This window comes from Enterococcus sp. M-BR2, assembly GCF_056612775.1.
Genome location: NZ_CM152743.1, coordinates 1,795,001 through 1,852,671 on the forward strand (window position 1 = coordinate 1,795,001; position 57,671 = coordinate 1,852,671).

Consider the following 57,671-nt stretch of genomic DNA (forward strand, 5'->3'; position numbering starts at 1 on the left):
AGGGTTGCGCTCGTTGCGGGACTTAACCCAACATCTCACGACACGAGCTGACGACAACCATGCACCACCTGTCACTTTGCCCCCGAAGGGGAAGCTCTATCTCTAGAGTGGTCAAAGGATGTCAAGACCTGGTAAGGTTCTTCGCGTTGCTTCGAATTAAACCACATGCTCCACCGCTTGTGCGGGCCCCCGTCAATTCCTTTGAGTTTCAACCTTGCGGTCGTACTCCCCAGGCGGAGTGCTTAATGCGTTAGCTGCAGCACTGAAGGGCGGAAACCCTCCAACACTTAGCACTCATCGTTTACGGCGTGGACTACCAGGGTATCTAATCCTGTTTGCTCCCCACGCTTTCGAGCCTCAGCGTCAGTTACAGACCAGAGAGCCGCCTTCGCCACTGGTGTTCCTCCATATATCTACGCATTTCACCGCTACACATGGAATTCCACTCTCCTCTTCTGCACTCAAGTCTCCCAGTTTCCAATGACCCTCCCCGGTTGAGCCGGGGGCTTTCACATCAGACTTAAGAAACCGCCTGCGCTCGCTTTACGCCCAATAAATCCGGACAACGCTTGCCACCTACGTATTACCGCGGCTGCTGGCACGTAGTTAGCCGTGGCTTTCTGGTTAGATACCGTCAAGGGATGAACAGTTACTCTCATCCTTGTTCTTCTCTAACAACAGAGTTTTACGATCCGAAAACCTTCTTCACTCACGCGGCGTTGCTCGGTCAGACTTTCGTCCATTGCCGAAGATTCCCTACTGCTGCCTCCCGTAGGAGTTTGGGCCGTGTCTCAGTCCCAATGTGGCCGATCACCCTCTCAGGTCGGCTATGCATCGTGGCCTTGGTGAGCCATTACCTCACCAACTAGCTAATGCACCGCGGGTCCATCCATCAGCGACACCCGAAAGCGCCTTTCAAATCAAAACCATGCGGTTTCGATTGTTATACGGTATTAGCACCTGTTTCCAAGTGTTATCCCCTTCTGATGGGCAGGTTACCCACGTGTTACTCACCCGTTCGCCACTCTTCTTTTTCCGGTGGAGCAAGCTCCGGTGGAAAAAGAAGCGTACGACTTGCATGTATTAGGCACGCCGCCAGCGTTCGTCCTGAGCCAGGATCAAACTCTCATAAAAAGTTCGAACAATCTTACGATTGTTAAGCTCAATTTGTTTGCTAGCATATTGCTTGCTTGTTAAAAATGTTTGTTGTCTTGAATTGAATCAAGACGCCCTACACATTTGGTTTGTCTTACTTTGTTCAGTTTTCAAAGGTCTACTTCATCGGAAATGTTTTTCCGATTTGTTTTGGCTGCCGTAGCAACTTTTATATCATATCAGAGTGACAAGTGATTGTCAACTCTTTTTTAAAAGTTTTTTTGATTTCGTTTTTCGAAATCTTTCAGCAACTCATTTATTATAACTTGTCGTTTGTTATTTGTCAAGAACTTTTTTGAAGTTTTTTTCGATAGAATCAAGCTTCACAAGCTGTTCTTTTTTAACGACTCAGTTATCTTATCACGTCTAAAAACATGTGTCAACTCTTTTTTGGAAATTTCACAAAATGTTTCAATCAGATGCGACAACGTTGTTTAATATATCATTAAAAAAAATAAAGGTCAAGCTAAAATAATATTTTAGCTTGACCTTATTATAATTTCAACGATTGTCAAAAGTATTGTTTGCAACTGTGTTCCCTGTTTCTATTGATAGAATACAGCTTTCGAAACATAAGTTTTGAACTGCTTCGATTCGTCCAAATTCTTTTGCAGTTATTGTACAATGAGTAAAGCAGACATCTTCTATAGTTTTTTCAGGAAATGCTACCAAGTCAAAAGCCCGGGAAGGAAGTGGATAGCCTGGAGAAAGACTTGCCTGTACATTTTTGACATGTATGTTTCTGACTTTTGTCATTTGTTTTGATTCAGGTATTTCTTCAGCCACTGCTTGCCAGCTTTCTGGCATTCGTTCAAGATCATTGCTATTTTTTCTATTATATTCATTATGCCAGTCCATTATCCAAGAAAACGGAAATTGTACATCCATCATATTCAGGTTTTCTACCCTGATATTTTCAATCACTCCCCCTCTTTCTCTTGAAGATTTCATTCGAATACCACAGTCTGACTGAAAAAAATCGATATCGTGAATATACACATCACTAACTCCAGCACTAACTTCGCTACCAATAGTTACACCGTAACCTGAACGAATGTTACATCTCGCAATCTCGATTCTTGATGATTTTCGATTGACTCTTGCACCGTTACCGTCCCTGCCAGATTTAATAGCGATACAATCATCACCACAGGCCAAATCACATTCATAGATACGCACATCTGTTGAAGAATCAATATCAATCCCATCTGTACTTGGCCCATCATTATGACGGATGATTATTTTTTCTACTAATACATCGTTAGAATAAGTGATTTGCAGGTTCCAAAAACCTGATTTTTGAAAAATCAAATCACGAATGACAACATGTTCTGCATGATACAGTAAACACGCCCGCGGACGCTTAATAGCATAATCTGCAATCCAACGCAGTCCCTTTCGATCATATTCAGCTCTTGTTCCGCTTTTTTGGTCTTTCCCCCAATATAGTTCCCACCAATGCTCTCCTTGACCGTCGATTATTCCTTTTCCTTCTATAAGAATATCTTTTGCTGAGAGAACATTCAAAATCGCTGCTGGCCATTTCATTTCTACTCCAGCAACTCGTGTATCAATCTCTGGAAATGCTTCGATCTCTGTTTTTCCCTTGAGAACAGCCCCTTCTTCGAAAATGAGATGGCTCTTATCTTTTAAAAAAAGTGCGCCGACTAAATAAATACCTTTTGGAATAAATACGGGCGAGTGTTCTTTTGCACCTTGATTGATTGCCTTTTGCAGCATTACTGTATCATCTTGTTGAATGTCGTTTGTTTTAAAGTCTAAAGCATTGATGAACTCTTTTTTTGTCTGCAATACTTTTCTCCTTATCTTTCATTGATTTTTTTTAATTCTTCACCAATAAACACAGTTTTCGAACGATTCAGCGGATACCCTACTAATAAAATGATTGCGGATACAAATAAACAGAATGCTGGTAGCAAGTTTGCCATCGTATAAATTCTTTCTTGTACTAAAACTGATTGGATGGCTCCACCTGTTGTAGACGATTGGTAACCAATGAGTGCTAGCATAAATCCTCCGACTGCTCCTGCGCATGCTTGTCCTACTTTTCTCGCAAAAGAATTCACTCCGTATACTGTTCCATCTTCTCTTAAGCCTGTCTTATATTGATGATAGTCAATCACGTCAGTAATGAATGCCCAGACCATCAAATTGAATAAACCAGATCCTAAAGTAGCAATAAATAAAAGAATCAGATATACCCATGCATTTGTTATATGAAGGAAATACATCAGCAAGTACATACATGAAGAAGCGAGTAACGCAAATACGCTTGCTTCCTTTTTACCAAATAATTTTGTCAGCTTTGTAGCAAATGGTGCTAAAACTACTACTGTTCCGTAAGTAAATAAAAGAGCGACAGACATTGCTTGTTTATTATGGAAGTAATCATTAAATAAATAAGTCATATTCGTCCCAGCTAAAATCTGATTGATCACAATGAAAATGTCAACAATGACTAAAATAATCAGTGCTCGGTTAGCTAACAAACCTTTTACCAACTGAGAAGCAGACACTTTTTCGTTTTTGACAACTCTTACTCGTTCAGTAGTCAATTTACAAGTCAGCATGTATGCGACAAATGCAATTGCCGCACATCCGATGGAAATCCAAAAGAAATGATTCCCCGAAACGACTTGCTGCCCACTCTTGTTATGGGTGTACATCAAAATCGGGATAAAGAACCCTGTAGTTGACCCGCCAATCGCAGAACCAATGCTTCGGAATGTGGATAACGAGGTGCGGTCATTAGGATTTGAACTAATGGCTGCTGCCATTGCTCCGTAAGGGATATTGATTGTTGACAGAAAAATACCATAAACAATATATGAAACAAAAATATATGCAACCTTCACCGTCATTGGAAGATGTTGGACGAATGGTAAAAACAAAATGACTGTCACTAAGCAAAATGGATATTTCATTTTTCTGATCCAAGGAATAAATCGACCAGTTTCTGTTAACTCTGAGACATCGCATAATCTTCCAACCATCACATCAGCAAACGCATCCAAAATTCTTGAAATCAAGAATAACGTACCTACGATTGCTCCTGAAACACCAAGAACATTCGTATAATAAATCATCAAGAAACTATTGACCAAACCTAAAATAAAACAGTTACCTAAATCACCGAACATGTAGCCTAACTTATCGGAAATCCCAAATTCCTTTTTTTCTTTTTTTACTGTATTTGCTGTAACAGCATTTTGTGAAAGCATTTGAATTCCTCCTACCTCTTCTAGTAAACGTTTTCAAAATTATAACTCTTTTTTTCTTGTTTTTATATTCACAATATTGACATTTTATTGCATTATCTTGACAGAGAAAAAACAAAAATACGTTTAAAAACATTGTCAGAAAAGGGAATTAATATTATTTTCATAGTATCATAGATAAACAAAAAGATTCACTAACTAGCAAAAACAAGTTAGTGAATCTCTATTTATTAGAGAGATAGATCATTCATGATCTTTTCCATCATACTTAAAAAATTCAAAGTCAGCATAACTTCCTCTTTTTCTATTTAAATCATGTACGACTATCCCGATAAAATTCCCCGTAAATCCACCTGAGAGTATACACATGTTTTTTTGTAGACCTACTTCCTTCCATTCTTCAGATGGTGTGTCTTTCAAATAAAACTGTGCTGTCTCTTTCTTTACGGCTACTTTCAAGAAAGTCTTCTTTTCTGTGAGTGGAATCCTCCACTCTTCTATTTGTGCAACTCCGTTTTCTGATTCTATCATACGAAGACATTTTCCCTTGTTTTCATCCCAAGTAACATAGCAATAAATATAATTGGATTCGTTTAGGTACAATACCAGTCCAGCCATCTGATTAAAATTATTAGGTGTATATTCAAATGCTGTCTCCGCATCAAAAGTAAAATCCGTTTGCCGAATAGCTAATAAGTGATGGCCAAAGGTAGATTGAAGAGATTCACCGGCAATCAGTCGTAAAAAACCAGGTCTAGTTTTTGTATCACACCAATCAGCCCTTGGCAAAATACGTCTGGCATTCCAGTTCTTTTTTAGCTCTCCTTCGAATGTATCCATAAACTGATACGCTCTTTCTTGTTGTACCTCTTCATTCGTCTCAATCATTATTTCTTCCATCGGAGCTGTCTGGCTATCTTTTAGTCTTAACCAATCGTCGGACGTCCAATACACTTCTTGGATAGCGGTTTCTCTTCCCAAAATAGCCGCACCGTTTAATGGTCTGGTACAAAGATATGTCATGTACCATTTTCCTGACGGGGTTTGTACTAAGCTCCCATGTCCTGTACACTGCAATGTAGAAGCAGGTTTGTCACTAGCTGTCAGCATAGGAAAACCAGGATCAAGCTCGTAAGGACCAATAATATTCTTTGCTCGGCAGACTGTGATTGAATGTCCTCTTCCTGTACCTCCTTCTGCCGTCATCAAATAATAATACCCGTTACGAAAATACAAATGCGGTGCCTCCGTTTTCGCTAATTCTGTACCTGCAAATATTTTATAGATGGGACCATCAAGCTTCTTCTTCTCTGCATCATACTCTTGCAATACGATACCGCTGGACTTATTCGGTGTGTCCAGACGATAATCCCATAATTCATTGACAAGCCATTTTTTTCCTGTTTCCAAATCATGAAACAAAGAAGGATCAAAGCCGTTACTATTTAAATAAATCGGTTCGGACCAAGGTCCTGTGATCTCAGATGCAGTAATCAAGTAATTGTGGACATCTTTAAACGGACGGCCTGCACTTTTGACATCTGTGTAAACAAGATAGAACAATCCATCAGCATAACTGATTTGCGGTGCCCATATGCTTCCGTTTGTAGGATTTCCTTGCAAAGATACTTGAGTGGTCAAAATATCCGTTGTATGTGACCAATTGACTAAATTTTTCGACTCATATACTCGAATTCCTGGAAGCCATTCAAAAGAGGAGACAATAATGTAATATCGGTCTTTCGCTCTTAAAATATTAGGATCTGGATTGAACCCTCTCAAAATAGGATTTTTCACTTTGATAGTCTGCATGATTCAGGCTTCCTTTCTTATTCTTACTCGATACAAACTGAATGCCCCAGCGGCAAAATAAAAAAACGCAAAAGGAAACGCAATAAACTGAGTGCCGACCAACAATATAACTCCTGTTATAAAATACAAGCCAGTGGCAGTTGTTAAGTATTTTCCTTTAGCCGTCAAAAATAGTGCTACTGCTAAAAAAGCAAGTGAAATAAACAATACAACGGCAAACAGACCAGTCATGTCCTTTAATAGCTCAAATGTATTTTCTAAAGACAAAGATGGATGATCGACAGCAAGCGACTGATAACTTTTTTTAAACTCTGACGCAGACATATTACTTAAAGTAACTGCTAACCCGCCAAAGAAAATCAGAGATAGGCTGCCACCGATCATTCCTAGCAATAGTTCCCATTTTCTTTTCATTTCAGAACCCCCTGCTTTTCTAAATGGATCCATTCAGGTCTTTTGATTGGTGTTTCATAATTGTTATTTCGTTCAGAGAATTTGGCAGTCTGTTCATTTTTCTTGTCATCCCAATTATCCCAACCAGTTGGGTGAACATGCCCACCTATCTTACATGCTTCAAACACGACATTTGCATACGGACGCCACGGTCTTCCTAAATAGACGTTTCTAGTATCAGGCTCTGCAGTCAAGGTACAGCTTTCAAAACGATACCCTGATTTTTGTTTTTTTGGCGTAGATGCTGCTGTGATATATCCAGGATTTTTACTGGCTAAGCTATGGATACGGCACTGGCGAAAAATTGCATCTGCCCCACCAAATATGAAATCCACCGTTCCTTCAATCCAGCAATATTCATAGGTCTGACGACAATAATCAGGATTGACAGAAGCCGGTGTACAAAAAGGTGTACCATCTTTTTGCAAGTCAGGCAACGGACCCGTGCATAAAGTATCCTGATAACCAGTTAGTCGACAGTTTTTTAACAACACGCGATCTCCTGAATTGAATAAAGCAACAGCTTGACCTACTTTTTCTCCTGGACCTGCTGTATTTTCGATGTGAAGATTTTCTAATACGACATTCGATCCTTCTAAGAAGAAAGTAGCACTTCGGAAAGTCCCTAACTGGCTACCGTCAAGATACTCCTGTTTTGCAAAACGATTACCGGAGATCACTACTGTTCCTGTTCCCACAAGTTTAAAATTGGATAATCTGCTTTCTATATATTCATCATATCTTCCTTCTTTTACTATCAAGACCTTTGGATGGCTATCCGGCAGGTCTGCCAAATAATCGATTCCTTCTTGGATAGTTTCAAAATCCGTCGGGGTATCTATAGAATTTTTTCCAATTATCAGTTTGTCTTTCATCCTCATAAATGCTCCTTTATGAATTGTTTCCAAATGTTTCTCATTTCTTGTGTTTCCATATGACCGCCTGTTAAAGAAAAAGAAGAAAAGTTTTCTGGACTACCCATTGATTGATACTTTTTGTCCAGCCCTTTTCTCAGCTTCAGTACGCCTTCGTCCAAGCACATCGTATCGTTTTTTCCAACTAAGCTAAGACGAGGGCGCGGAGCGATTTTTTCTTGGATTGCTAACGTTGTATAAGCTGTCAGTAGGTTTGGCACATAGTAATAAAACCCATGATGATCTAGGCGACGATGTAGCAAAAGTGTTTCGATGTCCACCTGTGCTGCTAGATCAATACAAACTTTGACACGAGAATCCAATGCCGCCACCCACCAGCTTAATAAGCCTCCCATAGAAAGACCAATCGTTGCAATCCGTTGAGTATCTGTGTCTTCCCTTGTCTCCAAATAATCGATCAAGCTGATCACATCATAAATACGCATTCCCCATAACGTTTTTCCTGTTAATAAAAATTGTTTGAACAACTCACTTTCGGAAATACCTCCGCGTTCTTCAAATCCCCAAGCATCAATCGACCAAACAGCATATCCCATTCCCGTCAGTACTTCTGCAAAAGATGGAGAAGCTAAGTAAGGAGCACCATGGATCAATTCACTTTTCCCGACTGAAAAATCTCCGCCGTGAGAATGCAGGTAAAGGACCGTCGGAAACGGTCCTTCTTTCTCCGGATAAGCATAAAGTGCTGGTACTGTTTCCAATTCATTTAAGTACAGTTGATAATATTCAAGCATAAACCCATTTTGTTTTTCTCTGTATAATCGCTTTCCACTAGGAGTAAGTCTGCTAGATGGATCACCTAAAAAGTCATTCAACTGCATAAGCAAAGTTTTTACGAACAACCAGCTCATCCATATTTTCCGATTGAGTTGACCGGAATTTCTCAATACTTATTTCTTTCGTATTTTCTAATAGAAATGCTGGTCCTTCATGATTCTCAATCGTCATTTGATTAAAGGTAACCTTATCCGCAAAACCAATGTAAAATCCTTGCTTGCTCATTTCCTCTATCCCTGTCATCATAGCAGGGACACCGGGAACTGCATCTTGGGCCATTGAAACATCAATATTATCAAATGTGATTTCTTGTATAAACTGTTCTGCTAATCCATAAATAAATCCTGCAGAAGCATGGACATTCCTTGCCGTGATATTCGAAAAATGGATCCTTCTGAATGCTGGTGTCCGCTCATCTATCGGATAAGCCGTTTTTTCCCATACATATGGTTCTTTTCCTCGCGGACCGCAGAAATAATAAAGATTCAGTATAAATGGACACATCACATTATCCATGACTATATTGGATACTCGAATGTCTTCAACGATCCCGCCTCGACCTCGTCTAGATTTCAATCGTATTCCTCGATCAGTTTCTTGGAAGATACAATTTGAAATGGTAATATTACGTATACTACCACTCATTTCACTTCCTAACACGACCCCTCCGTGTCCATGGACCATCGTACAATTTGTGATCGTGATATTTTCACAAGCAATCCTTTCGTACGTATCTTCAGTTCCTGCTTTGATTGCGATACAGTCATCTCCCACGTCAATATGGCAATTACTAATACGCACATTTTTGCAGGATTCTGGATCGATTCCGTCTGTATTTGGTGAATCTGCTGGGTTCAAAATCGTCAAGTTGTCAAACGTCGCGTTGCTACAAAGAATTGGGTTGATCGTCCAGCTTGGTGACTGGATCAGTTTGATATCTTTCACAGTGATTCGATGGCAGTTATGGAAACTCATCAATTTAGGACGAGGATAAGCCAGATTATCTGGTTCGTTTCGGAAAGTATGCCACCATTTTTTTCCATTTCCATCTAATGTACCAAAACCAGTGACAGAGATGTTCTCTACATTTTGAGCATAGATACAGGAAGCATAGACTTTTCGATGGACTCCTTCCCAACGTGAATGAACAATAGGATAATCTTTTGGATCGTCAGAGAATTTCAAAACCGCCCCTGCGCTCAAATGAAGTTCTACATTGCTTTTTAAAAATAAAGCCCCTGTTAAAAATTCACCTGCTGGCACAACTACGGTCCCGCCTCCTGCGCTTGCTGCTGCATCAATCGCTTGTTGTATTGCTTCAGTATTCAATTCATCAATTGATGCGCCAAATGTCAAAATATCATACATATTTATAATGCCTCCACTTCGATTAATGCTTGCAAGAATGCACCGACACCTTTTTGATCATTACAAATAATCGGCTCACTGATGTAGTAAGCGTATGAACCATCTCGTTGTTCTGCTCCGCCTAACCCTGCTACTTGACAGTTTTTGTTCAAGTTCAACCAGCCTTCTTTTGTTTCAAGAACAAATTCATCGAGTAGTCCTTGATGAGATTTTTTCACTTGCGGCAGCCACTCTTCTTTGTTCAGCAAGCCTAAGCGTATCCCTTTAGCCATTGCGTAAACAAACATACTGCTGCCAGAAGCTTCCAGATAATTTCCTTTCCGTTTTGTTTCTGTTGTTACTTGATACCATGTCCCACTGTTTTCTTCTTGATACGGAAGTAGTGCGGTCAATGTCTTTTCTAAAATTTCCTTCAGCAAAGAACAATCCGTTTCCGCATGAAGCAATTCATAGGTATCTGCCGCAGCCATCAGATACCAGCCAATCGATCGACTCCAGAAATGATGAGATAAACCTGTTTCTGGGTCAGCCCATGGTTGGACTTTCTTTTCATCCCATGCATGGATTAATAAATTTGTTTTTGGATCGAATAAATGTTTATAGCTGATTTCAAACTGTCTCAAGACATCTTGGTAATCTTTTTCTTCACTAAAATTCTGGATAAATTCAGCATAAAATGGTGAGCCCATATATAATCCATCTAACCAAATTTGATAAGGATAAATTTCTTTATGCCAAAAAGCCCCTTCGGATGTACGCGGATGGTTTGCCAACTGCTGGGAAAGGAGTTCTGCTGCTTTTTTATATTTTTCTTCGCCTGTTTCTTTGTACAATAAAAAGAAAAGCTTTCCGGTATTTACATGGTCGATATTGTATTCTTCAACGCTGTAGCCACGGATTGTTCCATCTTCTTGCACGAAATAGTCGATATTGTCTTTTATGAAATCAAAATAAATTTTTTCTTGGGTTTGTTCCCAAAGTAATTGGAACCCTTTAAGTACGACGCCATAGTCATAAGACCATTTTCCTTTATACCACTTTTCTTCATATAAGCGAGGTGTTCTTTCCATGATGCTTTTTGCTAATTTCTTTGACCAGTTTTCCATTATTTACTCTCCTTTAAAAGTTAAAATAGGATTTGGGACAAATACCAAGAAGTATTTGTCCCAATCATCTATACTATTGTGCGGCTTTGTAAGCTTCCTCGTACTCTTGTGTGATTCGGTCGCCACCTTGTGCTTTCCAGTCTTCTACAGCTTTCTTGAATCCGTCTTCGTCAAGCTGTCCCATGATGTATTGCACTGTAGCATCAATAACGATTTTTTCGATTTCCGACCCTACTTCATTGTTCGTTGCAGAATCCAATGGTACAGAAGGATCCATTACAGCGAATTCTTCGTTTTCTTTGATCAATTGATTCGACAATTCTTTTTCAGGATCTGCATCTTTGAAAGAGAACGTCACTTCACTAGGGCGAGAACTTGATAGCGGTTGCACTTCTTGTTGCCAAAGATCCATATCGATAAATTCAATAGAACCATCATCATTCAATTCATAATGTGTTCCCTCAATACCACCAGTCATCAATTTATACATATCTTCTTCTAGAAGATCATCAACAAATTGCAGTAATTTCTTCAATTGTGCTTCGTCTTTTACTTGTGATTTAGGGAATGCTAACAAACCACCAATACCATTTCCTTCTGACCAAACATGATAACCGCCGCCTTCACCATCTGAAATCTTGTTTACAGGGACTAATTCCATATCACCTTGAATACCTTGTCCCATTGTCTTCAGGTTCTTGATATCCACCATCCCAGTGTAGATTCCTGTTTTTCCTTGTGCAAATTGTTCTTGCTGGTCAGTCTTTTGAGTAACCGCAAAATCTTGTGCCAAATAGCCATTCTCAAATAGATCTCTTGAGAAGTTCAACGCTTTCATGTATTCTTCTGTATCAAATTCTGGAGTAAATTTGCCATTATCATCTACAGCCCAGCCATTCGGTGCTCCAAAATAAGAAGTGAACAGCTTAAAGCTGGTATAACGAATATCACTAGGCGCACGATCACCAAAACCAACTGTATCATCCACACCATTTCCATCTGGATCGTTTTCTGTAAATTGTTTAGCTACTTCGTAAAGTTCATCCATCGTAGTTGGAACATCTAATCCAAGATTATCCAACCAGTCTTTTCGAATGACTAAACCAGCACGAGCATAGTCCTTTTGCATTGGCACACCATACAATGCTCCGTCGATACTTGCAGCTTCGATTCTATCCTCAGAGATTTGGCTTAAGTTTTTATAGTCTTTTAAATATTCCGATACATCCCAGAATACGCCTGATTTCAACGCACTTCGGACAGAAGAGTTTTTCAGCATAGCAATTTGAAGTGTAACGATATCTCCTAGTTCGTCAGAAGCCAATGCAGTTGTCAGTCTTTCTTCTTTTGAAGCATCAGGAATCCAATTGAATGTAAGTTCCGTATCGGTTTTTTCTTCTATTAGATTCACGATTGTGTCAGTTGGTGGGGAAGCATGGTGTAAAATATTCAACCAAGTGATTTTGGTTTTCCCATCTTCTGTTTCTGAAGAACTGTTGTTTGAACTGTTGCCACATGCGGCAAGTGCTAAAATTCCTGCAAAACTAAGACCTAATTTTACGAGCGTTGCTTTTTTCATAAATTTTCTCCTTCACTGTTTTAATGATATTTTTGTTTTCTTCTGTTTTTTCTGTATATGAGTTCTTCCATTCCAAATGGCAAAATATAGAATTTGCTGTCCACGTGACTGCGGAAAAGAAGAGACTGCCACCGATAAAGGTTAAAACACCTGGCATTGTTTGGATGGTCATCAGGTAAATACCCACCAGACTTAGTATTAATACTAATGAATAATGAAGATGAGAGAATCCGAACAAAAATGCCATTTTCATTTTGAAAAAATATCCTTTCCAATCATAATGTGCCATAATTGGAAAAATATAGAGTGCTGAGAGCAAATACAAGAACGCAGCAATATACAAAGCGATTCTAAGATACCAATTGTGTATGAAAGAAAGATCCACAAGTAAAACAACTCCGATGACGCCGTATATCCAGCTCATCAGCAAGGTTTCACGATAGTTTTCTTTAAAATATGAGAAGTACGTTTTCGTCAAAGGAAATGTTTCTTTTGTGCGCAGCCATTTTCTAATCACTGCAACCATTGCATAAGATGCAGGACCAAAAGTAAAAACCCCCAGACCTGCAATGACTAAACCACCCCACAGAAAATTCAAATAAACCAACTGTAAAATACGATTTAGCCTTCCATTTATTTTATCTAATGACTGCAGCATGTCTTTTCCTCTCTTTCTAAATTAGTAAACGCCGTCTTCTCCTAGCTTTTTGGCGATCTTGTTAGCTAAAATTACCATGAATAATCCTACGACCCCTTTAAACAATCCCATTGCTGTACTGAAACTTAATTGTCCATTCTTCAATCCAGCTGTATAAATGTAGGTGTCGAAAATTTCTGCAACACTTCGATTCAATGAATTCAATAACAAGTACATATGCTCGAAACCTAAGTCCAGTGTCTGACCGATTTTTAGAATCAGCAAGGTAATGATTACTGGACGAATCGCCGGCAATGTAACATGCCATGTTTTTCTCAAGCGTCCTGCGCCATCCATTTCAGCTGCTTCATATAACTGTGTATCTACTGCAGTGATTGCTGAAAGGTAGATGATTGTAGACCAGCCCAACTCTTTCCAGATTACTTGTCCAATATAGACTGTTCGTGTCCACTCAGGAGATGTCAGAAAACTGATTTTTTCGAATCCCATCGTTGCAAGGAATTCATTCAATACCCCTCCGTCAACGTTCAAAAATACATAAGTAATCGAAACGATGATTACCCAAGACATGAAATGAGGGATATAAATGATCGTTTGAATCCCACTTTTCAGTCGCTTGTTCGTTACTTCGTTTAATAGTAGGGACAAAATAATTGGCATCGGAAAAAACACGAAGATATTTAACCCGAACAAGATCAAAGTATTCCTTAATAAAGTAAAGAAAGTCGGCTCTGTAAACAAACGAATGAAATGTTTGAATCCCACCCAAGGACTGCCCATTATCCCTAAAAATGGTTGATAATCTTGAAAAGCAATAACGAGCCCTCCCATAGGAAGATACCTAAAGATCAGGAAATAAAGGACCCCCGGCAGAATCATCACGTATAAAAATTTATTCGTTTTGATTCCTGCAATTATTTTTTTTCGTCTTCTGAGCTTTTCTTCTTTTTTCGATAGCGTCAGTTGAAATGGTTCTTGTTTCTTTACACTTTCCATAAGCCCCTCCTTAGTTTTATGAATGTTTGCTGCTTATGACTTTATGATAGATAACTATCCGAATTACGTATATAATCATTTTTATCGCACGTAAAAACGCTTACACGACAATGATTTTTATACTCGCAAAATATAAAAGTGTATTTCTTCACAAATAAGATACGCCTAGTAACTATTCTATTTTTTTCTATCTGGCACTTAACGTAGGAAATGATTATATACGTAATCTTTCACCGATGATAAATTGAATACATAGAAACAGAACATTTAATTTATTTTGAGGAGGAGCCTATCTATATGAAAAAGAGAGTCTCTATAGGAGAAAGAAGTTTTACATTTTTCAACAATACGTTTCTGATCTTGCTAGCTTTGATCTGTATCGTGCCTTTTTTAAATATCATCGCTACATCTTTCGCTTCTACACAAGAAGTCGTCGCGAAAAAATTTATCCTTTTCCCTACTACCTTTTCTCTAGACGCGTATCGCTATATTCTATCTACGCCAACTATTTTTAGAGCACTTGCTGTTTCGATTGGCGTTACCGGGGTTGGAACGATCGTCAGCATGTGCGCAACTTCACTGATGGCATACGGGCTTTCCAGAAAGTACTTGTTTGGTCGAGGATTCGTCAACTTTCTTGTTGTATTTTCTATGTTGTTCAGCGGGGGAATGATTCCCACATTCTTGGTTGTTCGTTCTCTGGGACTGGTCAATTCTTATTGGGCAATGATCTTACCTGTAGCTGTTAATGCAATGAACATGATCATTATGAGAAACTTTTTCCAAGCCTTGCCGGATAGTTTGGAAGAATCGGCAAAAATGGATGGTTGCACAGATTTTGGTGTATTTTTCAAAATCATGCTACCATTAGCGTTACCGTCTATTGCTACTATCTCACTTTTTTATGCTGTTACTTACTGGAACACTTATATGACCGCTATTTTGTATATCAACGATTCATCTAAATGGCCGATACAGATCCTTTTACGTCAGATCGTCATTGTATCAAGCGGGATGCAAGCAGAAAGTAGTGCCGTTGATGTGATTCCACCAGCACAAACAGTTAAAATGGCTGTTATCGTTATTGCCACAGTCCCTATGCTGATTGCTTATCCTTTTGTTCAGAAATACTTTGTCAAAGGCGCACTCGTAGGTTCTGTTAAAGGTTGATTGTGTATGGGACATAAAATGGAGGTTGTGAAAGAGACGTTCAGCCTTATTGTTTATAAGCTGTCTCTTGAACACCGTTTATTCGCAAAAAGGACTGTGACAAAGCTTTAGTCACAGTCCTTTTTGCGTGCTTAGCCTTGAAATTTAACTATCCATAAAGTCAAATACTAAGGTTATTCTCCTTTCTTTTATTGCTTGAATCAGACCACAAGAAAAACAGCCTCTTGATTAAACGGCGTTTATCTTGTTGATTCTGCGGCAATAAAATCAGCCAGCACAAAACATGAAATGCTGTTTTTCGCTGTCCTCTTTTATTGCTTGAATCAGATCACAAGAAAAACAGCCTCTTGATTCACAAATATTTTTTTCGATATTCTCCCGGAGTGATCGATTCTTTCTTTTTGAAGAAACGAATAAAATTTTGCGGATTTCGATATTGCAGTCTTTCTGCAATATCTTTTACAGAGAGATTTGTTTCTTTCAACCACTTTTTCGCTACCTCTAGACGATGATTTTGGACGAAATCACCAAATTTTTCTCCTGTTTCCTTTTTAAATACATTGCTTAAATAATTAGGGTTATAATGCAACCTATCAGCAATCACATCTAGAGATAGATCACGGTCATATTCTGTATAGACGATGTGCATGATATTCTCCGAAAGATTTTTAAATTCATGATCAGTGATTGCTTGAGAACATTCTGTGATTGGCAAGACTAATTGTTCTAAAACAAGTTTTTCTAGCTCTTTAGGATGATAATTATTCAATGCTTTTACATAGATTTGTTTCATGTTATCAAAATTTTTTGAATCTACTCCCAATAACTGCCCTAATTGAACGAGCTCATTGATCAAACGGACCGAAACTACTTCTCGGCTCAGAGGATTTTTATTTTGTGCGAACAATGCATTAATTAATTCATGTACCAGCTTCCTTACTTCCTGATTTCCGGAACGAATAGCTTCAAACAATCGATTCTGTTCTTCTACTGGATATCTAATAAGCGTTTTTTCATGCGCAGCAGGAACAATTTCCTGATAAAATATGATCGAACTCGGACCAGTATTTACACGATAATACAGGGCTTCTTTTGCTCGGTCAACCGATTGCTTGCTTTCATTCAGCGTTTCGAATCGGTTACTGATACCTATACTCACAGTTAATTTCAAGTATTCTTTTACACGTTTTTGAATGAGTCGGCAATACTCCATGACTTTTTTGCTTGCTTCTGCATCGTCTTTATCCATTCGATAAATAGTGGCTTGCATTTCTTCATTCAAAACGATCGGCAGCATTCGATTTTCCTTTGGCACAATTTCCGTGATCATGTTGTTGATTGCTAAAAGTAGCAAATCACGCTCCCCACCGTGACTATCTTCTAACAGATCGATTTGAACCAAGGCCGTATAATAGCAGTCATTTTGAGAACTATAACCAAATTGCTGCAACCGCTGGTCTAGTTCTCGCCTTTCTACTCGATTTCTAAATAAACTAAGTACAAATAACGTTTCTAGTTGTGGCTTTTGGGTAACTAAGTGTGCACTTAACGCTTCTTTTTCTCCTATGATCCGACTGACTGATTGAGCGACCAAATCTAGTTCTTTCCCACTGAATCCTTTTGATTTAAGATTCAAACGTTCCTGAATTTGAGAAATTGGACGGGCAAATCTGTCCGAAAATAAATAGGAAAGGAGACCGATCAGTCCTACCAGCGTCAAAGACACTGCAACTAACCCGATTCTCAGATTGCGAATCGTTGCTCCAATTGCACTAGAATCAACTTCTAATCTGTAAATCCAATTATTATAATCTGATTTCAGTACGATATAGGATGTCCCATTTTCTCTTATCACTTTCAACTGGTTGTACTCTAGATCCACATCCGCTAATGCTTCTGGCTGCTCTTCTTCTTTTACTTTCTGTGTAGAAAAAAGCTTTCCATCTTCGTTTTCGATAGAAAGTATATCTTCTCCACTTTCCCCAACAACTTGTTCTATTGTATGTTTCTCTATCGTAGCAATTCCCAATGCATATTTTTCTTTTTCAAACATTGGTAAAGGAATCACCATTTCGATTCCTTTATTTTTCTTTTGCCAAAATAAATTATCTTTGTTATTTATGTACTTTTGTTGATACCTTTCAACTTCCTCTTCAGTCAGTTGAGTCAACGATCCATTGATTACTCCCCATTTACCAGCTAAACTGAGTAAATCATAATTATTATCATCCATAACAATTGTTTCTATAAAGTTTAGCTCTTTCCTGATTTCAGAATAAGTGGAGTAATTTGTATATGTCAGCGGATGCTTGAATATATCCGAGAAATTTTTGGTCGAACCATACGTAGAAAACGAATATTCGATTGTTCTGATTTTCCATTCAACGTTCGTTTTGACTTGCCTGAGTAGGTTCTTTTTATCTGTTAAATAACTCGATTCGATCGACTCATAGGTATTCTGATAAATAAATAAACTAAATCCTATGACAAGTACGGCTCCTAATAAAAACATCGGTAAAAATATTTTATAAAACACTGTACTTTTCTTCATTTTCTTCCTCTCTTCCCTTTAAGTAAAAGGCTTTCATTTTTCTGTAAAATTGATACTCATCTAATTAAATGAGCATTCCCCGTTTTTAAGAATAGCATAATTAAAAATAAAAAGCCAAGTAATTTTTAACGTGTGCAATCTTTTCATACCAAAGATCTATTGACTTATCGTAGTTATCGTAATATGATGAATGCGTTAACAAAAAGTGAAAAAGTAAGGAAAATGATGGAATGGTAACGATCAAAGATATCGCTAAAGCAGCTGGTGTTTCTCATACGACAGTTTCTCGTGCTTTGAATAACAGCAGTTTAATCAAAAATGAAACAAAACAAAAAATACGGCAACTAGCTAAGGAAATGAATTATTTGCCGAACTATAGTGCAAAAGGTTTAGTAAATCAAAAAAAATATCTTATCGGACTGTTTTTCTCAAGTTTGCATAAAGGAACTTCATCAAATTTCCTAGCAGATTCCATTGCAGGTATCCATTCAGTGTTGGACACAAACTACAGCTTATCTGTCGAAAGTATCGATGCTGTTGATTTAACAGAAATCAATTTGCAACGTTATGATGGTCTAATCGTTATGAGTCAAAGTGATGAAGATCAGCCTTTTATCGATTATCTAAAAGAAAAAGAGTTTCCCTTCGTAGTTGTCAATCGTCACATCAATGATCCAGCGGTTATCAATGTTACTGCCGATGATGCGGCCGGTGTTATGCAGGCAGTAGATTACGGTATTGGGTGTGGACATACGAAGATCGCTTATATTGGTGGGAAAAAAAACTTTCGTTCGACAAAAGAACGGGAAAAAGGTGTATTGGACAGTCTAAAAAAAGCAAGCATCCCTGCCAATCCAGCCTATTTTTTAACAGGGGACTACAGCTTAGAAAGCGGCCTCCAAAACATGGAGTACCTATTATCGCTTTCTGACCTGCCTACTCTGGTTTTTTGTGGCAACGACGACATAGCGATTGGTGCATTGAGAGCTGTACATTCAGCTGGTCTTCGTGTTCCCCAGAACATTTCTCTGATTGGGTTCGATGATTCTCCAGTCGTCTCCTATCTTAATCCACCGCTTACTACAGTACACAAACCGTTGAAAGAAATGTGTCAAGTAGGAACAAAGCTTTTATTGGATTTGATTGAAGACAGGCCGATCGAACAATCTAAAATAGAGCTCTCCACCTTACTGATGCTTCGTGAGTCGATCAATTACTTGTAAACTGCAAGTAATTTTATATAAAAATGTTAACGTGTGCATAACACAGAAAGGAAGTAATCTATGAATAAACTGACAAAAGAATTAGTGAAAAAAAACGAGGCTCCCGTAAAAGTTCTTCAATTCGGCGAAGGCAATTTTATGCGCGGATTTGTTGATTGGCAGATTCAGCAACTGAATAACCAACAATTGTTTAAAGGAAATGTCGCCATCATTCAGCCTTTAGAACAAGGTCTTGGGAATATGATGAACCAGCAAGACAATTTATATACGGTCATTTTACAAGGACTCAGCAATGGCGAAATCGTTGATACTTCCGAGATTATCACCATAGTAGAACAGATGATCAATCCTTATCATGAATGGGATGCTTATCTTTCTCTAGCAGAAAATGACGACTTAGCCTATATCGTCTCCAATACAACAGAGGCAGGAATCCAATTTGTGGAGACTGATGAACGAACAGACACGCCACCACAGAGCTTCCCGAGCAAACTGACAGCCTTTTTATACCGACGTTTTGAATTAAACAAAGCTGGTTTTACCATTATTCCTTGTGAATTGATTGACAGAAACGGTGAACGTCTAAAAGAAATTATTTTACGCTATGCAGAAAAATGGGATTTAGAACCTGCTTTTATTGAGTGGTTAGAAAAAGAAAATGTTTTTTGTTGTAGTTTAGTTGATCGCATCGTACCAGGTTATCCTCGTGAGGATGCAGATGTTTTCAATCAACGACATAACTATGAAGATCAATTGATGGTCAAAGCGGAACCATTCATGCTTTGGGTGATCGAAGGACCTAAAGAGTTGGAAAATCAACTACGATTCAAACAGGCTGGCTTGAATGTCATCATCACAGATGATATGACTCCTTATCGTGAACGTAAGGTACATTTGCTTAATGGACCGCACACAGCGATGGTCCCTCTTGCTTTGTTGGCGGAATTGGAAACTGTAGAAGAAGTAATGAAAGATCCTTTATTCTCCGCTTATGTTGATCAGCTATTCGATCTAGAATTGATTCCTATGCTTTCTTTACCTAAAGATGAATTAGCCATTTATGCTGATCAAATCAAAGAACGTTTCTTGAATCCTTTTGCCCATCACAAATTAGAAGCGATTTCATTAAATAGTGTTTCAAAATTCAGCACCCGTCTGCTTCCGGTCTTCAAGAAGTATATCGAAGAAAAAAATCAAGTACCACCGCTAATCTCTGTTTCACTAGCTGCGTTACTTCTTATGTATCGAGGCGATCAAGTAAAGCCCCATGATGATGAAAAGACGATAAGCGAATTTGTTGATGCTTGGTCTGATAATGAAACAGCTATTCTTCGATTATTGCAAAACGCTGCGCTTTGGGGAGAAGATTTGTCTCAATTACCGAATGTGGCAGATACTGTTCAAGAAATGGCTACAAAAATCGATCAAAAAGGTGTCCGAGCAGTATTACAAGAAATGAAAGGAACGATGGTCCATGCTTGAAACCCTGCAACCAACAATGAAATTAAATCAACGAGACAGTGTTGTTGTCGCATTAACACCTATCCCAAAGCAAACACAACTGACGATTGATCAGCAAACGATCACCACTCTTGAAGATATCCCGCAAGGTCACAAGATTGCATTGAGTGATTTGAAAGCTGGAGACAACGTGATCAAATATGGCTATCCAATCGGGCACGTGACGACAGACGTAACTGCCGGTCAATGGCTGCACACTCATAATGTAAAAACCAACCTTTCTGGTGAATTGGATTATCGATATGAAAAAGATGTCCATCCAAGTCATTATCCTTTTGAGAACCGAACATTTCAAGGCTACTTACGAAAAAATGGAAAAGTAGGGATTCGTAATGACTTGTTCTTAGTTCCTACCGTTGGGTGTGTGAATGGAATTGCTGAACTGATCGTCAAACAGTTCAAAGAAAAACATCCGGATCTGGGACAGTTTGATCATATTACGATTTTAAAGCATCCCTACGGCTGTTCACAGCTTGGAAAAGATCATCAAAATACTCGAGAAATCTTAGCAGACGCGGTAAACCATCCAAATGCTGGCGGAGTTTTAGTGTTTGGATTAGGTTGCGAGAACAATACCGTTCCTGAATTCAAAAAAATTTTAGGTGAATATGATGAAGAACGAGTGAAATTTCTAGTGGCCCAAGATGTCTATGATGAGATCGAACAAGGCGTAGCTCTATTAGAAGAACTTTTAACCGCGGTCGAAAACGACCAGCGCATACCAGTCCCGCTCTCTAAGTTGAATGTCGGTTTGAAATGCGGCGGTTCTGATGGTCTATCGGGAATAACTGCCAATCCTTTGCTTGGTGCATTTTCTGATTACTTGATTGCTCAAGGAGGTAGCACGATCTTAACAGAAGTGCCAGAAATGTTTGGTGCAGAACAAGTATTGATGGCACGAGCGGAAAATGAAAAAGTTTTTGGTTCAATCGTTGACTTGATCAATGACTTCAAACAGTATTTCTTGTCTTACGGGGAACCAGTTTACGAAAACCCATCTCCTGGTAATAAAGCAGGTGGGATCACTACATTAGAAGATAAGTCTTTAGGCTGCACGCAAAAATCAGGAAGCTCTCCTGTCGTTGATGTACTGCAATATGGCGAAAAAATCAGAAAACCAGGACTTAGTTTATTGCAAGCTCCCGGGAATGATCTTGTAGCTGCCTCTGCTCTTGCTTCATCCGATTGCCAGTTGGTCTTGTTTACCACAGGAAGAGGGACTCCGTTTGGCTCATATGTCCCTACGGTCAAGGTATCTACGAACACGACTCTTTTTGAACGCAAAGGTCATTGGATGGACTTTAATGCAGGCGTCTTATTAGAACAACCAATGGAAGTGATCTTAGAATCATTTGTTCAAAAAATCATCGCTGTGGCTAGTGGAGAAGAAACGAAAAATGAACAAAATGACGTTAGAGAAATTGCCATTTTTAAAAACGGAGTAACACTTTGATTTTCATAAAACAGTATAAAAAGAAAGAAGGAAGATTTATGTTTTTATCTGATGATTTTTTATTAAAAGACGATTGGGCGAAAAATCTTTATCATTCCTACGCAAAAAATATGCCCATTATTGATTATCACTGTCACTTAGATCCAAAAGAAATTTACGAAAACAACAATTTCAGCAATCTGACAGAAGCTTGGTTAGGAGGCGATCATTACAAATGGCGCTTGATGCGAGCTTGCGGCGTGCCTGAAGAAAAAATCACAGGAAATGCTTCTGATTTTGAAAAATTTTTAGCTTGGTGTCAAACCGTACCAAAAATTATCGGCAATCCGCTTTACAGTTGGTCACATCTTGAATTGAAGCGTTTCTTCGATATTGACTTGTTGATAAATGAAGAAAACGCAGAGAAAATTTGGACACAAGCAAATGAAATTTTGGCATCTCCTGATTTCCGTCGGCGGGAAATCGCGAAAAAATCGAATGTAGAAGTGATTTGTACGACAGATGATCCAGCAGATGACTTACACTATCATCAATTGCTTGCTCATGAAGAACCAGATTTGAAAGTTCTCCCTTCATTCCGTCCAGACAAAGCACTCAATATTGAAAAAGAAGGATTTAATGCATGGATTACACTACTGGAAGAAGCAGCTGACCAAACGATTACCACCTATCAAGAACTGATCGAAGTTTTAGGGCAGCGGATAGAATACTTCCATCAACATGGATGTCGTGTTTCCGACCACGCTTTAGACACCTTACGCTATAAAGAAGCGGATGAAACAGTATTAGAAGAGATTTTTCAAAAAGCACGAGCTAACAAACTATTATCTTCAGATGAAATCGATGCTTATCGTACAGAAACACTGATACGTTTGACCCACTTCTATCATTCTCATAATTGGACAATGCAGCTGCATATTCATGCTTATCGTAATTGTAATACACAAATGTTGGAAAAATTAGGACCCGATACCGGTTATGATGGAATGAATGATCTTTCTTTGACTATTCCTCTGCAAAAATTATTGAATCGTGCAGAAGAAACGAATCAGTTGCCAAAGACGATCCTCTATTCACTGAATCCAAATGACTACCCTGCGATTTTAGCTTTGATGGGCTGTTTCCAAAAAGAACAGAATGGAAAACTGCAGTTAGGTTCTGGATGGTGGTACAACGATACTCGAGCTGGTATGCGCGATCAATTGACACAGTTTGCTGATGGTAGTGCTTTGGGGAATTTTGTCGGCATGCTGACAGATTCAAGAAGTTTCCTTTCCTACACTAGACATGAATATTTCCGTCGTGTTCTTTGTGAATTTTTAGGCGAAATGGTCATGCGAGGGGAAGCGCCTGAGGATGAACAACTTTTAGGAAGTCTCGTTCAAGCGATTAGTTATACAAATGCTAAAAATTACTTTGGCTTTTTTGCCTAATTGATTAATAGTAACAGTAACGAATCAAAAACAGGATAGCGAAATAACGGAATCCGTTTATCCACGTTTTAGAGAAGAAGACGGACCAAATTTGCTCCGTCTTCTTCTCTTGCTGTTCTGCTTCATTGCCTATAAACCTTTATGAAAGAAGAGATAACATGCTTACTATCCATATTGCCGGTGATTCTACTGCGGCAGAAAAAGATGAAAACAAGCGTCCCGAGACAGGTTGGGGAGAAAAAATATCTGCTTATTTTTCACCTGAGATCCAGATTAATAACCAAGCAAAGAATGGACGCAGCACTAAAACATTTATCCAGGAAGGAAGGTTAGCCCGTTTAGCTTCACAGTTTCAGCCAAATGATTTCTTATTTGTACAATTTGGACATAACGACCAGAAAATCCAAGAAGAAAGAGGTACGCTTCCATTCGGTAGCTATTTAAAAAATCTGCAGATATTTTTTGAATGCGCAAAAAAAGCGAATGTCCACATGGTCTTGCTGACATCTGTGACGCGACGAGATTACTTAGAAAATGGAACATTGAATCCAGATATACTTGGAGACTATCCAAAAGCGATGCGTGCATTTGCTGAGAAATACCATATTCCGCTTTTAGATGTTTTCTCACGATCACAAGAATATTTCCAGATCTTTTCAAAAGAAGAGACAAAAAAATTCTATCTGCATCTTATGCCTAATAGTTGTGAAAATTACCCAGAAGGACTAAAGGATAATACCCACTTTAGTCCAGAAGGCGCTGATAAAGTTGCCCGAATAATTGCTGAATTGATAAAAGAATCCCGTCTGCCTCTTGCTGATTATTTACAAAAAGGAGTTTGAAATGTTTCCATTAAATTTAGGCATTCGTGCCCATGATCTAGAGGTTCGAAATCGTGAAGAAATCGTTCAAAAAGTATCACAGCTTCACTTGTCCCATATCCAATTTGCACCGCAAAAAGCATTTCCTGAACAACTTAAATTAAATGCCATGACACTTGGAAGTGCTGCCTATTTTGGTGAATACTTCCAAAAAAACAATATCGAACTTTCCATTTTAGGATGCTATATCAACCTATCCAGCAAAAATCAAGAAGTTCGTGCACAAGCATTAGCAACTTTCAAACAGCAAATTGCTCTGTGCTCTGCCTATCAAGCCAAGATGATCGCTACAGAAACTGGTAGTGTCTCTGTCGGTTACACAAAAGAAAATTTTACTGAAGAAGCTTATCAGATCGCTAGAAATTCTGTCATTGAATTAGTCGCTCATGCAGAAAATTTTGGCGTAACTGTTGCTGTTGAAGCAGGGATCAATCATCCAATCTATAACTATCAGTTAGCCAAACGTTTAGTCGATGAAGTAGCTTCACCAAATTTAAAAATTATTTTAGATTGTGCGAATTTGATGCATAAAGAAAATCATACTGATCAGGAGAAAGTGATCCAAGGTGCCTTGGACAATTTACAGGGTTGTATTACAGCCCTTCATCTCAAAGACTACATCATGGAAAATGGAAAGATCCGCATGGTTCCTGTTGGCAAAGGCTGTTTAGATTTCCGACCGGTACTGCATTATATCAAATATGAGCGTCCTCTAATGTACGCCACTCTTGAAGCTACTCCTGAGATTTATGTTCCTGAAGCAATAGAACACTTGCAGTTTATTTACCAAGATTGTTAAGGAGAAGATTATGGAGGAACGAATACAGAAAAGTTATCAAAAATATCATGCAAATGCTTTTCAGACATTGCTGCATCTTTATCAGGGGAATTATTGGCGCTTTGCCATGTCAGGACTCTTTTTTATTATCAAACATCTTCCATCTTGGTTAATGCCGATCGCTATTGCCAATGTAATCAATGCAGCTTCATCAAAAGATTCCTCTCAATTGCAGGCGATTTATTTCAACGCTTTTTTGATGACTTGTCTGATCGGACAAAATATATTGACGAATTATTTTCATGTAAAATACCATAGCACTTCGATCCGGCAAGTAGAAGCTGGACTAAGAGCGACCCTTATCAAGAAAATCCAAGAACTTTCTATTCCCTATCAAAAAGAATTGCAATCTGGCCGGATCCAATCAAAGATCATCCGTGATGTAGAAGCCATCCAAACATTGTCCTCTCAAGTATTTGTCAGCGGATTGAACATTGCTGTCAATTTATTCGTGGCTTTAGGTATCACGCTTTATAGAAGTCCTGTCGTTTTCTTGTTTTTCTTATTGACTGTCCCTCTCGCCGCGTTAGTTACTCTTTTTTTCCGGAAAAGGATCAGACAGTCCAATTCAGATTTCCGGCAAGAAATGGAAGAAACTTCTGCAAAAGTGATCGAAGTGATCGAATTAGCACCGATTGCTCGAGCTCATGGGTTAGAAAAACACGAAACCACTCGCTTAAATAAGCATTTTACCCAAATCTATGAAAAAGGATTCCACTTAGATATCCTGCAATCTGTTTTCGGATCAGTCAGCTGGGCTAGTTTTCAGATATTTCAGCTGACTTGTTTGATTTTCACTGGGATATTAGCTTTACAAGGGCGTATCCAACCAGGTGATGTCGTGATGTATCAGACATATTTCACAACGATCGTCAATTCCGTTTCTGGAATGATCACACTGATTCCTACGATTTCAAAAGGCATGGAATCTATTACTTCTATTGGTGAACTGTTGATTGCTGGCGATGTAGAAACTTATCACGGTAAGAAAAAAATCCAACATTTGGATGGAAATTTTCGTTTTGAGAATGTTTCTTTTCATTACCCGGACTCACTCAAGCCGATTATCGATCATTTTTCTCTAGAGGTGAAAGCTGGAGAAACAATTGCTTTTGTTGGGCCATCTGGTTCTGGAAAATCTACACTCCTTAACTTATTGATTGGATTTATCCAGCCGTCTTCAGGGAGGATTTTCTTGGATGATCAGCCTTTGGATGAATTGGATATGCGAAGTGTGCGTAATTATTTAGCCGTTGTTCCTCAAACCACTTTGTTGTTCTCCGCTTCGATCAAAGAGAACATCACTTATGGCTTGAAAAACGTATCAAAAGAACGTTTAAATGAAGTCATCGAAGCTGCGCAACTTTCTTCACTGATTGACCAGCTTCCTGATGGTCTGGATACCTTAGTAGGCGAACATGGCAACAAGCTGTCTGGTGGCCAAAAACAACGTATCTCTATTGCACGAGCATTGATACGTCAGCCGAAAATCATTTTGCTAGATGAAGCAACTTCAGCTTTAGATAACCAGTCAGAGAAAAAAATCCAGCAGGCCCTGAATTACCTGACAGAAACACCCACTACTTTTATTGTGGCTCATCGGCTTTCAACGATCAAAGAGGCAGATAAAATCGTCGTGATCGATGAAGGAAAAATCGTTGAGATGGGTACTTACGAAGAGCTGTTAGCTCAAGAGGGCTATTTTTACCGTTTGAAAAATGAATGACAAAAAAAGGAGAGACGACAAGAGTTTTGTCGTCTCTCCTATTTCTAAATAAACGGTGTTCTCCTGCCAACTCCTCGGTCACAAATCACAATAGTCATCAAACATGAGAAGCTTTTTTTGAAATTGTTCCTTGTAACTCAGAGTTAAACGGTAGGCTCACGACCTCTTGGTAAATGGTGTTCAAGCGACAGTCTATCGGCAATAAGAAGCAATTTTGTCATCGCTCAAGGCTGAACAGCTCTTTCACAACCTCTGTTGTTTCATAAAATAATTCTATTCGCTGTAAAGGTCGCGAACTGGCGTCATGATAATCCGGTTCAAGTCATTAATGATCGTACTGAACCCTTGTTCTTTTTGCATTAAATCATTGATTACTTCTTCTGATTGAATTTTCACAGCCATTTCTTGTGCTTTCATTGCATCTTCGTCGCTGAATTCTTGTCCGCTCATTTGTTTTTCTTGTAATTCGATTTGCATCGCTTGGAAGTCTTTGAATAGCTTGTGTGCTTCTTCGTTTGCTTGTACTTTCTCGTACGCTTCTTTCAACGCTTTGAATTCTGGTAATTCACGGATCTCACGTTCGATCTGATTTGCGCTATCGTAGATGTTTGACATGTTATGCCCTCTTTTCTTTTAGTAGTTACTCTCTATTGTAACATGGGGTTATTCGTTTTCAAAGGGTCTACTCTCCTTGATATTTCCGCCAGAGGTCTTTAGCCGCTTCACCAATTCCCTGAACGCCTTCTTTCACCATATCGCCGAAATTCTTCAATCCTTCTTTTGCTTGTTCACCGTATTGATTCAAGTTATCTTGCCAATTTCCAGACTCTCCATTAGAATTACCTGTGTTTCCAACTTGATCTGCTGCTACCACTTGCCCTCCTGTGGCATAGGCATCCGCTACACTAAATCCTGTTTTGGAAGTATAAGGAAGGATACCTTCTGCCGCTGATTTGAAGACTTTCCCGACAACATTTCCACTTGTCCCTTCCAAATAATGCAACTTGCTGGATTCTTCATACCCCATCCATGTCGAAATCACTACGTCTGGCGTATACCCAATCATCCATTGGTCATTTGCTTTCGTGGCATCGAAATTAGTTTCTGTGGTTCCTGTTTTCCCTGCTATCGTATAACCTGCAGGATTCGCAGCAGCTGCTGTCCCATTTGAGAATGTACCAAGAAGCATGCTAGTCATTTCATCGGCTGTTTCCTTTGATATGACCTGTTTTGGCTTTTTGTTTGTATTATCGATGATCACCGCTCCAGTTGAATCAACGATTTTCGTGATGAGATGCGGCGTATACATCTGACCTTCATTGGCAAATGCACTGTAAGCACCCGCCATGATCATTGGAGATACTCCTTTTTCTAATCCGCCAAGAGCTAAGCCATAATACTTATCAGATTTTGCTAAAGGCAGGCCGAATTCTTCTGCTTTATCATATCCTTTTTGTAAACCGATCTCATGCAAAAGCCATACAGCAGGCAAGTTCAAACTTTGTGCAACAGCCTGATACATCGGTACTTCTCCTTGGTATGTCCCGTCAAAATTATGCGCATCGTAATAACTTTGCGGTTCATCTTTCAAGACACTAGAAGGCTTGTAGCCAGCTTCCAACGCTGGTGTATACACGCTTAATGGTTTGATCGTTGATCCTGGAGAACGGCGCATCTGTGTAGCAAAGCTGAATCCTCTAAAGACATGATCTCCTCTTCGTCCTACTAATGCTTGTACACCGCCTGTATTCGGATCTAAAGCTACTGAAGCAGATTGGACCATGGCACCATCTGAAGCATTTGCTGGGAATAATGCATTATTTTGATAAGTAGCTTCTAATTGCTTTTGGTAATCCTGATCTAAAGCTGTATAGATTTTATAGCCTTTATTCATGACATCTTCTTCATCAAGACCATACTCGTTAACTGCTTCATCGATCACTGCATCAAAATAATAAGGATAACGATAACCAGAATCTGAATTGTCGTATGTGTCATGAAGATAAGCACTGATGTCTGTCTGGCTTTCTGCTTGTTCTTGTTCTTTTGTGATTTTTCCGTTTTCTTCCATTACGCTTAATACTGTGTTTTTCCGATCATTCGCATTTGCTGGGTGATCAATCGGATTATAAATACCAGGACCTTTCAGCATTCCTGCCAAAGTAGCAGCCTCAGATAGCGTAACATTCGTTGCATCTACTCCAAAATACTTTCTGGAAGCGTCTTGGACACCCCATACCCCGTTGCCAAAATAGGCATTGTTAAGATACATGGTCAAGATTTCTTCTTTGCTGTACTTCTTTTCGATCTCGATTGCCAAAAATAATTCCTTCGCTTTTCGATCAAATGTTTGATCTAATGTCAGATAAGCATTTTTGGCAAGCTGCTGAGTGATCGTACTTCCTCCGCCCCCTGATGTTCCGCCAGACAAAACCATCCGAACAGCCGCACGGGCGATTCCTTTGATATCAAATCCGTGATGTTCGTAAAAATTCCTATCTTCTGTCGAGATCACCGCATCTTGGATATAGGGAGAAATCGCGTTTAATTCTACGTATGTCCCTTTTTGGGCGTACAGTGTGCCAGCTTCTTCATTTTTCTTGTCATAAATGACTGTCGATTGGCTTAATCCAGATTTTAACGTTTCGACATTTGCTTGTTTGGCTAAAATAAAAAGGTAGATACTTGTCACTAAGACACAGATCAAACCAATCAGCAAAATCAATTTGTTCACATGATATTTTTTCCAAATGCGCTTTCGCCATCGATGGAATTGTCCGAGATATGGTCTGATCCATCGCCAAAAACTGATCAAAGCAGCTTTTATCTTTCCTAAAATGCTTTGAAAATCCATTCGCTTCTTCTCCTGTCTATTCAATTCAATCGTCTTATTTTACCATAATGAAAGAGTGTTTTCTTCCTGCTTAAGTTGTAGTTCGATTTGTTTTTTTTCGCTAGTGCAAGTAGAGTAACATAAGAATGAACAGAAAAATGTAAGTTTTTTCTTAAATATGTTTTAAAAATGGTACAATTAGTCTGCAATTTTACCGAAAGGAGTACACTTGTGAAAATCACGATTACTTTACCTATGAACCACCCTGAAACAACGATTCGCGACTTGCTTGAAAAGGAATGGTTAGTTCCTAGAAAGGTTCGGCACTTTTTGCGTATACGTAAAAACGTTTGGATCAATCAACAACCTGCTTTGTTCCATCATGAAGTAAAAGGCAATGACCAGATCACATTGTTATTCGAAGAAACAGATTATAATTATCAAGAAGTCCAATTAGGAGATGCGAAGCACATCCGTGTTTTATATGAAGATGAACATTTGATTATAGTGGATAAGCCTGCAGGAATGAAGACTCATCCAAACGAACCAACAGAAAACAGTACCTTGCTCAATCACTTAGCTGCTTATCTCGATACGAAAAAACAACGACCTTATGTTGTCCACCGTTTGGACAAAGAAACAAGCGGCGCTGTTTTATTTGCAAAAAACCCATTTGTCTTGCCGATACTTGGAAGAATGTTGGAACAAAAAATGATCTATCGGAGATATCAAGCCATCGTATGGGGGAAAATCGCCAAAGATAGGACTATTACCAATAAAATCGGACGCGATCGCCATGATCGGAGAAAACGGGTCGTAGATGATAAAAATGGTCAGAACGCCTTGACACATGTCACTGTCGACAAAGTACTTTCTGGAAAAACACAAGTGTATTGTGTTTTGGAAACCGGTCGTACGCACCAGATCAGAGTTCACTTAGCTCATATAGGGCATCCAATCGTCGGAGACCCTCTTTACCAAAATAGACCAGCTGAACGGCTGATGCTCCATGCATTAGAACTGCACATGATTCATCCATTTACTCAAGAAAAAATAGTTGGTAAAGCTTTACCCGGATTGTGGAAATAGAAAGAAGAACGTAGTCCTATCATTATCTGCTGATAAGACTACGTTCTTTTTGTGTAACTTGTCTGCTTACTTTTGATGTTCGTGTTCTGCTAACAGCAAACTACCGATAATCCCACTTTCATTCGGCAGTCCCCAACGAACGATATATTCACTTACTTGAGGTGTTTCCATGTAGCCACCCATCAATTCAACAAATTGCTGACGAATTTTTTGAAGGAGATGATCCTGATTCATTACCCCGCCGCCTAAAATAATCTTTTCAGGTGCTAACGTCAACGTATAGTTGATCAGTGCTTGAGCAATATAGAAAGCTTGAATATCCCAAATCGGATGATCTTGTGGCAGATCTTGCCCTTTGATTCCTATACGTGCCTCAATAGACGGACCTGCTGCTAATCCTTCTAAACAGTCTTTATGATAAGGACAAGTGCCTTCATATTGATCATCTGGATGGCGTTTTACCCAAATATGTCCCATTTCAGGATGTGCGATTCCTGAAAAAATTTCCTCATTGATCACAACGCCTGCACCGATTCCTGTTCCCACGGTAAGGTAAATACAACTATTTTTTCCTTGTGCCGCCCCTTGCTTCAGCTCCCCGTATGCAGCCGCATTGACATCCGTCGTCCAAGCAACAGGAACATTGTAGCGTTTCCTGATTGTGCCGAGAAAATCAAATTGTGCCCATCCTTTTTTGGGAGTTGCCAAAACGTATCCGTAATTATCTTTTGTTTGGTCGATACCAATCGGGCCGAATGAGCCAATCCCGATTCCATTCAGTTCATAACGATCAAAAAATTCAAATACTTGATCCAATGTTTCTTCTGGTGTTGTGGTAGGAATACTTGTTTTTTCCAAAATCTCTCCATCTTCTGAAACCGCACACACAAATTTTGTTCCGCCTGCTTCTATTCCGCCATACATTTAGTTTTCCTCCTCGAATCCGATTGTCCGAATTTCATAAGGTTGGATTATCGGGACAACCGATTGCTGCGTTGGTTCTTCAAGCAGATTCAATATGACCGTTTTTCGATTGTCTTTAGTTATTTCTAATTTTTCTAAATGACTAGACATATTGAAACCTCTCACTACTACTTTATCACTAAACTTACTCCGTTTCAAAGCTGTAATTGCAAACGTTTCACTTTTTATCGTTAAATATTGTTGTTTTGATACCAATGTTCCTTCATGATGTTTGATTTGTTGAGTGGAAAAAGGAATCTGTGCCGCGTATGCATGCAAATAAGTAGAGAATGTTTCTTCTGGTCCATGTAGTTCAACGCTGTAATTGAACTGATGCTTACCTAAACACTGTGCTTCTGGTGTTGGAAAATACCCCCAATCTCCTAGTTCTCCCACACAGCGAAGTAGCGTCACCGCGATTTGTCCATCTGCTGTTACTTCGTATTCATTCAAACCAAAGTTACCAACTGTTACACCGTTCTGTTCATCATGAATATTGACAAATGCTTGCTGATGTTGCGGATTCGTGGGATTTTCCCAGCTCCTAGATACATGGTTTGGGCGCTTTACTACTTCAAAAATACTATCTGCTTCGTGATGTTCCACATGTAACTTTGTAGGAAACAAGACACGCAATCGATGATCTTTCATTTGATTGTCAAGAGTCGTTTCAAAGTCGATTTTTTTACTATCTTTTCTGACTGTCATGATCGTTTCTATTTGAAGGATCCGTTTTTCTTTAGATCGTTCTGCTTTTCGATAACGAAATTCTACAACCATCCGTTGTTCTTTCTCTAAACGCTCGTCTGCAGAAACTGGGATCTCCATTTCCTGTAGAATACTTATTTTTGCTATTTCTGGTGTATCTACTAATACTTTTACTTCAGAGTCCTCTTGATTACTGGATAGGATTGGTTGATCATAGACAGGTTGCTTAAAGATATACTCGTTTCCTATATCACCGATATCTTCAAAAATATGCAGGTTATTCCATTTTCGTTTGTTTTTACGATCTTCCATTGTAATGGCACCGTTTTTTTCAATCGTCAAACGTAGGTGGGCGTTTTCGACGATTCGTCCACTCTGACGGATCATTGTTTCCTTTTCTTCTGCTTTCGCTTCCCCTTCTACAAGCGCGAATGTTTCCCAAGAAAACGCTGGCATGTTTTTTATTGGTAAAGTTACCTTGATTGTCTTTGCCATATATGGCACACGGAAACGATCTTTCGGCAAATCATAACCAAATTGTACAGTTTCTTCAGATAAAATAGCTGGTATAGTGGCCCCGCTTTTTGTTTCTACATGATACTTCCGTCTAGGCAACTGTTCTAACTCTTGATACAGATGTTCCGGTATTCCCTCAGCGAATCTTTTTCTTTCTAATTCGATGGTTATTTCTGCTTCGCCAGTTTTATCCATTCCTGCAGTATTTACAACGACAAATGGAAAGCTGTCTTTTGGAAATCCAGTTGTATCGATTGCTGTGGCCAGTTGTTCTAAAGAATCTTGTGCAAGATACTTTCCGACTTCATCTGCTTTTTCAAAACGAGGAATCATTTCCCGATGGACAGAATCGACTGAACAACCGCAAATACTGTCATGAGGATGATTTTGCATTAATGTCTTCCAAGCATAATCTAATTGATCGTGGGGATAAATCCCTGTAACTTCGTAAGCCATCGTCGCAAGTGGTTCTGTGATGTTTTCTAGCTGCCGTTGGACCTTGGTATTCCATTGTTTCAAATAAACGCGAGCAGATGCTGTATTGGCTAAAGTATACCAGCCATCCGTTTCTTGACTTGTCAATTCTCCTTCTACTGAACCTAAGTCTTCTGGCAACTCTTGTCGAACTGCTTCCAGATAGTCAGTAAAATTAGAATGGATGAACTCGTAATCTGGAAACAGCTCATTTGCGAGATGAATTGCTTTTGATATATCTTTTTGTACTGGTTGATGATCAACACCATTCATCATTAATAGATGATCAGTAGATGCATATTGTTCTGCATCTGCTAATTTCTGCTTCCAAAAGACACGAGCAGCTTCTTTTTCTACGGGAATCTCGTTCCCATTGCTATACCAATTGGCAAATAACAGACCAAAAATTTCTGTTTGATCAGGTCCTTTCCACCACATCTCTGAGTATTGAGAAGAATAGTTTTCTGCTTCCAGAACTTGATTGTCAAAGCCAATTGGTTTTACCCCACGGCCAAACGCCGCTGCTGAAATACCAGCTTGTTTCATTAATTGAGGCGTCTGTCCCATATTTCCAAATGTATCAGGAAAATAACCTAACATGACGGGGGTTCCCCATTTACGGCTTTCTTCCATGCCAATCAGCATATTTCTCACGTTTGATTCCGAACTGATCAGAAAATCATCTTGCAAGATATAAAATGGTCCGATTCTCAATTTTCCTTCATTGATTGCTTGTTGGAGCGCCTGTCTTTTTTCTGGTCTTACTTGAAGATAGTCATCTAAAATAATCGTTTGCCCATCCAAATGAAAACTGTTGAAGGACGGATCAACTTCAAATAGCTCTAATAAATCGTCTATCAATTCAATCAACCGCATGTGATGCTGTTCGTAAGCCATATACCATTCACGATCCCAGTGACTATGAGAAATGATATATACTTTCTTTTTCATTTACAGTACCTCCTATTTTTCTACTCGAATATCAAAGTAATCCATGACTAATTCGCAAAACATCATGTTTGCCCAAGAAAACCATTCTCTTGTATAATTTTCAGGATTGTTCACATCAAATCCTTCGTGCATAAGATGTGTTCCTGCAGCAGTTGCTACAAGCAAATTCAATAGCCGTTCTTTTTCAGATTTATCTGGTGTTGTCATTCCTTCCATAGCTAGTGCAATTGGCCAAACATACTCTTTTGGCGTATGGGAAGAACCAATTCCTTTTGCGTACTTTCCTTCATAAAAATATGGATTCTCTTTACTCAACAATGTTCTTCTTGTTTGAAGATAATCTTCCTCTTTTTCCGAACAGTAACCCAAATAAGGTGCCGCGATCAAATTGGGCACATTGCTGTCATCCATGACCGTCGCGTGCCCCATTCCATCTACTTCGTATGCATAAATCGTTTGCCCTTTTTGATTAACCGTCCGTCCGTGATTTTGGATACCTTCTTGAATCTCTTTCTTCAATATTTGTGCTTTCTGTACAATTTCTTTATCATCGAGTATCGTTTGGAAAATTTCTTCCACATAACCTAACACGACCACCGCAAACATATTGGATGGTACCAGATATCCGTAACGGCAAGCATCATCGCTAGGACGGAACCCAGACCATGTCATACCTGTAAAAGTTGTTTTGGCTCCTCGTCCGTCATTGATCAGCGTATCTTCTTTTCTTGTCGTATCTCGTATAAATGTATAAGGAGAGTGTTCATGATCCTGCTCTGTTTCGAACACGCCTAAGATTTTTTTGATCCCTTCAATAAAAGTTGGGTTGAATTGGTCCGTTTTTCCTGTATTTTTATAAAGAAGATAGGCCAACTGTATCGGGTAGCATAAAGAATCAATTTCATATTTTCTTTCCCAGATCCAATCGTTCATTTTTGTGTGATCTGTTTGGTGTCCCGCACCGTTCGCTTCTTCATTGAAGGCATTCGCATATGGATCGATGTTGATATAAAAAAATTGCTTTTTGACCAACCCACTAATCATGTCAGCTAGTTCCTCATCTTCTTTTGCAATCACTAAATAAGGACGAACTTGTGCAGTAGAATCTCGCAACCACATTGCAGGAATGTCTCCTGTCAATAAAAAAGTAGTACCGTCATTTTGCTTTTTGACTGTTGTCAATAATGTGTTGGCAAATGCTGCTGTAAAATTCGTTGCCCAGTCCGCATGGTTTTTCCCGCATTTTTGTGTGATATCATTCATAAATTTTCGCACTGACTTTGGTATATCTTTATAAACCATATAAATTTCCTCTTTTCATTTGATATATCTTTAAAGATTATACCTCTTGTGTCATTTTATGTCTACGCTTTCAAAAAAATAAATTTTTATTTACTTTTTCATCTATTATGGTATTATTTAAATATGATATATCATTAAGAGGTGTTTATATGAATCAACCATTGTACCAGACAATATTTAATGATTTGCAAATGGCTATTTTAACTGGTGAATTACCTGTAGATAGCCAACTACCAACTGAAAAGGAACTTTCCCATACTTATAAAGTAAGCAGAATCACTTCAAAACGTGCATTGACTGAATTAGAGCAATTAGGGCTGATTTATCGCGTTCGTGGGAAAGGCAGTTTTGTTAAATCAGCTTCTCCGGAGCAGATGCTTCCTTCACCTACAAAAACACGGCGGATTCTGTTTCTTCTTCCATATGTCGCTGATTTGTCTGTTGGTGATTTTACCAAGGGATTGAATCCTGTGATGCAGGATAAACAGATGGATGTCATGATGACGACACATGATTTTTTACAAAATAAAACGGCAAAAGAACTCATCCATGAATTTGATGGATTGATTTATTATGCCTTTGATACAGAACAGCATCTTGACTTGCTTTTTGAGCTTTCATTAAAGGAATTCCCTGTTATCATATTGGATAAAAAAATCTATGAATTGCCTTTTCCTACCGTGCTTTCCGACAACTTCCAAGGTGGTGTGCTCGCTACTTCTCATTTGATCGAACAGGGACATTCAAAAATCGCTTATTTATTTGGTGCACAGACTCATCCACAATCCGTACGTCAGCGTTACCTTGGTTACCTTGAAGCATTAGACAAAGCTGGTTTGGCTTTCCACACTTCGCTGGATGACAAAAGCGCGACATTCGATGAATTGCTTTCTTATATCACTAAGTATGAAGTGACCGCTTTTGTTTGCGAAAACGATGTTGTTGCTATCCAGACGATGAATTTCTTGAGACAGCATGATTATCATGTTCCTGAAGATTTTTCAATCATCGGATTTGATGATATCCAAGCAGCCGCTCTTGTTGATCCACCGCTGACAACCATTGCACAAGATTTTGAACAGTTAGGCAAGCTTGCTGGAGAGGCTTTGATCACTTGGTTAGAGACAAACGAACGTCCTTCCGACAGCAAATTTCCAGTTTCATTTATCAAAAGACAATCAACAAAGGAGAAATAAAATGAATATCGGTCAAATAGATACTAGACATGGCACAGCTAATCAGCCAAATTTCTCTAACGGGAACTGCCAGCCTTACACTGGCGTTCCTTTTGGGATGAATTATTTTGCACCGCAAACGACCGATCAAAACGGCAGCTGGTGGTTTCATCCTGAGGATCGTGTTTTTCAAGGTTATCGACTTACCCACCAACCAAGTCCTTGGATGGGCGATTTTAGTCATATGCTGCTCACGCCAATCAATGGTAAATTACAGGAAAATACCCTTTTTCATGCTCAAAGTTCTTACCGCCCAGAAGAAAGTATATTTTGTCCGACTCATCTGTCGATCCGTCAATTGCGTTATGGCATCCGCTCTACATTGATACCCAGTATGTATGGCGGAATCTTATCTATTGATTACAGCAGAAATGATAGCGGTTTACTTTTATCCTTTCCGGGACGTCATCAGCTCTTTGTTATAGATCCTTACACAGTGGAAGGAAAAATCACACATTTTGCTGGTTCAGAAGATCCTGATTTTTCTTTTTATTTTATATTGAGATTTGAATATCCTTTAACAATTGATGAGTTAGCTGTTTCCAACAAAAATAGCGATTCGATCCCGTTGTATTTTGAACAGACAAAAAAACAAATCATCCGATTCGGGACATCTTTTATCAGCTCGGAACAAGCAGCTTATAACCTGGAACTAGAACAAAACCAAAGCAAAGAGACTTACCTTGCTAACAGCCAGAAACAATGGCAATCCTATTTTGATCGTATACAGCTCACACACCATGATCAACAACAATTGCGGACGTTTTATCATAACTTCTATCGAGTGTTTTTATTTCCGCAGACATTTTATGAAATGGATCCTAGTGGGCAAAAAATCCACTATGATACGACTAGTCGATCTGTGAAACCTGGTGTTCTCTATACAAATAATGGGTTTTGGGATACGTATAAAACGGTTTATCCTCTTTATTCTTTGATTGCTGTAGAAAAGTACGAAGAAATGCTGGAAGGTTTTTTGAACAGCTATAGAGAAAGTGGCTATTTGCCAAAATGGCTGTCTCCTGACGAACGTGGACTAATGCCTGGGACATTAATTGATGCAGTCATTGCAGATGCTGCTGTAAAAGATATTCGGCCAGACTTGATGCAGGAATTTCTAACAGCAATAAAGAAAGGCGCTACAGTTCAAAGTAATCATCCAAATTATGGACGACAAGGGACAGAGGATTACTTGACATACGGCTATGTTCCTAATCACTACCATGAATCGGTCAATCATACGCTAGACTATGCTTACAGCGACTTTTGTATTAGTCAAGTTGCCAAAGTACTAGCAGAGGACGAAACGGTGAAAAAATATCAGCAACGATCATTGAACTATCAAAATATTTTTGACTATGAGACAGGATGGATGCGTTCCAAAGATAAAAATGGCAAATTCAGAGAACCATTTTCTGCTCATCGTTGGGGACAAGATTATGCAGAAGGCAGTGCTTGGCAAAGCAGCTTTGCTGTTTATCATGATTTTGCAGGGTTGATCGAAAAATATGGCGGCAGTGAGAGATTCAAAGAAAAACTCATTGATTTGTGCAATCAATCTCCGACATTTGAAACAGGAGGATATGGTTTTGAGATTCATGAAATGAGCGAGATGGCTGCGATAGAATTTGGGCAGTTAGCTATCTCCAATCAGCCAAGTTTTCATTACCCATACTTGTTCAGCTATATTGGACAACCCGAAATGGCACAGCCATTGCTTAAACAATTGATGACTCAAACTTTCAACGATTCTTCAACGGGTTACCCTGGAGATGAGGACAACGGAAGTATGGCTGCTTGGTATATCTTCAATAGTCTGGGATTCTATCCTGTCACACCAGGAACCGGTGAATATGTTATCGGTATGCCTTTAATGGACAAGGCTGTTGTGCTTTTGTCAAATGGAAAGGAATTGACGATTGAAGCCACTCCTAATCGGCCGCAACAGCAATTTATCCATAAAATCAATCGGATGGACAAAGAATATACGAAATTATATTTTACCCATCAAGATTTGCTGAAAGGCGGCAAGATTTCTTACCAATTAGGTATCGTCCCTCATCCTAAGAAGTATCGATCAAAAGATTTGCCTTTTTCTTTATCAAACGATAACTAACAAAAGGTTGTGAAAAAGCTGTCCTGCATCAAGTAATAAGAACAGCCAAACAAAAATAGCTCCTCCTATTTTCGTTTGGTTGGGCTTATTACCGCAGATGCAAACTTTTGAACATTGATTCATTCCATACGCTTCTTTTTTTAGGATTCTCCTCTTTTTTCCCGATACTCCTTAGGGGATCTGCCGACAATCTTCTTGAATAATTTAGAGAAATACGTGGTATTGTTGTAGCCAATCTCACTTGCTATTTCATTGACGTTTTGATTACTGTGCAAAAGCAGCTGCTTTGCTTTTTCCATACGCAAATGGTTCAAATAAGCTGAAAAACTTTTTTTCGTTTCTTTTTTGAACAACTGCCCTAAATACATGACATTTAAATGCAAACTTTCTGACACTTCTTTGAGTGTAAGTGGTTCTTGATAATGCTGATGCAGGATTTCGATTACTTTTTCTACATTGCCACTGTATTTTTTCTGTCTCTGGTGCTTTTGGACGAACGACAGAAGAAGCTGATGGAGTTCTTGCACCGTTTTTGCCTGATGAATTTTTTCGATTCCTTGTAAATATTCCTCATCTTCTAGATCAATCAATTCCCGTTGAATCTCCATAAACAGTAAAAAGCTGGAGTGCCGGATGTCTTCCGGCATCATGGCTGCTAACTGAAATTGCTCGAAAAAATCAGTGATCATTTTTTGGGCATCATCTAATCGTTTATTTTGCAACACACGTCTGAAACTTGAAAAATCGATGGTTTGCTCTTTTATTGTTGCTTGTATTGCGTAAAAAACATGCTCGTCTTTATCTCCATAAAATTGATGTAATTGTAGATTGTCTTTCGCTTGTTGAAATGTTTCAGGGATCTTGTCCAATGAATCTGTCTCTTCCCCGATACTGATCAGCCATTCCTGATCAGGGATGTTTTCTTGGACAAAACAGCAAAATCCATCAACTTCATCTGCCTCCAACAACAGCGTAATCAATATACGGTCTCCATAATTTCTTTGATAATAAAAGATTTGCTGGTGTTCTTTCAACCATGTATTGATAAGAGGATCATGAATTCTTGATAATTGGATCAATACTATTCTATGCTGTTTCTCACTGATTTGTCCTATTATTTCTTCTTCACTTGCTTCATCTAACTCTTCATTCAACCATTGACTGAATAATAGTTCCTGATAGATTTCTTGCTGATTTTTTTGTTCATTTTGCTGGTCTAACCGTGTTTTGATTTTCTTGAGGCTTTCAATCAATTCGAACTTATTCACGGGTTTCATCAAATAATTCACTGCGCCTAATTGCATGCCTTCTTTCAAATAATCAAATTCTTGGTACCCGGACAAAATCATAAATTCAAAATTATGATGTTCTTTTTGAGCCGCTTCAATAAATTCCAGTCCGTTTATTTCTGGCATCGTCACATCCGTTACCACTAGATCAATCCGCTGTTGCTCAAGGACAGATAGTCCTTCTTTGGCATTCTCCGCTGTTGCTACTATTTGGAACCCTAAACTTTTCCAATCAATTATCTTTTTTAACCCATTCAAAATCATGTATTCATCATCTACCAATAACACCTGGTACATGTTCACCCCTCCTTGAATGTAATAGAAACAGTCAGTCCACCTGTCTCATTATTCTCAAGCGACATGTAATAACTGCTGCCGAAGTTGGCACGTAAACGTTCATTCACGTTTTGCAGACCGATTGATTCGTGAAGTTCCACTTTGGGATGAGACAGTTTTTCTTCCACCTGTTTTAGCCGTTTTTCAGTCATCCCTCTTCCATTATCTTTGACGATGATTCTTACCCGCTTGTCTTCCTGTAAGACTTTGACACTTAGGGCATTATCAAATCGAGTAAAATCAATACCATGTTTAAAATAATTTTCAACTAATGGTTGAATCACAAATTTAGGTACTTCGATCTTTTCCAAATCAGGATCGATCATAAAATGATAGGCCACTCGATTAGGATAACGCATTTGATATAAATAGACATATTTTTCGCAAAAGTCCAGTTCTTCTTTCAAAGTGATCGTCTTCTCTTGATTTGTGTTGTTTCGGAGCAAGGCAGAAAAAGCATATACAACATCTGCTAATTCTTCGCTTCCTTCGCTGATTGCATACATTCGGATATATTCTAATGTATTGTATAAAAAATGCGGATTGATCTGTGCTTGAAGCGCCCGCATATGTGCATCTTGCTGTTTGATTTCTAGTTTGTAGATGTCTTCGACAAATTGATTGATGCTATCCAACATTTCGTTGATACCGATGGAAAGTTCCTTTAGTTCATATTCCGTTTTTGTTGTATCAATCCGGGTTTCTAAATTCCCTGCTGCTGTTTGCTCCATTGCCTGCATGACGATGGATATTTGCTGTGAATATCGTTTGAATGTTTTATAAAGAAAGATAAGCAATATACTGTCTAAAACAATGATACCTACAATCAGCGGGGCAAGGTTTTTCCCCGTTTCGATTTTTACGCTTTTTTTATCTAATACAGCTAATATTCGGTAATCATCCGACAGTTCTTGATGTTGGATAAAATTATTTTTTCTCAGATTAGCAATTGGCAATTGTGAATTTTTCTGAAGACTCTCTGAGATAATCGTTTCTTGTCTTCCAAACGTTTCTTTAGCTATTTTATTATCATGGAACGTATACAAGCGATTTGTCGTGCCAGAAATCATGTATAAAGAGAGTCCATTGAATGACGTTAGATTCTCTAAAATCGTATCTAGCTCTTTCTTTTGGAAACCGATAAAAATACTGCCTGACTCAGCTCCTCCTTGTGTGATAGGCAACTTGATATAAAAGGCGTCTAGTAATTTTGGCGTTCCTGCTTTTACTTCTCCGCCTTTGTTTTCTCTAGAGGATTCATAATACTCCGGTAGCTGATTCAGTACGATATATACCGCACTTAGTTCTTCATAATTTATATAAAGATCTTTGATTTGATTTGGGAAAGAAACTAATTCGTCGGTACTGTTTTGCTGCTCATATACATACATCAAATACTGATCTATGGGTTTTGTTAAGTAGGTAGTGACATTTTCGATTTTTTCGGAATCACCGACGAGTTGGTTTTTAATGATCCTACTCAAAGTTGTTTTGTCATTCAGCATTCTGCTTGTACTTTGAACGGCATCACTTGTCATGTTTTCTGCCTGCTTTTGGTTTTGATTCCACGTATGGACACTAAAAATAATAGTAGCAGTCATCGTTACACCAATCATGATAACCGCATATTTCCGCAACAGCCGATTCAGTAACGTTCCTTTTGAAAATAGAATCCGGATCCTATTCATAACTTTCCAACTGTTTATCTAACTCTTCACGCCACTGTTTCGTCGTCGTACCATTCCAAACCGTCAAAAGACCAATGACACCAAATAAGATCAATCCTTTGAATTGCCAAGTCACAGCTATAATTATACCGCTACCAATAATTGTTTTTAGAAAAGACGAAAAGCTGGAAAAAACCGAAATAAAACTCAGCTTTAGTAGATTAGGAACAGAGATCGTATATTCACTGTCTAAAATCATACTGTATTGATAAGTAGCAAATAGACAAAATAAGGCAAAAAGCAAAATAAAATCAATAGCTAAAAAAATGAGTCCTTTGATTTGAACAGATAGATATAGATTGTAGCTCAATAAAGTAGTACTAGATAAAAATAAACCAAATAGCAGATTTCCTCTTAAAAAATTTCTTTTATATATATTCCAGCCTCTTTTTAACGTGATTTCTTTATACTCGAATCCATATAAATAAAATAACTCATTGACTGTTTTCCATGCCGTACCTAATCCAAAGATGATTCCGCCGACAAACGTGTATATCCAGAAATATAAGGTTAGTTTTATAACGACCCAGATTCGGATAAACAACTCTTCCAAAACCTTCCCTAACATATCTTCTCCTCCAAACATTAAGTTTATACTTTCTCATTATACAAAAAGGTTGGGCAATCAGCACCATGGCCTGAGTATTAAAGGTTGTAAAAGAGCTGCCCTGCATCAAGTAATAAGAATAGCCGAACAAAAATAGCTCTCTACGTTTTTCGTTCGGTTGGGCTGATTGCCGCAGATGCAAGGTTTTGAACACCGTTTATTCGGAACAAGAGGTTGCGACACGTTTTTGTCACAACCTCTTTGTCTTTATTCATTATTGTTCTTGTCGAAACTCGTCATATTGTTTTTGCATTTCTTTCAATACCTTGTCATAACCAGCTTTATCTAAAGCTTCTTTTAATTTCGGCAATGTTTCATCTGGATCAACAGTTCCTGTATTCAATCCATCCAAATACTGGTTCATGACATTTGAAATATTACTTAATTCTGTTTTCACACTGTCCGTGTTGAAGCTGAATCCTAAAATCGGTGAAGTTTCTGCTTCAGCAATCGATTGGTCGCGTTTGGCAATCATGTCATCCGTAATGGACTCTTGTGTATATAGAATCTTGTTGTTTCCTGTATTCCAAGCAGACATATGTGTGTTTGGCTGATAACCATCTAGCAATTTGATTTTATCCTCTGAACCATCGACTTTTTCCCATGCTTCTCCTTCGATTCCCCAAACAAGTCCATTCAATAATTCTGGATCACTGTTAAGCAGCCCTAGAAGTTCTACTGATTTTTCTTTATTTTTTGAAGTATTGGATACGACAAAATTTGCCATTTGTGCTTGAGCTGTAGATTTCAATGGAACAGTAATTGCTTTTGAAACTAGTTCTTGTTTTGCTGCATTTGTCAAAATCGTATCGCCATAATCATAGGGTCCTTGTGTTTCTCCACGCATCAGCCAAGTATTTCCTTCTAGTGGATAGTCCTTATTGCTCGTTGCAGCGTCACTTGGAATGAGTCCTTGTTTGTACCAGCTATGCATCGTACGCAACAGGCCGATATACGTTTCATTGTCGTATTGATTGATGATTTTTGAATCATCTCCATCCAGATCAATAGCAAATGGTAAAGTGTTCCCTAAAGGATAGTCAAAGTTTCCTTGGACTTTGAATCCTTGTCCAATGGCAAAAGCGGCCGTGTTTGGTTCTTTTTCATGGAATTCCTTCAAAACTTTTTCTGCATCAGCGTAAGATTGGATTCCATCAATTGAAAGATCATATTTATCTAGTAAAGCTTTGTTAAAAGTAAGTACTTGTTGAGCAAAGACATTTCCATTTACTGGAAAGGCATATAATTTCCCATTCACCAAATTTCCCTTGATATAAGCTTCATCTAAATCATTATACGCTTTTTCAGCGTACTTAGGCGCTAATTCAGTCAAATCAGCAAAGGCTCCTTTTTGAGCATTGGAAACATAGTTGTTCGCAAAGGCGATATCGTAATTTTCTCCGGAAGAAATGATGACGTTCATTTTCTTTTCGTAATCGCCCCAACCAATGTAATTGATATTGACTTTTGCACCGATCTCTTTTTCGATTCGTTTGTTTGCCACTTCCATCAATTGATCGAAATTATCCGGTTTATCACCGATTTGATACATCTGCAAAGTGTCCGAATCACTAGCTTCTGCTTGCTCTTTAGAACCAGAACCTCCGCATGCCGCTAATGTACCTACCAATAATGCTGAAACACCTGTAAAGGCTAGTTTCTTCCATAACTTCATTTTTCTTCCTCCTAATTTTATGATTTATATTTTTTTATTCTTTTACTCCACCGATCGTTAGACCTTTGACAAAATGTTTCTGGAAAAATGGATAGCTGATCGCAATAGGCAACGTAGAGATAACTACGATCGCCATTCTGGCGGATTCTCCTGGAACTGAAGCTAGCCCACCTGTCAATTGGCTTCCTGCTCCTGAATTTTGCGTCAGATATTGAATATTACTTTGGATTTTCATCAAAAGATACTGTAGTGGAACTAGCTTATCATCTTGAATGTATAGTAAAGCATTGAACCAGTCATTCCAGTAACCCAATGCGGCAAATAAGCTGATTGTTGCGATACCAGGAACAGCTAACGGTAAAACGATTTGAACGAATATTCGAAGTTCGCTAGCTCCGTCGATCCGCGCCGATTCAATAATCGAATCAGAGACCGAACGTTTAAAGAATGTGCGCATCACAATAATATTGAAGGGGCTGACAGCCATTGGCAAGATCAATGCCCAAATCGTATCTTTTAACTGGAGAAGATTTGTCATAACAAGATAATTAGCTACCATACCGGGTGAGAACAACATCGTAATCAAACAAAAAACGGTAAAAAAACGACGGAATGGAAAATTTGACCGCGAAATCGCATAAGCATATAAAGAAGTAGCCGTGCTATTGATCAGTGTACCTAAAACAGTGACAAGCATAGTAACATAAAGCGCTTGGAAAATTTTATCCTGCATCTGGTCGAACAAATACGTATAACCAAATAGACTGAATTTTTCTGGCCAAAAACTGTACCCGTGCGTCGACAATACGGACTCATCGGTAACAGAGATGGCAATAACAAATATAAATGGCAAAATACAGGAAATAGCAAAGAGTGCAATCATTATATTAGAGAAAAAATTGGTCGTCTTATTGAAAGAACGGACTTGGACTCTCTCCACTTTCTTTTTTTTCATTTTTTTCCTCCTTAGAATAATGCAGAATCGCTATCAAAACGACGGGCGACCGTATTTGTGATCATCAATAAGACAAAACCAACAACTGATTGATAAAGTCCTGCAGCAGCCGTCATACCAAAATCTCCTGTGGATGTCAGCCCATTGTAGATATACGTATCCAAAACTTGAGTCACATCGTACAATGCACCGGAATTCCTAGGAATGTTATAAAACAGGCCAAAATCAGCTCGAAAAATGTTTCCTACGGCTAAAATCGTTAAAATCGTCATCAATGGAATCAGTTGTGGTATCGTCACATGTTTGATTTGCTGCCATTTGCTAGCTCCATCAACCATAGCAGCTTCATAATAAGTCGGATCGATTCCCATAACAGATGCAAAGTAAATGATGCTGTTATAACCAATCCCTTTCCATGTACCGATGAACACTAAGATAAATGGCCAATATTTCGGTTCATTATACCAATTGACAGCTTCTCCTCCGTGTCCAGTAATCCACTGGTTGAATATTCCTTTGTCGGGACTTAAAAAGGCGTAAACGAAGTAACTGATAATGACCCAAGATAGAAAATAAGGGAGCAAGGACATCGTTTGATAAACTTTAACAAGTCGTTTATTTCTCAACTCGCTCATAATGATTGCAAATACGACTGAAATGAGCAGATTTAAAAGGATAAATGTCACATTATATAAAATTGTATTTTTAGTGATGAGAAATGCTTGGTCCGAAGAAAATAAAAATTTGAAATTTTCCCAACCCACCCAAGGACTTTCCCTCAGGCTAGCCAGGAACCCATCTGCTGAAATATGAAAATTTTTGAATGCTACGACATTCGCCATTACAGGTATGTAAAAGAAAAAAATCATCCAAAGCATACCCGGTACAGCCATCAGGACAAGTGCTTTATAACGCCATAGATTCATAAAAAAATGATTGAACCCCTTTCGTTTTTTCATCTAAAAACCCCTTTCGATTCATTCGCAACGTCATTATAGCGCTTTCAATAATGAGAATAAATAAACAAAGTATAGGGAAAATGAAACAAAGTATAGGAGAGGTTGTGAAATCAGCGTTTTGTCCTGAGTATTAGAGAAAAGAACGGAAAAATAGTTTCTCATATTTTGCCGTTTTTTGAGCTAATACCGAGGGTCAGCTGATTGCACACCGTTTATCAGAGGTTGTGAAATCAGCGTTTTGTCCTGAATATTAGGGAGATCGTGACCTTACTATCTAACTCCGAGTCACAAGGAGCAATGGGAACTGTGACAAAAGTCTTGTCACAGTCCCTTATTCTGAACAAACAATGTTCCAGAAGTAGCTTCTACGGAAATAAGTCGAAATTTCACAAAAAGGCCATCCAAAAGTCAGACGGATAAGTCTGCTTTTCAGATGGCGCTACAACTACGCTACTTATTCTTTTAACTGTCCATTCACTTATTTTTCTCTCACTTGTTCTAGCTCTTCTTTGGTCATGGGGCGATACTGCCCTTTATTCAAATCTTTAGGCAGCCAAAAATTCCCCATACGGATTCTTTTTAAATATAAGACTTCTTTTCCTACTGCTTTGACCATTCGCTTGACTTGGTGAAACTTCCCTTCATGCAAAATCAGTCGGATAATTGAAGTTTCTGACTCTTGATCTACTTGATCAATTTGGAGTTTTGCCGGCAATGTCTGCTCATCGCCATCAATAATTAATCCTTCTGCAAATAAACGGATATCTTCTTCTGTCATTATACCGCTAACCTCAGCTAAATATTCTTTCTCCACGTGTTTTTTTGGTGATAATAACTGATGAGCAAATATCCCATCATTCGTTAAAATCAGGAGGCCTTCCGTGTCTTTATCCAATCGGCCAACTGGAAAAAGATCTTCCCGATAATCTTGATCTTTCAACAAATCGATTACGGTTTGGTCATGATTATCCTGAGTAGCAGAAATGACTCCTGCAGGTTTATGCAAAATATAATAAAAATCTTTTTGATACGCAATGATTTCTCCTAAATAAGTAACCGTATCTTCAAACTCGTTTACTTGCGTTTTATCGCTTTTGACCACTTGCCCATTGACTTCAATCGTTCCTTTTTTGATCAATCCTTTGACTTCTTTGCGGCTACCAAGTCCCATATCTGCTAAAAATTTATCTAAACGCATGCGTTTCCCCCATTTCAAAAGAGCATTGATTCTGCTCTTCCCATTCACTTATTTTATTTTTAATTTGTGTCGTAAACGCGCTATTCCTGGTCCTAGTAGTCTTTCTGCCAAACGGATTTTCAAAGCTAAATAACCGTACACCAATGCCCCTATACCTGCTACTGCAAGAATCAATAATAGAGACTGGAATTTGCTATCTTCATTTAAGAAAGTCCCAAAAATCATCTTTGTGATCCACGAAGCAAAAAGCATAATCAAGGTAAGAATAAAGATCAGTAATGTCCTACGCCAGACAAAACTTGGTTTAAAGCGGGCTACTTCATGGATCCTCTTTAAGATTAAGGTACAAGACACAGCAAACCCGAGCATTGTCGCTAATAAAGGGCCATACACTTCAAATAAACGGATGGCTGGATATTGAAGAAGTAGTTTCACCAGAAACCCAACAACCAAATAACTGATTGCTGCCCTGTTTTCAAACATTCCTTGCAGCATGTTGGAAACTAGCATATATAACCCTAAGAAGAGTCCTACAAAACTTGCTTGGATCAGTACATTGCTTCCTAGAGAATCTGGTGTATAAAATAATGTGTTTAGCGGATAGGCGAGTAACATGACACCGAATGTCGCTGGAAACATAAAAAATGAAAACAGTTGTAAATTTCCGCTCGTCAATTTTGCCAGCCCTACTCGATCTTTCAACGTAACAGCTTCTGTAATCAACGGTAACCCGGTAGACGCAATCGATGTTGCCAATGCGATAACTACCATCGTCAACTTATCTGGATTGGCACTGAAAATCGAAAAAAGATCTAACAACTGTGCGTTGGAATATTCAGTGGATGCGGACATGATCCTCATAAAAGTGAATTGATCGACTAATTTGAAGATTGTTACCCCTGAACCAACGATAATAAACGGTATTGCTTCTTTAATGGTATCTAACAACAATTCCTTCGTTGCAATATTTACTTTGTTTTCGCTGTAGTGGATAAATGCAGATGTATACGCTTGATGTTTCTTCAAAAAATACAAAAGGACAAGGATACTTGCTAGCATACCGATAAATGCCGCGAAAGTTGATTGCGTGACCGCTGTCACATAATCGCCATTCATGACTTTCATGATGATGAATGTAGCCAATAGCATATAAAAAATACGTGCCATTTGTTCAACGATCTGCGACAGCGCATAAGGCATCATCTCTTGATTTCCTTGAAAATACCCTCGTATCACACTCATACAAGGAAAAACCAATACAGCGATACTCAAAGAGCGCATCGTTGGAATCAGTTCTTCTCCGCCACCAGAAGCATGAGCTAGCCAAGGAGAGGCGATGTACATGAACAAAGCGAACAACAGACCTAACCCGCCCATCATCTGTAATGCCCGGATGAATAATCGTCGTGAAGTGCCATATTCATTCAACGAATTATATCGCGCGGTTTGTTTTGCGATCGCCGCGGGTATTCCTGCTGTAGAGATCAGTAGAAACAATGCATATATATTGTACCCCATATTGAATAATCCATTGGCAGCCTTAGCATTTTCGCCCATCCAAGCATACCAAGGAATGATATAGACAGCTCCTAGCAACCTTGAAATGATATTACTGGCGGTCATCCAGGCAGAGCCTCGTGCCATTTTTTCTTGCGGTGATAATTGATCTAATGCTGGTTTTCTTTGATTATCCATCGGTCAGATTCCAACTTTCTACAAAACATTACTATCATTTTAATTGGTAAAACAGAAACTGGCAATCGATTTTATATAACTTTTATAAGAACGATTGTTTTTTTGAATTCGGTTTCGTTTTTTTGGTAAAGTAAAGAAATATACAGCCTTTTATGGCTAACATTTATAGGAGATATCAATGACACAAGAAATAAAAAAACTACCCGTTATATTTTTAGGTCTTTTCTTTATCACAGTTGGATTGAATTGGTTCTTGCTCCCTCATGATATAGCTTCCGCCGGAGTGGGCGCAATCGGACATTTAGTTGAAACGGCCTTTTCTATCCAGCGCTCAGTTACTGTTTGGATCATCAACCTTATGATGCTGCTTCTAGCCGCTGTTCTATTAGGAAAATCAGTATTTTTTAAAACTGTAGCGGGAAGTCTGCTTTTTCCTGTTGTTTTAGAGATTGTTCCAAAAGTGGAAATGCTCTCCTCACATTTCTTTTCACTGATTTCAGGAAGTCTTTTGTTCAGTCTTGGGGTTTACACATTGTACACCGTTGGAGCCTCAAATGGCGGGATAACGATACCGCCGATTATTTTCCACAAATTTTTTCGGCTTCCAATGCCGCAAGGACTGTTACTTACGAATAGCCTTATCGTCTTTTTGAATTATTATGTATTTGGATGGTTAGAGACACTGTTCGTTCTCCTATCTATTACAGTCAGTTCATTGTTTATGAAAATACTCATCCGCTTGTCCCCTGTGTCAAGAAAATTTGAATAAAGCTGGATTTTGTCATAGCGGAATCAAACGATATATTGAAAAGAGTGTGCTATAATAAATCAAGAAATTGAATGAAGCGAGGGATCAATCAATGAGCTTCTCTTTAGAAGACATCCGTCATTTACTATTAAAAGAACATCTATTAAAAGAATTTGTTTCAACAAAAGGCTGGCATCTTGATGTACCAGAAAAAGCTGAATTTCTTCAGTTAAGTTATGATTCAAGAAAAGCTGATGCTTCTACTCTGTTTTTCTGTAAAGGAATGAATTTCAAAGAAGAATATTTGGATTCAGCGATCGAACAAGGTATCCAATATTACGTATCAGAGCAGCCATACGAAAATTCAGCAGTAGGAATCATTGTGACGGATATCCGTAAAGCAATGGCACTTCTTGCTATGGCCTTTTACGACTATCCACAAAATAAATTGAAAGTGATTGGATTCACTGGAACAAAAGGTAAAACAACTGCTGCGTACTTTACTAAAGCAATCTTGGATCACACAACGAATAAAAAAACTGCATTGCTTTCTACGATGAATACAACGCTAGATGGCAAAACGTATTTCAAATCCCATTTAACAACGCCTGAGTCATTAGATTTATATCGTATGATGGAAGAAGCAGTTGAAAATGGTATGACTCATCTAGTGATGGAAGTTTCTTCCCAAGCTTACAAAACACAACGTGTGTACGGGTTGACTTTAGATGTAGGAATCTTCTTGAATATCTCGCCTGACCATATCAGTCCGATCGAACATCCGACATTTGATGACTATTTCTATTGCAAGCGTCAATTGATCTTAAACTCAAAAACAGTTGTTTTGAATCACGAAAGTGACTATTTTGATTTGCTTAAAGAAACCGCCGATCTATTCCAGATCCCAACGATCACTTATGGCCGTTCGGAAGAAAGCAATTATCAAGTGATCCATTCAGACAAAGGTACCCACGGGTTTACTTTATCTTCTCGTCAAGATCACTTAGCTATCTGCGATACTGCTTATGATATTTTGCTGGCCGGAGGATTCAATCAAGAAAATGCAGCCAGTGCGATCATTGCCGCAGCACTAACCGGTGCTTCCAGTCAAGATGCACAAGCCGGATTAAAAGAAGCTCGTGTACCAGGTCGAATGGATCAATTGATCCAAACAAATGGGGCGCATGTCTATGTGGACTACGCACATAATTATCTAAGTTTGAAAACATTGCTAGAATTTGCCAAAAATGAACATCCAGATGGTCGTGTAATTGTTGTATTAGGCAGCCCAGGAAACAAAGCAATCTCCCGTCGACATGATTTTGGAAAAGTGCTATCAGAAACAGCTGACGTTGCCTTTTTGACGGCAGATGACCCAGCATTTGAAGATCCGCAAAAAATCGCGGAAGAAATCAATGAAGCAATTACTAATCCAGAATTGATCGTTCATTATGAAATGGACCGTCCTGAAGCGATTCGACGTGCTTTAGCAGAAAGTACTCCGCAGGATTCAGTCGTCATTGCGGGAAAAGGGGTTGATCCCTATCAAAAAATCAATGGTGTAGATGAACCTTATGAAGGGGATTATGCAATCGTGAAGCGGTTGATTGAAGAGTAATGTTATTTATGTTCTAGTGGACGGGACGCTATGAAAAGAAAACTTTTCATAGCGTCCCGTCTATGTCTTTTGTTTTAAACATTTACTAGCCTGTTACCACTGACTCTACAATTATCAAGAAAAGTTGCCGGATAATTATATGAAAAATCTCCTATGCCATATCGCAACGTTCCTCTCATATATATGTCCAATAAAGTTCCTCCTCCTCGAGTTTCAGCCCAAGAACGATTATGTGACCATGTTCCTATTAAGAATCCGCTAGAATAACTTGACCCCAAAAAATTAGTACTTATCACACGTCCGCCTGAAATAGTTACTCTAAAGTCCTGATTTATGTAACCATGCCCTATTGCTGGAACTCCAGACCATACTCGAGCAGTATAATAACTCCCATTATTTATGATTTTCTTTTCTGCATCTGTCTTTTCTGTGTTTAAAGTCATTTCATATAAATTTTCTTTAAATTGCTCTATATCTTCACTAATTTTATCTTTTATTATTTCTTCATTATACCCTTTATAGATAACGTTTTCATTTATTTCTACGGTCGGATTTTCTATCGTTACTTTTAGTTTATTCTCACTAATAAATTTGTTTAAATCAAGCGCAATTTTTTCATTCATTTCTAATTCTAAATTAGACAGCATTTCTGAAGACATACTTTGCTGAGTATCAAATTGAACCTCTTGGGCTTTTACTACAGGTCCCATCCCTAAATTAATTGAAACAAACGTTGTTAATACTATAGCTTTAAAAAAACTATTTTTCATAATAAAACCTCCAAAATTTAGAGAATGTAAAATATTTTGTGTAAATAGAAAAAAGGAAGTCCCTTCTGTAGAATAGAGTTACCACAACACATTCACAGAAAAGAGGACTTCCATATGAACGATTTTACTACAGAAATTCTAAAGACTCTAGCGAACAAAGGCGATTTGAATGAATTATTCCGTGTCCATTTGGAAAAAGCTGTCAATACGCTTCTCAAAACGGAGTTAACGGCTTTCCTCGATTACGAAAAGTACGATCGCATTGGTTTTAACACGGGTAATTCTCGTAACGGCTCCTATGACCGTACGGTCAAGACCGAGTACGGGGAACTTCATCTCCAGATTCCGCGCGACCGCAACGGCGAGTTCAAGCAACAGACTGTTCCCGCTTATAGACGGACGAATGATACCTTAGAGGAGACCGTCATTCACCTCTTCCGAAAAGGTATTACCATGTCGGAAATCGCAGACTTGATTGAGAAAATGTATGGGCATCACTACACGCCCCAAACCATGTCCAATATAACAAAATCATTTACAGAAGAGGTAACGGCGTTTAAAGGGCGGGAGCTTCATGACCGTTATGCTGCTATTTATATGGACGCAACGTATATTCCGTTAAAGCGGAAAACCGTCGCCAAGGAAGCTATTCATATCGCAGTTGGCATTCGCCCGGACGGATCAAAGGAAGTATTGAGCTATGCGATTGCACCGACTGAATCCATCACGATTTGGGAGGAAATTTTATTGGACCTTCAAGAGCGCGGTTTGAAAAACGTCCTCCTGTTCATCACGGATGGCTTAAAGGGGATGGTAGGAGCGATTAGTCGGTTCTATCCCAAAGCTCGTTTTCAACATTGTTGTGTACAAGTTTCCCGTAATATCAGTCACAAAGTGCGTGTCAATAATCGTAAGGAAGTCTGTGATGATTTTAAAATGGTGTATCAAGCCTCGTCTAAAGAGGTGGCGTTGGAAGCACGTGGTGCTTTTGCGAAAAAATGGAAAACCAGCTATCCAAAAGTGGTTGAATCGATTCTTTCGAACGATCACTTGCTCACTTTCTTTGATTTCCCCTTGGCCATACGCAAGAGTATTTATTCTACGAACTTGATTGAATCCTTTAATAAGCAAATCAAGAAATACAGCCACCGCAAGGAACAGTTCCAAAACGAAGAGTCGATGGAACGTTTCTTAGTCTCGTCTTTTGATACTTACAACCAAAAATTCCTAGGTCGCAGTCATAAAGGCTTTCAACAGGCCGAAGGCGAACTTGAACAAATGCTAAGCCAACTGATTGAGAATTAGAAACAATCTACAGTAGGGAGGAACCATTTACACAAAATTATTGACGCTCCCAAAATTTATAGTATTTATACTAATTAATTAGTATACTTTAATTATATTTTATTATTCCTATTTTTTCTATATGTTTATTATTTTTTCAATAATATAAAGGTGGTTATTATGAAAAAATTTTTCAACTTAGCAAACGGTATCTTTTTTCTTTCTCTTTTTTCTGTCATTTTTCTAACTTTGAATTTGCAAAGTGGCAAAATGGGGGTCGTTATTTTTAGAAATCTCCATTTGCCAGTTGATGCATCGATTGTTGGATGGTTACTGCTACTTTTTTCTTACTTGATGAGTCGGAAGCATCAGACTAAGTTTTTCGCACGCTTAGGCGGAAGGGTTGCTCTATTTTTTCTAGTCGTTTATCTGATATTCACATGTCTAGGTTTGCTTCAGTCGCTCGGTATTCTGCCTTGATACTTCGTTCGAATCATATTGACTATAATAAATAGAGGCTGGGACAGAAGCGTTTAACTCCAAGAAATAAGAAGGAATTCACGAAAATTGCTTTTCAAATTTTTGTGAATTTCAGCTTATTTCCGAAGGAGTTGCTTCTGCTTCCGCCGTTTACACATGTTTAGAGCGTGAGACAAAAGTTTTTCTTTACTTTTGTCCCACACTCTCTTAGAAATCAGTTAGCTGACTTTTCGCCAGCTAATTCTGCTGCCTTTTCTCTTTCTTCATTCAATAATTTATTATCATAGAATTTAATAAATGGGAACCAGATAATGAATGCGATGATTGCACAAAAGACAGCTAGCACAGCCGCTTTCCAATCACCCCCACTGCCGACAAATGCGCCAATTCCAACTGGTGAAGGCCACGACATCTGTGCAAGCATCGGTTTAACGATTTCCAGCCGAATGGCAAAATAAGCGAGTGTAGCAGAAGCCATCGGTGCTAAGAAAAACGGAACCGCTAAATAGGGATTGTAAACGATTGGCATCCCGAAAATAATTGGTTCGTTGATATTGAATAGTCCTGGTACAAGAGAGGCTTTTCCTAACACTTTCAGCTGATCAGATTTCGCGAGGAATGCAATAAAGATGATCAATCCTAAGGTCGCACCTGATCCACCAACGGTTACATAAGAATTGTTGAATTCTCCTGCCAACGGATAATTTGCGCCTTGTGCGTTAGCTGCCATATTAGCTAATACGATTGGGGTCAAGAAAGAAGTGATGATATTCGCTCCATGGATTCCTACGATCCACAATGCATGGATCAAGAAATAAATTACCATGACACCAAGCCACGTATTTGTCAGCTGCGTAACAAACCCAAATGGGATAGCAATCATTTTGAAGATATCCGTTCCTAGCGCAACTAATAATCCATTGATGATCATCACCACAAACGCAATGACAAATGTTGGGATCAGAGCAGTGAAAGAACGAGAAACTCCTGGCGGAACAACATCTGGCATTTTTATGACCCAATTTCTTTTGACACACATACAATACAATTCGACCGCAATAATCGACATAATAATAGCTGTAAAAATTCCTGAAGTTCCTAAACGTTCGACAAAAGAGCCCATCCGTATCCCATTTACTACAGTTTCTGTCTCATTGATAGAAGCAATCAAGCTGATTTTACCATCAGTCATGATCAATTCAGGGATACACATAAAGAATGCAAAAACAGATAGTAATGCCCCCGTGAGCGGATTAACGTTCAACTTTTGTTCATCTCGTTCAATTGACGTTAATTCATAAGCAAACACAATGGCAAAGTAAATAGATAAAATCCCCATCGTCATTGTATTGACGATCATGTACAAGTCACTAACTTTGAAAAAAGTTGCATTAAAAAATCCTTCTAAAAATGGGAACGGTAATGGCAAAATATTCAAAACCAAAAACATCGAACCTACAATCGTGAAAGGAATAGAAGCCATCCCCGCTGCCATGACAGCCCGAACGATTTTAAGTTGCGCAATTTTCCCCATAGGTCCCATCAGGTATTTCTGCAAAAAATCAAACATTAATTATTCTCCTTTCCTAAATACAACGCTTTTTCATATTGTTTTATACGGATATACTGCTGATCTTGATTGAGCGAAATTTTCTTTAAACGATACTGGATAAATACACTGACAAAAATACCGCTTACAATAAGAATGAAAACAAATAGCTGTCCTCTATTGTTATTTGCCATAAAAGGATACAAGAGTGTAAATCCTGAGGTGAACAACACTGGAATCAATAATATATTGCAGACACCCTGAAACAAAAAATACCGCTTTGTCCATGGAACATTTGTTTGGTGCTTTCGATAAAGCTTTACTTATTCTCCTACTGCAGGCAAAATAGCTAAAAGTAGAACCATTGGTAAACTGCTTCCTAAACTTTTAGCTGATAGAAGCAGAATCATCCATTGCATGTTCATGAAAAAGAAAAAGGCAGTCAGATAGCGTACGAACAGATAACGATTGAAATACATGTTTTTCAAACTAAGTTGCTTTTTTTCTAATTCGTTTTTCTTTTTTACTGTATCCTGCACAATAAATCTTCCTTTCTATTTATTTTTTTGATACAAATAATTCATTTCCTGTGCAACTTCCAATAATGTCATCGTCGTCATCAGATGATCTTGTGCATGGACCATGATAATTTCCATTTCTATTTTTGTCCCACTAGCATATTCTTTCAGAAGTTGAGTTTGTGATTGATGCGCATGAAGAATCTCTTCATTTGCTTGTCGCAACTTCTCTTCTACTTCTTCAAACATCTCCTTACGCATCGAGCGAAATGCTTCATGTATCAGTGTTCGTGCATTTCCGCTATGAAAAATGATATCAAAAGACGTCACTTGTAGCGTTTCACTGTTTATTTTTTCAGCCACCTGTTTTCCTCCTTATTCGATCAGTTTGATAAATTTACTGCTGAAATTCTCAAAAATAGGTTCAGCTAAGATTTCCTGTTGCACGTTTAGCTGGTCAACTAACCTAACGATTGCTTTGGTCACGACCGTAATTCCTTCATTTTCGATATAAGAAGGCGAAACTAGAAAAACAAAATGGATTCCTTGATACTGATACCATTGCATCCCTGAAGGAATCAATGCAACGGCTACCTTTGTTTCGATTCCAACTGGAACAGCGGGATGTGGGACTGCCACTGTATCACTGAATATGATTTGTCCCATACTTTCACGTTGCTGGATCTGCTTTCGCATTTCTCTTATATATCTTTCTTCTTCATTTATGCTCAGCTTTTGCAACAAATCATGAAGAACTTCTTCTTTTTTTGGTTCGTACGTATAAGTCTTGAAAAATTTTTCAGATAGCTGCTCGGTGTAAATCTGCTTTTTTTGCTGTAGAGAAAATACTGGTATCGGTCGATCTGAGGAATGATAAGGTATGGATTCACCAATTACCTTTCGTATTTTATGAACATCATCTTCATTCAAAAAAATACTGACATGTAAAACTGGAATTTTAAAAAACATTGTCGAAAGATCAATAGAAGAAATAATCAGATCGATTCCTTTTAAAGTTGTTTCATTGATCTCATAATAGCCTTTTACATTTACCACTGTAATATTTTTTCCAAATTCGCTGATCACACGATTCTTTAATAATCGAGCACTGCCATAACCTGTTGCGCAGATGATCAACGCATGTAACTTATGCGTAGCTCTTTCTTTTTCCAATGCCGCCATGAGATGCAAAGCCAAATAGG

The 57,671-nt window shown here is 38.5% G+C and carries 44 protein-coding genes, 1 rRNA gene and 1 pseudogene (2 of these 46 running past the window's edge); 15 read left to right on the forward strand and 31 right to left on the reverse strand.

Annotated features, from left to right (window positions below; all coding sequences use genetic code 11):
* The 12 genes from AC1F25_RS08740 to AC1F25_RS08795 all read right to left on the reverse strand — a co-directional run.
* Positions 1–1,134: ribosomal RNA gene (locus tag AC1F25_RS08740) — 16S ribosomal RNA — on the reverse strand (it extends 426 nt beyond the left edge of the window).
* Between the two features lie 522 nt (positions 1,135–1,656).
* Positions 1,657–2,967, reverse strand: coding sequence for a glycoside hydrolase family 28 protein (locus AC1F25_RS08745; protein WP_002335426.1), 1,311 nt, complete (start codon positions 2,965–2,967; stop codon positions 1,657–1,659).
* 11 nt (positions 2,968–2,978) lie between these two features.
* A complete protein-coding gene (locus AC1F25_RS08750; RefSeq protein ID WP_002310864.1) occupies positions 2,979–4,397 on the reverse strand; it encodes an MFS transporter in 1,419 nt (472 codons plus the stop codon).
* A gap of 240 nt (positions 4,398–4,637) precedes the next feature.
* Positions 4,638–6,206, reverse strand: coding sequence for a glycoside hydrolase family 43 protein (locus AC1F25_RS08755; RefSeq protein ID WP_479994050.1), 1,569 nt, complete (start codon positions 6,204–6,206; stop codon positions 4,638–4,640).
* 3 nt (positions 6,207–6,209) lie between these two features.
* A complete protein-coding gene (locus tag AC1F25_RS08760) occupies positions 6,210–6,620 on the reverse strand; it encodes a DUF4064 domain-containing protein (RefSeq protein WP_002345673.1) in 411 nt (136 codons plus the stop codon).
* Positions 6,617–7,540, reverse strand: a complete 924-nt coding sequence (locus AC1F25_RS08765) for a pectinesterase family protein (RefSeq protein ID WP_002310860.1) — start codon at positions 7,538–7,540, stop codon at positions 6,617–6,619. The genes AC1F25_RS08760 and AC1F25_RS08765 overlap by 4 nt, the downstream gene beginning before the upstream one ends.
* The gene (locus AC1F25_RS08770; protein ID WP_002316991.1) at positions 7,537–8,415 is read right to left on the reverse strand and encodes a dienelactone hydrolase family protein; all 879 of its coding nucleotides are present in this window, start codon (positions 8,413–8,415) and stop codon (positions 7,537–7,539) included. Before AC1F25_RS08770 ends, AC1F25_RS08765 begins: the two co-directional genes overlap by 4 nt.
* Positions 8,402–9,739 carry a glycoside hydrolase family 28 protein gene (locus AC1F25_RS08775; protein WP_002314474.1) on the reverse strand — a complete coding sequence of 446 codons (1,338 nt, stop codon included), beginning with the start codon at positions 9,737–9,739 and terminating at the stop codon, positions 8,402–8,404. Before AC1F25_RS08775 ends, AC1F25_RS08770 begins: the two co-directional genes overlap by 14 nt.
* Before the next feature lie 2 nt (positions 9,740–9,741).
* Positions 9,742–10,845 carry a glycoside hydrolase family 88/105 protein gene (locus AC1F25_RS08780; RefSeq protein WP_002310857.1) on the reverse strand — a complete coding sequence of 368 codons (1,104 nt, stop codon included), beginning with the start codon at positions 10,843–10,845 and terminating at the stop codon, positions 9,742–9,744.
* A gap of 73 nt (positions 10,846–10,918) precedes the next feature.
* Complete coding sequence (locus AC1F25_RS08785; RefSeq protein ID WP_479994051.1) at positions 10,919–12,424, reverse strand: extracellular solute-binding protein; 1,506 nt, start codon at positions 12,422–12,424, stop codon at positions 10,919–10,921.
* The gene (locus AC1F25_RS08790; protein WP_479994052.1) at positions 12,390–13,082 is read right to left on the reverse strand and encodes a YesL family protein; all 693 of its coding nucleotides are present in this window, start codon (positions 13,080–13,082) and stop codon (positions 12,390–12,392) included. Before AC1F25_RS08790 ends, AC1F25_RS08785 begins: the two co-directional genes overlap by 35 nt.
* A gap of 21 nt (positions 13,083–13,103) precedes the next feature.
* Positions 13,104–14,078 (reverse strand): ABC transporter permease, encoded by a 975-nt coding sequence (locus AC1F25_RS08795; RefSeq protein ID WP_002320509.1) that lies wholly within the window; start codon positions 14,076–14,078, stop codon positions 13,104–13,106.
* Between the two features lie 297 nt (positions 14,079–14,375).
* Between AC1F25_RS08795 and AC1F25_RS08800 the strand changes: the two genes are divergently transcribed.
* Positions 14,376–15,248 (forward strand): carbohydrate ABC transporter permease, encoded by an 873-nt coding sequence (locus tag AC1F25_RS08800; protein ID WP_002310853.1) that lies wholly within the window; start codon positions 14,376–14,378, stop codon positions 15,246–15,248.
* 352 nt (positions 15,249–15,600) lie between these two features.
* Here the strand turns inward: AC1F25_RS08800 and AC1F25_RS08805 are convergent, their stop codons facing one another.
* Positions 15,601–17,799, reverse strand: a complete 2,199-nt coding sequence (locus AC1F25_RS08805; RefSeq protein WP_002314471.1) for a helix-turn-helix domain-containing protein — start codon at positions 17,797–17,799, stop codon at positions 15,601–15,603.
* A gap of 230 nt (positions 17,800–18,029) precedes the next feature.
* Here AC1F25_RS08805 and AC1F25_RS08810 point away from each other — a divergent pair, with 230 nt between their 5' ends.
* From AC1F25_RS08810 to AC1F25_RS08840, 7 genes are all read left to right on the forward strand, one after another.
* Entirely contained in the window at positions 18,030–19,022 is a 993-nt protein-coding gene (locus AC1F25_RS08810; protein ID WP_479994053.1) for a LacI family DNA-binding transcriptional regulator, read from the forward strand.
* Positions 19,023–19,082: 60 nt separating this feature from the next.
* Complete coding sequence (locus AC1F25_RS08815; RefSeq protein ID WP_002335434.1) at positions 19,083–20,504, forward strand: tagaturonate reductase; 1,422 nt, start codon at positions 19,083–19,085, stop codon at positions 20,502–20,504.
* Positions 20,497–21,996, forward strand: a complete 1,500-nt coding sequence (locus tag AC1F25_RS08820) for a UxaA family hydrolase (RefSeq protein ID WP_002310848.1) — start codon at positions 20,497–20,499, stop codon at positions 21,994–21,996. The genes AC1F25_RS08815 and AC1F25_RS08820 overlap by 8 nt, the downstream gene beginning before the upstream one ends.
* A gap of 38 nt (positions 21,997–22,034) precedes the next feature.
* Entirely contained in the window at positions 22,035–23,429 is a 1,395-nt protein-coding gene (uxaC, locus tag AC1F25_RS08825) for a glucuronate isomerase (RefSeq protein ID WP_002320514.1), read from the forward strand.
* A 158-nt stretch (positions 23,430–23,587) separates the two neighbouring features.
* Complete coding sequence (locus AC1F25_RS08830; protein WP_002314467.1) at positions 23,588–24,271, forward strand: rhamnogalacturonan acetylesterase; 684 nt, start codon at positions 23,588–23,590, stop codon at positions 24,269–24,271.
* Between the two features lies 1 nt (position 24,272).
* The gene (locus tag AC1F25_RS08835) at positions 24,273–25,109 is read left to right on the forward strand and encodes a sugar phosphate isomerase/epimerase family protein (protein ID WP_002314466.1); all 837 of its coding nucleotides are present in this window, start codon (positions 24,273–24,275) and stop codon (positions 25,107–25,109) included.
* Between the two features lie 10 nt (positions 25,110–25,119).
* On the forward strand, positions 25,120–26,874 hold the full coding sequence (locus AC1F25_RS08840; protein WP_151669009.1) for an ABC transporter ATP-binding protein: 1,755 nt from the start codon (positions 25,120–25,122) through the stop codon (positions 26,872–26,874).
* A 273-nt stretch (positions 26,875–27,147) separates the two neighbouring features.
* Here AC1F25_RS08840 and AC1F25_RS08845 read toward each other — a convergent pair whose 3' ends face one another.
* Both AC1F25_RS08845 and AC1F25_RS08850 read right to left on the reverse strand, forming a co-directional pair.
* Complete coding sequence (locus AC1F25_RS08845) at positions 27,148–27,489, reverse strand: YlbF/YmcA family competence regulator (protein WP_002285994.1); 342 nt, start codon at positions 27,487–27,489, stop codon at positions 27,148–27,150.
* Positions 27,490–27,556: 67 nt separating this feature from the next.
* Entirely contained in the window at positions 27,557–29,728 is a 2,172-nt protein-coding gene (locus tag AC1F25_RS08850) for a PBP1A family penicillin-binding protein (protein ID WP_002310843.1), read from the reverse strand.
* Between the two features lie 210 nt (positions 29,729–29,938).
* Between AC1F25_RS08850 and AC1F25_RS08855 the strand changes: the two genes are divergently transcribed.
* Positions 29,939–30,796, forward strand: a complete 858-nt coding sequence (locus tag AC1F25_RS08855) for an RluA family pseudouridine synthase (protein ID WP_002310841.1) — start codon at positions 29,939–29,941, stop codon at positions 30,794–30,796.
* Positions 30,797–30,862: 66 nt separating this feature from the next.
* Here the strand turns inward: AC1F25_RS08855 and AC1F25_RS08860 are convergent, their stop codons facing one another.
* The 3 genes from AC1F25_RS08860 to AC1F25_RS08870 are packed head-to-tail and all read right to left on the reverse strand — an operon-like array spanning position 30,863 to position 35,710.
* Entirely contained in the window at positions 30,863–31,720 is an 858-nt protein-coding gene (locus AC1F25_RS08860) for an ROK family protein (protein ID WP_002310840.1), read from the reverse strand.
* On the reverse strand, positions 31,721–34,408 hold the full coding sequence (locus tag AC1F25_RS08865) for an alpha-mannosidase (RefSeq protein ID WP_479994054.1): 2,688 nt from the start codon (positions 34,406–34,408) through the stop codon (positions 31,721–31,723).
* A gap of 12 nt (positions 34,409–34,420) precedes the next feature.
* Complete coding sequence (locus AC1F25_RS08870) at positions 34,421–35,710, reverse strand: glycoside hydrolase family 125 protein (RefSeq protein ID WP_479994055.1); 1,290 nt, start codon at positions 35,708–35,710, stop codon at positions 34,421–34,423.
* A 149-nt stretch (positions 35,711–35,859) separates the two neighbouring features.
* On the opposite strand from AC1F25_RS08870, the gene AC1F25_RS08875 reads away from it, so the two are divergent.
* Both AC1F25_RS08875 and AC1F25_RS08880 read left to right on the forward strand, forming a co-directional pair.
* Entirely contained in the window at positions 35,860–36,906 is a 1,047-nt protein-coding gene (locus tag AC1F25_RS08875) for a GntR family transcriptional regulator (RefSeq protein ID WP_002310837.1), read from the forward strand.
* 1 nt (position 36,907) lies between these two features.
* Complete coding sequence (locus tag AC1F25_RS08880) at positions 36,908–39,061, forward strand: GH92 family glycosyl hydrolase (protein WP_479994056.1); 2,154 nt, start codon at positions 36,908–36,910, stop codon at positions 39,059–39,061.
* Positions 39,062–39,201: 140 nt separating this feature from the next.
* Here AC1F25_RS08880 and AC1F25_RS08885 read toward each other — a convergent pair whose 3' ends face one another.
* From AC1F25_RS08885 to AC1F25_RS08920, 8 genes are all read right to left on the reverse strand, one after another.
* Positions 39,202–40,647, reverse strand: a complete 1,446-nt coding sequence (locus AC1F25_RS08885; protein WP_479994057.1) for a response regulator — start codon at positions 40,645–40,647, stop codon at positions 39,202–39,204.
* A gap of 2 nt (positions 40,648–40,649) precedes the next feature.
* Positions 40,650–42,374 carry a sensor histidine kinase gene (locus AC1F25_RS08890; RefSeq protein WP_002314458.1) on the reverse strand — a complete coding sequence of 575 codons (1,725 nt, stop codon included), beginning with the start codon at positions 42,372–42,374 and terminating at the stop codon, positions 40,650–40,652.
* Positions 42,367–42,981: a YesL family protein gene (locus tag AC1F25_RS08895; protein WP_104869367.1), complete on the reverse strand. Its 615-nt coding sequence runs from the start codon at positions 42,979–42,981 to the stop codon at positions 42,367–42,369. Before AC1F25_RS08895 ends, AC1F25_RS08890 begins: the two co-directional genes overlap by 8 nt.
* A 253-nt stretch (positions 42,982–43,234) precedes the next feature.
* The gene (locus AC1F25_RS08900; RefSeq protein WP_002320518.1) at positions 43,235–44,695 is read right to left on the reverse strand and encodes an ABC transporter substrate-binding protein; all 1,461 of its coding nucleotides are present in this window, start codon (positions 44,693–44,695) and stop codon (positions 43,235–43,237) included.
* 34 nt (positions 44,696–44,729) lie between these two features.
* Positions 44,730–45,650, reverse strand: coding sequence for a carbohydrate ABC transporter permease (locus AC1F25_RS08905; protein ID WP_002310830.1), 921 nt, complete (start codon positions 45,648–45,650; stop codon positions 44,730–44,732).
* 11 nt (positions 45,651–45,661) lie between these two features.
* Complete coding sequence (locus tag AC1F25_RS08910; protein WP_002310829.1) at positions 45,662–46,609, reverse strand: ABC transporter permease; 948 nt, start codon at positions 46,607–46,609, stop codon at positions 45,662–45,664.
* Positions 46,610–47,087: 478 nt separating this feature from the next.
* A complete protein-coding gene (locus tag AC1F25_RS08915) occupies positions 47,088–47,807 on the reverse strand; it encodes a pseudouridine synthase (RefSeq protein WP_002320519.1) in 720 nt (239 codons plus the stop codon).
* Between the two features lie 48 nt (positions 47,808–47,855).
* Positions 47,856–49,502, reverse strand: a complete 1,647-nt coding sequence (locus tag AC1F25_RS08920) for a putative polysaccharide biosynthesis protein (RefSeq protein WP_479994058.1) — start codon at positions 49,500–49,502, stop codon at positions 47,856–47,858.
* Positions 49,503–49,680: 178 nt separating this feature from the next.
* Between AC1F25_RS08920 and AC1F25_RS08925 the strand changes: the two genes are divergently transcribed.
* Positions 49,681–50,271: a YitT family protein gene (locus AC1F25_RS08925; protein ID WP_002310826.1), complete on the forward strand. Its 591-nt coding sequence runs from the start codon at positions 49,681–49,683 to the stop codon at positions 50,269–50,271.
* Between the two features lie 91 nt (positions 50,272–50,362).
* Positions 50,363–51,868, forward strand: coding sequence for a UDP-N-acetylmuramoyl-L-alanyl-D-glutamate--L-lysine ligase (locus AC1F25_RS08930; protein WP_087063321.1), 1,506 nt, complete (start codon positions 50,363–50,365; stop codon positions 51,866–51,868).
* A gap of 74 nt (positions 51,869–51,942) precedes the next feature.
* On the opposite strand, the gene AC1F25_RS08935 is transcribed toward AC1F25_RS08930, so the two are convergent.
* Positions 51,943–52,638 (reverse strand): hypothetical protein, encoded by a 696-nt coding sequence (locus AC1F25_RS08935; protein ID WP_230311500.1) that lies wholly within the window; start codon positions 52,636–52,638, stop codon positions 51,943–51,945.
* A 114-nt stretch (positions 52,639–52,752) separates the two neighbouring features.
* Here AC1F25_RS08935 and AC1F25_RS08940 point away from each other — a divergent pair, with 114 nt between their 5' ends.
* On the forward strand, positions 52,753–53,943 hold the full coding sequence (locus AC1F25_RS08940) for an IS256-like element ISLgar5 family transposase (protein WP_479994059.1): 1,191 nt from the start codon (positions 52,753–52,755) through the stop codon (positions 53,941–53,943).
* A 159-nt stretch (positions 53,944–54,102) separates the two neighbouring features.
* The gene (locus AC1F25_RS08945; protein ID WP_002320520.1) at positions 54,103–54,402 is read left to right on the forward strand and encodes a hypothetical protein; all 300 of its coding nucleotides are present in this window, start codon (positions 54,103–54,105) and stop codon (positions 54,400–54,402) included.
* A 214-nt stretch (positions 54,403–54,616) separates the two neighbouring features.
* On the opposite strand, the gene celB is transcribed toward AC1F25_RS08945, so the two are convergent.
* From celB to AC1F25_RS08965, 4 genes and pseudogenes are all read right to left on the reverse strand, one after another.
* Positions 54,617–55,972, reverse strand: a complete 1,356-nt coding sequence (gene celB / locus AC1F25_RS08950; protein ID WP_479994060.1) for a PTS cellobiose transporter subunit IIC — start codon at positions 55,970–55,972, stop codon at positions 54,617–54,619.
* Positions 55,972–56,490 (reverse strand): annotated as a pseudogene (locus AC1F25_RS08955) (hypothetical protein). The gene celB and the pseudogene AC1F25_RS08955 overlap by 1 nt, the downstream one beginning before the upstream one ends.
* Before the next feature lie 15 nt (positions 56,491–56,505).
* Positions 56,506–56,832 carry a PTS cellobiose transporter subunit IIA gene (locus AC1F25_RS08960; RefSeq protein WP_002285954.1) on the reverse strand — a complete coding sequence of 109 codons (327 nt, stop codon included), beginning with the start codon at positions 56,830–56,832 and terminating at the stop codon, positions 56,506–56,508.
* A 12-nt stretch (positions 56,833–56,844) separates the two neighbouring features.
* Positions 56,845–57,671, reverse strand: partial view of a BglG family transcription antiterminator gene (locus AC1F25_RS08965; protein WP_479994061.1) — the final stretch only. Its footprint extends 1,153 nt past the window's final position; the window shows 827 of its 1,980 coding nt (coding positions 1,154–1,980); its start codon lies beyond the right edge, outside the window; the stop codon is at positions 56,845–56,847.

Excerpts from the sequence above, each read along its gene's own strand:
- AC1F25_RS08750 (WP_002310864.1), bottom strand. The coding sequence starts at position 4,397 with ATGCTTTCACAAAATGCTGTTACAGCAAATACAGTAAAAAAAGAAAAA.
- AC1F25_RS08755 (WP_479994050.1), bottom strand. The coding sequence starts at position 6,206 with ATGCAGACTATCAAAGTGAAAAATCCTATTTTGAGAGGGTTCAATCCA.
- AC1F25_RS08760 (WP_002345673.1), bottom strand. The coding sequence starts at position 6,620 with ATGAAAAGAAAATGGGAACTATTGCTAGGAATGATCGGTGGCAGCCTA.
- AC1F25_RS08765 (WP_002310860.1), bottom strand. The coding sequence starts at position 7,540 with ATGAGGATGAAAGACAAACTGATAATTGGAAAAAATTCTATAGATACC.
- AC1F25_RS08770 (WP_002316991.1), bottom strand. The coding sequence starts at position 8,415 with ATGCAGTTGAATGACTTTTTAGGTGATCCATCTAGCAGACTTACTCCT.
- AC1F25_RS08775 (WP_002314474.1), bottom strand. The coding sequence starts at position 9,739 with ATGTATGATATTTTGACATTTGGCGCATCAATTGATGAATTGAATACT.
- AC1F25_RS08780 (WP_002310857.1), bottom strand. The coding sequence starts at position 10,845 with ATGGAAAACTGGTCAAAGAAATTAGCAAAAAGCATCATGGAAAGAACA.
- AC1F25_RS08785 (WP_479994051.1), bottom strand. The coding sequence starts at position 12,424 with ATGAAAAAAGCAACGCTCGTAAAATTAGGTCTTAGTTTTGCAGGAATT.
- AC1F25_RS08790 (WP_479994052.1), bottom strand. The coding sequence starts at position 13,082 with ATGCTGCAGTCATTAGATAAAATAAATGGAAGGCTAAATCGTATTTTA.
- AC1F25_RS08795 (WP_002320509.1), bottom strand. The coding sequence starts at position 14,078 with ATGGAAAGTGTAAAGAAACAAGAACCATTTCAACTGACGCTATCGAAA.
- AC1F25_RS08800 (WP_002310853.1), top strand. The coding sequence starts at position 14,376 with ATGAAAAAGAGAGTCTCTATAGGAGAAAGAAGTTTTACATTTTTCAAC.
- AC1F25_RS08805 (WP_002314471.1), bottom strand. The coding sequence starts at position 17,799 with ATGAAGAAAAGTACAGTGTTTTATAAAATATTTTTACCGATGTTTTTA.
- AC1F25_RS08810 (WP_479994053.1), top strand. The coding sequence starts at position 18,030 with ATGGTAACGATCAAAGATATCGCTAAAGCAGCTGGTGTTTCTCATACG.
- AC1F25_RS08815 (WP_002335434.1), top strand. The coding sequence starts at position 19,083 with ATGAATAAACTGACAAAAGAATTAGTGAAAAAAAACGAGGCTCCCGTA.
- AC1F25_RS08820 (WP_002310848.1), top strand. The coding sequence starts at position 20,497 with ATGCTTGAAACCCTGCAACCAACAATGAAATTAAATCAACGAGACAGT.
- uxaC (WP_002320514.1), top strand. The coding sequence starts at position 22,035 with ATGTTTTTATCTGATGATTTTTTATTAAAAGACGATTGGGCGAAAAAT.
- AC1F25_RS08830 (WP_002314467.1), top strand. The coding sequence starts at position 23,588 with ATGCTTACTATCCATATTGCCGGTGATTCTACTGCGGCAGAAAAAGAT.
- AC1F25_RS08835 (WP_002314466.1), top strand. The coding sequence starts at position 24,273 with ATGTTTCCATTAAATTTAGGCATTCGTGCCCATGATCTAGAGGTTCGA.
- AC1F25_RS08840 (WP_151669009.1), top strand. The coding sequence starts at position 25,120 with ATGGAGGAACGAATACAGAAAAGTTATCAAAAATATCATGCAAATGCT.
- AC1F25_RS08845 (WP_002285994.1), bottom strand. The coding sequence starts at position 27,489 with ATGTCAAACATCTACGATAGCGCAAATCAGATCGAACGTGAGATCCGT.
- AC1F25_RS08850 (WP_002310843.1), bottom strand. The coding sequence starts at position 29,728 with ATGGATTTTCAAAGCATTTTAGGAAAGATAAAAGCTGCTTTGATCAGT.
- AC1F25_RS08860 (WP_002310840.1), bottom strand. The coding sequence starts at position 31,720 with ATGTATGGCGGAATAGAAGCAGGCGGAACAAAATTTGTGTGTGCGGTT.
- AC1F25_RS08865 (WP_479994054.1), bottom strand. The coding sequence starts at position 34,408 with ATGAAAAAGAAAGTATATATCATTTCTCATAGTCACTGGGATCGTGAA.
- AC1F25_RS08870 (WP_479994055.1), bottom strand. The coding sequence starts at position 35,710 with ATGGTTTATAAAGATATACCAAAGTCAGTGCGAAAATTTATGAATGAT.
- AC1F25_RS08875 (WP_002310837.1), top strand. The coding sequence starts at position 35,860 with ATGAATCAACCATTGTACCAGACAATATTTAATGATTTGCAAATGGCT.
- AC1F25_RS08880 (WP_479994056.1), top strand. The coding sequence starts at position 36,908 with ATGAATATCGGTCAAATAGATACTAGACATGGCACAGCTAATCAGCCA.
- AC1F25_RS08885 (WP_479994057.1), bottom strand. The coding sequence starts at position 40,647 with ATGTACCAGGTGTTATTGGTAGATGATGAATACATGATTTTGAATGGG.
- AC1F25_RS08890 (WP_002314458.1), bottom strand. The coding sequence starts at position 42,374 with ATGAATAGGATCCGGATTCTATTTTCAAAAGGAACGTTACTGAATCGG.
- AC1F25_RS08895 (WP_104869367.1), bottom strand. The coding sequence starts at position 42,981 with ATGTTAGGGAAGGTTTTGGAAGAGTTGTTTATCCGAATCTGGGTCGTT.
- AC1F25_RS08900 (WP_002320518.1), bottom strand. The coding sequence starts at position 44,695 with ATGAAGTTATGGAAGAAACTAGCCTTTACAGGTGTTTCAGCATTATTG.
- AC1F25_RS08905 (WP_002310830.1), bottom strand. The coding sequence starts at position 45,650 with ATGAAAAAAAAGAAAGTGGAGAGAGTCCAAGTCCGTTCTTTCAATAAG.
- AC1F25_RS08910 (WP_002310829.1), bottom strand. The coding sequence starts at position 46,609 with ATGAAAAAACGAAAGGGGTTCAATCATTTTTTTATGAATCTATGGCGT.
- AC1F25_RS08915 (WP_002320519.1), bottom strand. The coding sequence starts at position 47,807 with ATGCGTTTAGATAAATTTTTAGCAGATATGGGACTTGGTAGCCGCAAA.
- AC1F25_RS08920 (WP_479994058.1), bottom strand. The coding sequence starts at position 49,502 with ATGGATAATCAAAGAAAACCAGCATTAGATCAATTATCACCGCAAGAA.
- AC1F25_RS08925 (WP_002310826.1), top strand. The coding sequence starts at position 49,681 with ATGACACAAGAAATAAAAAAACTACCCGTTATATTTTTAGGTCTTTTC.
- AC1F25_RS08930 (WP_087063321.1), top strand. The coding sequence starts at position 50,363 with ATGAGCTTCTCTTTAGAAGACATCCGTCATTTACTATTAAAAGAACAT.
- AC1F25_RS08935 (WP_230311500.1), bottom strand. The coding sequence starts at position 52,638 with ATGAAAAATAGTTTTTTTAAAGCTATAGTATTAACAACGTTTGTTTCA.
- AC1F25_RS08940 (WP_479994059.1), top strand. The coding sequence starts at position 52,753 with ATGAACGATTTTACTACAGAAATTCTAAAGACTCTAGCGAACAAAGGC.
- AC1F25_RS08945 (WP_002320520.1), top strand. The coding sequence starts at position 54,103 with ATGAAAAAATTTTTCAACTTAGCAAACGGTATCTTTTTTCTTTCTCTT.
- celB (WP_479994060.1), bottom strand. The coding sequence starts at position 55,972 with ATGTTTGATTTTTTGCAGAAATACCTGATGGGACCTATGGGGAAAATT.